The organism is Acetobacteroides hydrogenigenes (assembly GCF_004340205.1).
In the GTDB taxonomy this organism is placed as follows: Bacteria; Bacteroidota; Bacteroidia; order Bacteroidales; family ZOR0009; genus Acetobacteroides; species Acetobacteroides hydrogenigenes.
On sequence record NZ_SLWB01000010.1, the window covers coordinates 1 to 57671 of the forward strand.

Sequence of the window (57671 nt, forward strand, 5' to 3'; positions counted from 1 at the left end):
ACTTCGGCCTAACGAATCGGCTTTAGCCTTCTTTTGGTTGCTGCAAAGATAAAAAAATGATCGTAATCCTTGGATTTAATCATAGTATCTGACGGCAATAGCTTGTCCCGGCATCTAAATAGTAGACCGAAGGTCTTTTATGGTCTATAATAAATTTGGAATTGTAGAAAGAAGTCCTTCGGACTAGATTTTAGATTGGCTACGCCGAACTAAAGTTTCCGTGACAAGCACGGGATGATACTATGGGTAATATTGTACGTTATATCGAGCGCACGTTAAAAAAGATAGCCTCCGCATTTGCGGAGGCTTTTTCGTTTATGGTTAGTTCTTATCCATTTTTATATCCAGCGTTGTCATTTCATTATCCGATATGCTTACGGTTTCGGTAATGGTTGCATACCCTGACTTCTCAATTATAACGGTATAGGTTCCTTCGGGTAAGCTCTTAACCTTAAAGATGCCCTTTTCGGCAGTTTTCTTTACGATGGGTTTAGATTCTTTTGTTGCCGATGCTACTGCTGCTTTTGATGCAGCAAAGAAGGTTGCCTTTGCACCCTTTATGGGTTCGCCATTGGAGGCGCTTACGATCTTTGTTGTCAGCGATAGCGTCGTTGATTTCTTGCCCTGAACCTTGCGGATGCTCTTGTACTGGCTGTAAAACTCAGGATGAGTGGTGCGAACAACTTCAACTAAAAGATCGATCTTCTCGAGAATTTCGTCATTCTCCGTAAAGATTCGGTTCAGCTGATGGGTGGCAGCCTTCGATTCGTTTCTTTCGATGCGCATCGATGGGATTTCGTTGTTAAAGAGCGTAGTTGCATCCTTAAGCTCTGTTAGCATTTCGGGCGTTACACCGTATTCGGCCAGCTTACTGATATTGGCATTTGCCTTTATGTAAATAAGGTTTGCCTTATCGATGAGCTTGGAGTCGGGTGCATGCAGCAGCTCCGATTCGGTGAAGTGTACTTCTGCTGCCAGCACGGGATTACCGTTAATCTTAGCGTAAGCTTCGGTTTTGATGGCAATGCCAAAGGCTTTTGTAGCTAGGCTGGTACGTAGCTGCTCCTTTTTTACAGCCGTTCCTGTTTTGTCGGCCACCTTTAACCCGCATATGTCCCCAATTTGCTGGAGATTGCTGGTAAACCGAGGGAAGAGAACGTTAAATGTTGGAAGCTTATCGGTAATTTCCTTGTTTCTACCTAAGAAATCGCGGGTAGACTGCTCCATTACATACTTGGTTTCTTGCTTGCTGTTCATTGCTATTCAACTTTTAGTGGCTTTTTAAACGTTAACAAATTAAAAATACAAATAAATTTATATTGATATTTACTACGGATAGTAAAATATAACAAACATTAATTATGTGAGAATGTACAAGGGGGGAAGAGGCGTTCTGAATGGGTAAAATAGTATTGTACAGGGGAACGGACTGCTGCTAATTATATAAAAGGATACACTTCGAAGGTATAAAGCCTATAGCATATCTCTAAAGTAACAGCAGACTCGAAAATAGCTATGGAAAAAATTATATAAAAACTATTACACGGGGTGGTAATGGTATCATGCAATATAAAAACGCTGTCATTCGAAGTTTTAAATCTTGTCATATAGTATAAAAATGCAATCATTCGGGGTCTCAAGCCTTGTCAGATGGCATAAAAGTGCTGTTACATGGATTAAAAATGACGACAGATGCAATAAAAATGGTGGCATTCGGGGTATAAGGTCTTGTCATATGCAATAAAAGCTCCGTCATCTGTAGTAAAAGTGCTGTCACACGCGATAAAAATGGTGACAGATGTAATAAAAGCATTGTCACATGGGGTAAAAATGGTGACAGATGGGGTATATTTATGGAATTGTACCTTCTATATTGAGACTGTTCATGCAACTGTGTCTGCAAAGTTAACGTTATCATTTTGCAGACACAGTTGCATGAACAGTCTCGTAGCAGCAGCATGGTTTCATAAAAAAGCCGCACGATTCCTCGTGCGGCTCTTTTGCTGATGTATGAAAAAACTAGTTGAAGAAGTATCCGCCGTTAGGATAAATACCAACATTGTACTCTTTTATTTTCTCGCCATTGGTACTATTGTAACGAATCATCTTGTGGGTAAGAGAGGTATAAGGAGCAGTCATAGCCATTATTTCACCATTAGAAGGATTGATGGCTAATCCATAAAAATCGCCACTAATGAATGGCTTTGTTGGAGCCGCAGCTGCCGCAATGTCCATTTGGAAGATACCGGGTGCTCCATAGCTTCCTATATAGTAAAGCTTATCCTTGGTGCTGCTTATCTGAAGTCTATCAGGATTAAAGCCTTCTATGTTAATTTTAGTAACTTCATAATTAGATGGATTAATCTTGCAAATAGCACCTTTAGTGCTATTTGCTGAATTTGTCCAATCGGTATAGCCTGCGCATACAACCCATACTACTCCTGTCTTATCTACCACAAATGCTTTAGGAGAATCTGCTACATTAATGGTTCTTTCAATGGTGTTGTTGCTAAGATTGATAACCGATATGGTGTTATTTTTACCACCGCTTCCAGCGCTATTGGCTACATAAAGCTTATTATTATAAATAACCATTCCTTCTGGATCAGATCCTACTTTAATAGACCCCGTAACCTTATTCTCTTTAAGATTAACTATAGCTATCTCATCATTTTTCCAAGCGCTTACATAGCCTGTTTTTCCATTTACAACCATATAGCGAGGACCTTCTACTGGAATCATAGCGTATTTCTTGCAGGAGTACTTGCTTACGGCAACTATCTTGTTCGATCCGTTGAGAACTAAATAGGCTGAAGTATCTGCCACCGCAATACTTTGGAGTACGTCACCCAACTCCTCCTTGTTCACCTTATAGTAAACGTCGTTGGCAAGGCTATCGCCGTTGGTGTAGTAGAGCGAAATCGATGCCTCATTCTTTCCGAAGCTTCCCTCGTTGACGATCACCATTCCTTGGGTAAGGTCGTAGCGTTGCTTAGGTTTTGCAGGCGAATCATCATCATCGCAAGCTGTAAACTGTATTGCAGCACCTAGCAGAAGGGCCGCGTAAAGTAGCTTTTTCATGTTTCTATTGTTGGTTTATTGTTGATTACTTCTATTGTCGGTATATGCTGAGGCTACCTCTGCTTTCCAAAGCTTACGGATACTCCGGCTTGGAAGGTTCTTAGCGGTAGCGCGTAGCCTTTTACCATTTGGTAGTCCCTGTTCCAGATGTTATCTATCCGTGCGAATGGTCGCATACCGCCCCAGCTAAAGTGCATCTGTGCTTCAACCACAACCGAGCCTATGCTGTACGGATTCAGCCAGTCGGTGTTGCTGATGTAGTAGCGCCTACCCGTATACGAATGTGCGTACCGGATGCTATACCACTTTGTTTGAAGGTAAATAGCGGCGCTTCCTTTGTATTTCGGCTTGTACGGAAGCTGCTGTCCTTTTACAGCCGATCCCGAGGTCTGATCGGTCGATCGCGTAAACAGCCCCGAGAGATCCACCCCCAGCGTGGTACGATTCAGCTGCTGCTTGGCCGTAATGTTGGCCTCGGCACCTCTCGACCATACCGACTTCACGTTTTGAGGAGTCCAGATCGACCCGCTTGGCATCCACAGAATCCAGTTGTCGACGTTGTTGTTGAATGCAGCCGTCTTTACCGAAAGCAAGAACCCTTTCTTCATGTACAGGTAGTCCAGCCCCAGCTCTTCGCCGTAGCCGTCTTCCGGTTTCAGATCCGGATTTCCCCATCCCGTCCAGTACAGATCGTTAAACGAAGGCACTCGGTAGTTTCGCGATACGTTCCCCCTTAGCTGTAGCCCAGGTAGTAGCCTTTTTTGTAAACCTACCGACCAAGTCATAGGCGATGCATCGCCATTTATAAGCTCCTGCCGAATGCTTGCAAATGCCTCGAACCCACCATTGCTGGTGCGGAAGCGATATCCAAGCACACCGGCAGGTCGGTATCGCTCTTTGGCGTCAGGATAGTTGGTAGAGGAGGCTCTCTCGTACGATGCGTTTATACCGCCCTCCAGCGTGCTGCCCGCGCTAAGGGTCACAATGGCTTCGCCCTCCAGCTGTCCCTGTGTGGTATGGTGATTCGATCGTTCTATGCCCGGATTGCGGTATTTCTGCCAGTCGTTAAAGAGTGCCGACTTTACGTTGAAGCGAACCCGATGGCGCGTAGCTTGCCATTGCGCTGCTGCTCTAAGAAAACGGTTGTAGTCGTATTCGCTGCTCATGGTGTTGCTCACCATCGGGGGGTACTGGTTGTATCCGTCCTGTCCCCAAACCGATACCACCAGCTTGTCGTTGCCAGTAAGCGCAAATGTTCCGGTTTCCATGATTCCGCCCTTGGAGTAGCGGGCGTTTATCTGCCTATCGCGGTTGTCGCTGCTGTTAACTTTGTAGTCGTTCTCGGCTTCGGTGTAGAATAGTCGGGTGGATAGCGCCATTTTAGAGCCGCTGTAGGTGTGCTTGGCTCCGGTGTACGAAAGGCCGTAGCTACCTACCGACTGCATCACCTCGCCGCTATGCCCTTCGCCAAGATTCAGGGTGTTGTCCAGGTGAATAACTCCGCCAATGGCACCGCTGCCAAACAGCGCGCCGTTTCCGCCCTGCTGTACCACCACTTGATCTACAAAGAAGGTAGGGATGCTTCCGAAGTTAACCCCGGCGTTCATGGTGCTCTGCAGGTTGATGCCGTTCCAGAGCACGGCCGTATGCGAAGAGTTTAATCCGCGCATCGACACGTTCGAGGTCCCTCCCGGACTGTAGCTGTTTACCGTAACCGCAGCTTGGCTGGTAAGCAGTTCGGAGAGTAGCATGCTGCTGTTCTGCCGAAGTTCGGTTGGCGAAACTATTTTTAGCGATAGCCCCGACGTGTAGCGCTTAAGTTTGCTGCTTACCACTACCTCTTTAAGGTGTATGGTATCCGCAATGGGCCTTTCCTCAGGAAGATTCCCTGGAATGGAAAGCGCGCTAAAAAGAAGAACGTTAAGTAACATGTTTTACAAATGATCAAAATCGTTAGCGATTCAACCATTTAAAACCTGCGAATAAAAAGATGTGATGCTGTAAGCAATGTAAAAGAATTACACCAAGCCCTTTATCCGAAAGCTATAAATGTTCACGTTCTGGCAGGTCTTCTGGCTTGTTCCCCTTTTATCGGCCTTCCCGTCCCAACCGGACAGTGGCATTTGGATGGTGATAAAAGGTTTTGGTAGAACTTACAGCAGCGGTAACTGCTCGGGATTTTCACCCGATTCCCTTTTCGCCCCGCATATGGCGGAAACCAAAACTGGCGCAAAGATAGGCTTAATTTATGTACTCAAAGGCGAATTAGCTTTTTTCTTTTCAGATTTCCTAAAAGTGCCCCACTTTTCGGCTTTTGCTAAATGCTAACCGTATCATGTTAATTTTTTTTTGCAATAATGTTTGCTACAATCGGTAAAAGAATATTTTTGCAAAATGCCTTATTCAGAAACAGGTGCGGAGTGAATGGATTATCCACTATCTCTGCACCTTTTGTTTCTAAGCTTAGGCATGAGCTAGCCATGCTATTGTATCCTTCTGTAACAATCCTACGACAATCGATTAACGCTAGATGTAAGGCGTTTGGAGTATGTTGGCAGAAATAGCTAACTTCGTGGCTGGATGTATAACTACTGCATCTTTCAACATCAAATTTTATGCAACAACGTAAAAAGGATGCCGTTCGCCTTAATAAGCTAATTAGCGACGCTGGGTTTTGTTCGCGTCGAGAGGCCGACGAGTATATTGCGCAAGAACGCGTTACCGTTAATGGACATACCGCAGAAGTGGGCGATAAAGCTTTTAAAACAGACTTTATTCGAATTGACGGAGAGCCGCTTCGATTTGTTGAAAAGGTTGTGGCAGAAAAGAAACAGCCCGAATTTCGCTCTAAACGTATAGGTCGAAACCTAGGGACAGAGGAAAAAAAGTCCAAACCAGTTCCGGCAGAAAAGGAATATGAGCGAGCGCCTAAGGGAGGTAAGCAGTCGGGTAAAACAGGTCTCGTTAAAAAGGCTGATTCAAAAGAAAGAGCATCAACAAAGCCCGAAAAGAAGGTAGGTGCTGCAAAAAAATGGTTCTCTAGCCGCAAAAAGTAGCCAACAACCTGTACTCTTCGCTTTTCATTTCATAAGTTTGTGTGAAATATCACCGCTAAGCCCAAAGTCTGCATTAATAATGTTTCGAAGAATTGCTGCAACGATATCTCTGTTCACCCGAATTCCTATTGCACGATGGATGTCAATCTCCCATGTGGAATACGGGAGAACCGCTCCATTTTATGCTATTGTAGGATGGATTGTTGGTGGGCTTGTTGCGCTGGTATTCTACTTGGTCGATTTCCTATTTACCCAACCCGTTACGGTTGCCATTGCGTTAACCTTTTCTGTTTTTTTGACAGGAGGTTTGCAGGAAGGAGGCTTAGCCTATTTCTTCGATAACCTAGGAGGTAGGCATGGGCAACGCTTCTACGTTAAAAATAGGACCGATAAGCAAATTGGCATACAAGGTATTCTTGGTGTTGCGCTAGCGCTGATACTTCAGTTTGCAATACTGCAAGAGCTAAGCCCCGCTTTGGTTCCTTGGATTATCCTTTCGGGCGAAAGCTTATCGCGCTTGGCAACCATTACATTAATAGATACCAATAGGTACCTACGGCCAAAGGAAGGATACGATGCCGCCCCGGCTTTTAGTAAGTTGGGTATAGATGGCTGGCTTATTGTTCTGGCTACAGGAACTCTTCCATTTTTGCTAACGCTTAAGTTGAAAATTTGGTTTGCGATTATACCTCTGGTTGCCGTTCGTATTATTATGGAGATTTTCTTTAAACGATTTAGGGGCGGAGTTAACTTTGAGGAGTGTTTGGCAACTCAGCAGTTTTGCCTGATCGCATTTTACTTAGGTGTTTCAGCAATTCCTAATGTATAGATAGGTCTCGTAAAAGCATTAATGCTAAAAGGCCTCGAAGAATGCTTCTTCGAGGCCTTTTTATTGAATAGTTTAATGCTCGCGTATCGTTGCGTTTGGGTATAAACGCAAAAAAGGGTAAGCTACTTACATCGCACCGCTACAACCGCTTACCCTTGCTACCTTCCGGTCCTGGGGGGATTCAGCAGGAGCTGGTCGTGTAAGACTTACCCGGGCACAAAAGTACAACAAAATCCGAAGAAGCCAAATAAAATATGCAGGCATTCGCCAAAACTGCTATCTTTGACAATCATTAACCATTAAACGCAAACTTATGGAAGAAGAAGTAAAGGTATCGACATCAGAGATGCTTAAATCGGCATCAATGAATGGTGTTTACGTGTCATTAGTTCCAATTGTCATTGCTGTCCTGATCTTTGTAATGAATCCTTCATTTATAATGATGGGGGTATTGGGTATTCTTTCTTTTATTTTGACTTACATTTTGGTAGTGGTTCTTTCGATCAAGTATCGTAAAGAAAAGCTCGATAACAGGATGAAGTATGCCGATGCGCTGGTGTACACCCTGGTAGTGGGGTTAGTGGCAAGCATAATCTCCTCCGTTTTCAGCGCCTTTTACCAGTATGTTATAGATCCATCGTACATTGATAACATGGCGGTAAGAATGCAAAACTTTATGGAAGCTCAGAATGTTCCTCAAGCGCAGGTTGACGAGGCCATTGATGAAATAATGAAGGCTAAGGAAGTCGGAGCCTTCTTGGTTTCACAGCTTAAGTCTATTTTGATTTTTAACTTGCTAATTATCCTATTTGCACCTTTATTTGTAAAGAAAAGTGCACCTGTTTTTTAGGAACAGAGTTTTAAGGGTAAAATTTGACTAATGAGTAAGTTAGATATTTCGGTAGTAGTTCCGTTGTACAACGAGGAGGAGTCGCTCCCCGAATTGGCAGAGTGGATTGATAGGGTTATGAAAGCCAACGGCTTCTCTTTCGAGGTAATTATGGTCGACGATGGAAGTACCGATGACTCTTGGAGTGTTGTTGAAGAGTTGGCCTCAAAGTATTCCTTTGTTAGAGGAATTAGTTTTCTTCGCAACTATGGGAAATCGGCTGCGCTATATTCAGGATTCGATGCGGCTCAAGGCGATGTGGTGATTACCATGGATGCCGATTTGCAGGATAGCCCTAACGAGATCCCTGAGCTTTACCGAATGATAGTTGAAGAAAAGTACGACCTTGTGTCGGGTTGGAAGCAAAAGCGCTACGATCCCATCGGGAAGAGGCTTCCTAGCAAGTTCTTTAACGCCACAGCTCGTTTGGTTAGCGGCATTAAGCTCAACGATTTTAACTGTGGGCTTAAGGCGTATCGACGTAGAGTTATTAAGAGCATTGAAGTCTATGGAGAGATGCACCGCTATATTCCCGTTCTTGCAAAGCAGGCTGGCTTTAAGCGAATTGGAGAGAAAGTGGTAGAGCATCAGGCTCGAAAGTATGGCGTCACAAAGTTTGGTTGGGAGCGTTTTATTCATGGGTTCTTGGATCTGCTCTCAGTTGTGTTTGTGTCTAAATTCGGTAAAAAGCCAATGCACTTTTTTGGAACACTTGGCATAATAACCTTTTTAGTGGGAGGTATCTTATCCGGATTTATGATTGGCGAAAAGATATACCATCTAGCCAACCATATGAAGGTAAGAGAAGTTACGGACCAGCCTCTATTCTACATTTCGCTAACATTGGTTATTATAGGAGTGCAGCTCTTTCTTACAGGTTTTCTTGGAGAATTGGTTTCAAGAAGTTCTAGTGAGCGTAATAGCTACCAAATAGACAAAAGATTGTAAGATAAAATGTAAAAAAGGAGCCCTTAGCAAGGGCTCCTTTTTTGTTGACAGCGTCTCTTTTCTACCTGGAAAGAGGATGCTGTTTTGAAGCTTTCTTAAAAGATTAGTATCACTTCCCTTTTTTTAGCGGTCATCTAAATTCCTATACTTCCCCCCATTTCTGAAAAAAAAATTTTATCTTTAAAATTGTTTGGGGATAATTTTAAAGATCGCCAGATAAATACTAGATTCGCAGTATTAGTTAACGAGTTTTTTTGTACTAAAAACATGATAATAATGAAGAAGTTACTAGTTGTTCTGCTAGCATTGGTTGTTTTATCTGGAGTTGTGTCGTCATGTGCAAGTTCTTCAAAGCCTTGTCCTGCATACCCACAAGCACCAAATCGGAGGTAGTATTTCTTTGACCTTTCTAGTGTAACTTTTCAGGGGAATTCTTACAAGCCCTTAAGGGAGGGCGTTTTAGTTGGCTGGCTGTCGTTTGAATCATCTAAGATTTTTAAGATCAACAATGTAAATTAGTAATATTTTATACTATTACAATTGTTGGGCTGTTTGTTGGGGGTTGATGTATCCTCTAATTTGCTATCTTTGTGAATCGATAAACAGCAATTTATTTCATTATAACATTTAAGCTATGGCTAAAATCAAAGTTGGTATCAACGGATTCGGAAGAATCGGACGCTTAGCATTCCGTGCTGCACAAAAGCGTAATGATATGGAAGTTGTTGCAATCAACGACCTTATCGATGTTGAATACATGGCCTACATGCTAAAGTACGACTCTGTTCACGGTCGTTTTGATGGCACTGTAGAAGTAAAAGATGGACAGCTTATCGTTAATGGTAACGCTATCCGTGTAACAGCTTGCAAGAACCCAGCCGATATTAACTGGGGTGCTGTAGGTGCAGAGTATGTTATTGAGTCTACAGGTTTGTTCCTTACCAAGGACGCTTGCCAAGCTCACATCGAAGGTGGTGCAAAGCGTGTTGTAATGTCTGCTCCATCAAAGGACGATACCCCAATGTTCGTTATGGGTGTTAACCACACAACCTACAAGGGTGAGCAATTCGTATCAAACGCATCTTGTACTACTAACTGCTTAGCTCCTCTTGCTAAGGTTATCAACGATAAGTTTGGTATTATTGAGGGTCTTATGACTACAGTTCACGCTACTACCAACACTCAAAAGACTGTAGATGCTCCATCTGCTAAGGATTGGAGAGGTGGTCGTGCTGCTAATGGCAATATTATCCCATCATCAACTGGTGCTGCAAAGGCTGCTACTAAAGTTATCCCTGAACTTAAGGGTAAGCTTACTGGTATGTCTTTCCGCGTTCCAACTCTTGACGTATCTGTTGTTGACCTAACTTGCCGTATCGAGAAGGCTGCAACCTACGACGAAATCAAGGCTGCTGTTAAGGCTGCTTCTGAGAACGAGTTGAAGGGTATTCTAGGATACACTGAAGATGCTGTTGTATCTACCGACTTTATTTCTGATCCACGCACCTCTATCTTCGATGCTGAGGCTGGTATCATGCTTAACCCTAACTTTGTTAAGCTAGTATCTTGGTACGATAACGAGTGGGGTTATTCAAACAAGGTTCTTGACCTTATCGCCCACATGAGCACTGTAAAATAGTCTAGTACTATATAAAATAAAAAGGCCGACAATTGTCGGCCTTTTTATTTTTAGAGCTTTTCTATCTATTCGTACCTCAGGGCTTCAATTGGATCAAGTCGTGCTGCCTTTACGGCGGGAAGGTATCCAGAGGCTAAACCTACCCCAAAACTTAGCAGAATCCCAATGGCAATCCATCCCCAGGGAACAATAAAAGGACTCCCTATTAATGATGATATTACGTTGCCAATTAAAACACCTAGTATAATACCCAGCATCCCCCCCATTTGGCATATCATAATCGATTCGAAAAGGAACTGCTGCTTGATGTTTTTAGATTTTGCTCCTATGGCTTTTCGAACCCCTATCTCCTGCGTTTTTTCTGCAACTGCAACAAGCATAATGTTCATTAGGCCAACGGCAGCACCAAGCAGGGTTATAAAGCCGATGAGGGTAGCCGCATAGGTAACGTACTTTAGATTTTCGATAAGAACTTTTGCTATTGCATCGCTTTTTATGATGTTGAAATCCGATGGATCTGTAGCTCTGAGCTTTCGAATGGATCGGAATAGCCCTTCGGCTTGCTTTGGAGCTTCCTTAAAGTGCATTGGGTTTCTTGGCATGACCAATATGGAGAAGGAGGATTGCTCGCGAGCGCGCAGCGTTTTGCCTATGGTGACAGGTATAATAACCATTCGGTCTGTACCTCCGCCCATCATTCCTCCTTTGCTTTTAAGGACTCCTACTACCCTATATTTCCCGCCTACAGTATTGATAATTTCCCCTGTGGCATCGGTTTTTTTCGGGAATAGCTTTTTTGCAATATCTTGACCAATCACCGCCACGTGGTTTAGGTTCTCTACCTCCGATCGAACTATTCCTCGCCCTTTCTCCATCTCATATCCAGAGTTGGTTATAAAGTTTTCATCTGCGGAAACAATGGTGTTGTTGGGATTCGTTTCGTTACCATTTCCTCGAATAATTCTGGCTCCACCTATTCGCATGTAGATGCTGATGTTCGAAGGCATCTCGTATCTTTCCTTGAATTGGATTGCTTCATTGTACGAGACATTGGGATTGTTCCTTACGCGTCCTCGAGAATCACCACCTACGCGTATGTTAAAGTCGCGGCTTGTTATGGTAAAGGAATTGGCCCCCATCATAGAAAAGGTGCTGGTGATGGAACTTTTTATAGAATCTATAGCTGTTGTGATACCAACCAAGGCCATAAGTCCGATTGCAATAATAACAATGGTAAGGATTGTTCTTAGCGGGTTCGACCTTATGGAAAGCCATGATATTCGGAGGTTTTCGTGTACAAATGCTCCTGCTCGCATATTCAATCGGTTTTTACTTATATATTTTTCTAAATGTACAAAAATCATTAGTAAAACAAAGCTTTTGCAATAGTGGCTTTGTTCATTCTATATTTTTTATTTTTGGGGAATAATTAACGACTAAAATCTTTTATATGGTTTTTAAATTCAGAGCATTGTCAGGCGATGTGGATAGCTTTGCTCGTGATTACGAAATATCTGAAGAGAATACCCTTTTTGATCTTCACCAGCTTATACAGTCCGACCTGAACTTCGATTCTTCGCAAATGGCCTCATTCTTTTCGGTAGATCATGAGTGGAATAAGCTTCGTGAGTACACCCTTTTTGAGATAGGAGAAGAGGCTGATGACATGGAAGATGCTCCTGTTCCTATGGATGTAGTAACATTAAAGGAGGTTGTAAAGGAAAAAAATCAGCGTTTGCTCTATACGTTTGATATTTACAACGACAGAAGCCTCTTTCTTGAAGTACTTGAGCATAAAAAGCTAGACCCAAGCGTGAAGTACCCAATTATTACCTATTCTGTGGGTGAGCCTCCTTTCCAAATTGAGAACGCAAGCGAAGAAGACTCTATCTACGATGATGTGATGGAGGACTTCAACGATTTCGAATCGTATGAGGATTACAACGAGCATTCGGACGATGATTTTTAGTGCTAATGGGTAAAAAAACTCTGGTTGTGCTGATAGGTCCAACGGCTGTCGGCAAAACCGATTTGAGCATTAGCATTGCCAAGGCGTTAAATGCCCCTATCGTTTCGTCGGATTCGCGGCAGATATATAAGGAGATGAGAATTGGAACTGCGGTTCCTGAACCGGAGCAGCTGGCTGCCGTTCCTCATTACTTTATAGGTTCTCGTTCCATTCAAGAATCCTATACGGCCGGCCGTTACGAGTTTGATGCGGTAGAGGTCATCGAGAACCTTTTTAAGGAGGTAGACTACGTTATTTTGTCGGGAGGATCGGGCTTATACATTGATGCGGTTTGCTTGGGGATTGACGCCATTCCTGCAACAAATAGTGAAACTCGCGAAATGTTGATACAACGCTTAAAGAACGAAGGATTGGACGTTTTGACAGATTGGCTTAAGCGTTTGGATATCGACTCATATAGCACAATTGATTTGAACAACCATCAGCGCGTAATTAGGGCGCTCGAGGTGTGCATTATTTCAGGGGTGCCTTATTCTACTCTCCGAAAGAATTTTGAGAAGACGCGCAGCTTTAATATTGTAAAGATAGGCTTGCAGCGCGACCGCGAGGAACTCTACCAACGTATAAATCGGCGAGTGGATGTGATGATGGAGGATGGGCTGCTCGAAGAAGCGCGTTCTCTTTACCAATTTCGAGATTTAAATGCGCTCAATACCGTTGGTTATCGCGAACTATTCGACTATTTCGATGGAAAGACATCGCTACAGGAGGCTGTTGATCTCATCAAAAGAAACTCGCGGAGGTATGCAAAGCGGCAGATTACCTGGTTTAATCGTTATAACGACATTACGTGGTTCTCGCCAAACGATTTTGACGCTATAATGGAGTACATTGCTGCGACGAGCAAGATCTGAGGTGCTTGCATTTCGCAATTTCAATAAAAAGAGCCAATTTTGCTGGCTATCATTGCATTTAACATGACGAAACCTTTGGATATAGTAATAGTAGGTCCTGCTCATCCATTTCGAGGAGGTATTGCTGCCAATAACGACAGGTTGGCTTTAGAGCTTATGCGAATGGGGCATAGCGTGAAAATCTATACCTTTAGCTTACAGTATCCTTCGTTCCTTTTTCCTGGAAAAACACAGTATACAGCAGAACCCAAACCAGCCGAGCTGGACATCGATATTGCGGTTAACTCCATTAATCCGCTTACATGGATAAATGTAGGGTTGAAAATACGTAAAAGAAGGCCGGATATTCTTCTTATTCGCTACTGGTTACCCTTTATGGCCCCCTGCTTTGGATCTATTGCACGAATAGCCAAGAGTAACGGTCATACCAAAGTTGTTTCTGTTGCCGATAACATTATCCCGCACGAAAAAAGAATTGGCGACCGCTTGCTTTCTAAGTTCTGGTTAGGCTCTACGCATGGCTTTGTGGTAATGTCGCACAGCGTTGGGAAAGATTTGGGAACGCTTGGCTATAAGCGACCTGTTGGTTTCTGTCATCACCCTCTATTCGATAATTTTGGCCGAATCATTCCTAAGGATGAGGCTAAAAAGCTTTTAAATCTCGACCCTTCGTTCGATTACATGCTGTTTTTCGGGTTGGTTCGCGACTACAAGGGGCTAGACTGGTTGCTTGAAGCCTTCGCAGATGCTCGTTTGCAGAGCAAAAAGCTAAAGCTGCTGGTTGCCGGAGAGTTTTATGCCGATCCCAAGCCTTACTACGATCAGGTGGAGCGTCTTGGTTTGAAGGATAAGGTGATCTTCTACCCGATATTTATTCCAGACCCTGAAGTTGGTCGATACTTTTGCGCTGCCGATATCGTAGTTCAACCCTACAAGCATGCTACTCAAAGTGGGGTAACCCAAATTGGGTACCACTTCAATAAGCCAATGCTGGTAACCAAGGTTGGTGGCCTGTCGGAGATTATTCCTGATGGAAAAGTTGGCTACGTTGTAGAGCCGAACACTCCTAGCATTGCCGATGCGCTTGTTGATTTCTACGAACGCGCTCGCGAAACCGAGATGTCGGATAATGCGCAAAAAGAAAAGGCAAAGTACTCGTGGAGCAGCATGGCCAACGAAATTTTGCGAATATTTGATGAAACCAAAAAAGCTTAACTAATCTCTAGCGCCTAAAAAAGGAAACGTATGAATACCATATTTACTCATCGCTCGATTAGAAACTTCACCGAACAAAAGGTGGAGGAGGAAAAGCTAACCCGTATTCTTGAGGCTGGCGTACGCGCTTCGACCACTGGGAATATGCAGGTGTATAGCATTGTTGTAACTACCGATAGCGAGTGCCGCGAGGCGCTTAATGCCTGTCACTTCAACCAGCCTGCAACCAAGGCTCCGGTTATGATGACCTTCTGTGCCGACTTTAACCGCTTCAATAAGTGGTGCGAGCAGCGTAAGGCAGCTCCCGGATACGATAACTTTCATGCTTTTGTAGTTGCTGCTATTGATGCGCTATTGGCATCGCAGAACGTGAGCCTGGAGGCCGAGAATCAGGGCTTGGGTATTTGCTACCTTGGCACCACAACCTACACCGCCGATAGAATCATCGATATTTTGAAATTACCCCAAGGTGTTGTGCCTATCACTACCGTTGTAATGGGCTATCCTAGCGAAATGCCCGAGCTTACAGATAGGCTTCCTCTAGAGGCGGTTGTTCATCGCGAAGTTTACAACGATTATACTCCTGCGGATATCGATAGGATTTACGCCGAGCGCGACACGCAACCCTTAACCCTTAAGCTGCTCAAGGAAAATGGGAAGGAGACGCTTGCGCAGGTGTTTACCGATAACCGTTACACTAAAAAGGACTTTGTTGCCATCTCTAACCTGCTGCTCGATGTTCTGAAAAAGCAGGGATTTATGAATAATGAGATGTAGCCATTAGAAGCTAATCGAAATTTAGGCGTAAGCTATTCTGAAGTAAACCGGAAATTGACATTAAAGAATTGTCCAAGTTGATCTTCTGTGGTTATCCAGCGTCTAAAATCTAGCATCTTGTTTAGGGATTACTCTAGTTTTTTCATATATCAGCAAAAGAGCCGCACGAGGAATCGTGCGGCTTTTTTATTAAACCATGCTGCTGCTACCATTTTCCACCACCTTTTATGCCGTTAGCCGTAGGGCATTGCACCGCATCTTACTCAACATTTATAGCATCTTCCCCAATTTTTACCCCATGTGGCAGCGTTTTTATTGCATCAGCCATCATTTTTATTCCATGTGATCGCATTTTTATGCAATCTGACAGGACTTGATACCCCGAATGACAGCACGTTTATGCCATCTGACAAGGCTTGATACCCCGAATGACAGCACGTTTATATCATCTGACAGGGCTTGATACCCCGAATGACAGCACGTTTATACCATCTGACACGACGTGATACCCCGAATGACAGCACGTTTATACCATCTGACACGACGTGATACCCCGTATGACAGCACGTTTATACCATCTGACACGACGTGATACCCCGAATGACAGCACGTTTATGCCATCAGACACGACGTGATACCCCGAATGACAGCACGTTTATGCCATCAGACACGACGTGATACCCCGAATGACAGCACGTTTATGCCATCAGACACGACGTGATACCCCGAATGACAGCACGTTTATGCCATCAGACACGACGTGATACCCCGAATGACAGCACGTTTATGCCATCAGACACGACGTGATACCCCGAATGACAGCACTTTTATGCCATCTGACAGGGCTTGATACCCCGAATGACAGCGTTTTTATACCATCTGCCAAGGCTTGATACCCCGAATGATCGCACTTTTATACCATCTGACAACGCCTTATACCCCGAATGTCACCCTTTTTACAACGAATGACGGAGCTTATACAGCATCTGCCGCGGCTTATTTGCGTCCTGCCGTCGTTTGGAGGAAATGTTATCGGTTTTTATACAAGCTAGGAGATTCTTCGTTAGCGGTAGCTTCTACGGTTTTGCAGTTAGTCCTTCGAATGGAGATGTAATGGCCATGGTTGCCGACAGGAAAGTAGCGGCCAACAATAAAATGGTTCGTTATATCGCTACTGGAAGCAAGGTTAAGGAGTATGTGGTTGGCGTTGGCCCTAACGGTAGATACATTTTCAGCTAGGTTTTTCATACATCAGCAAAAAAGGCGCTCGATTTCTCGTGCTGCTTTTCTATTGCACCCAATTATTTCGGTATCGGTGAATAGCAAAAGGCTATACTCAAAAGCCATTAACCCATTTGGGAAGAATGGCTAGACTGGCGGGAACGAGGTAACCGGATTGGATATAAGGGGATCCCACTTAAGAACACGAATGGGATTCTGGACTCCAGGCTCCTGTTTTTTGTATATTTAGGCAAGCTAATAATACTTCTATGGTACGAGTTGTTATTGTTTTCGGATTGTTGCTTGGTGGGGTGAGCGTTGCCTTTGCACAAGCATCTAGGGACAGGGCAAAGGCCGAGATTCTTGCAGCAGAGGCTCGCTTTCAGCAAATGGCAGCCGATAGCGGTGTTGCTGTGGCATTCGAGCACTTTGCGGCTCCCGATGCGGTAATCAACCGAAGCGATATAATTATGGTTGGCATCGATGCCATTGTAAAGCATATGCGCAGCAGCAAGGTTACTGCTGTAAGGCTGCAGTGGAAGCCCGATTTTGTTGATGCCTCGGATGATGGTACGCTTGGCTACACCTATGGCAAGTATACCTTTTCGGCAATCGACCCTGATGGAAAACCGATTTCATCTACAGGAATATTCCATACCGTTTGGCGGCGGCAGCCCAATGGCGAATGGAAGTATGTTTGGGATTAGCAATCTTCGACCTTTTACATAGAAAAACGTTGCTTATGTCCGCTAGCGTAGGCCATTCGTCATAGGTCATCGTAGCGGCGATGGATATCGTATAAATTTGTAGTCAGCACAAAATCTTTTCTAATGAAGCTGAAAGTTATACTGCTTGCCGCTGTCGGCTTAGCCTGCTTCAATGGCAGCTCGCAACCGTCGCAAAGGGCTATTTTTACATCGCCCAACTTCTCCATCTTCCCCGATATGGTAACGTGGAAAGCCGATCGTGCCTTTCTAAAGGGCGATACGCTATACTCTACCTTCAACGGTAACGATGAACCCGTGTTTAGCAGCACCACAGGAGCCTACAAGCGTTCCATCGTTTTAAAGAATAGCCACTATCCGCAGCTAAAGTCGTCGGTGCCTATGGTTGATGCACTCTATAACATGACGCTGAACGAGCTGGATCTTCTTCGCACAAAAGATGGATACTTTGATACCGGAAAGAGCTGGGGTGGCGTTTGGACGCGCGACCTTAGCTATGCTACGATACTTGGAATTGCCATTGCCGATCCGGAGGTGGCAAAGAATGGGCTAATGCGCAAAACCAAGGATGGCCATATTGTTCAGGATACCGGATCGGGTGGGTCGTGGCCAATATCGAGCGACCGCAACACCTGGGCGCTTGCCGCTTGGGAGGTGTATAAGTACACGGGCGACAGGAAATGGCTGGAAACTATCTATCCAATAGTAAAGAATACGGTAGAAGCCGACCTTAAGACGATCTTCTATCCCGGAAGCCTTCCGCTTGGCGAATCTTCATTCCTAGATTGGAGAGAGCAAACCTACCCTATGTGGATGAAGCCTATTGACATCTACCGCTCGGCTAACCTCGGAACTACAGTGGTACACTTTCAGACCTACAGCATACTAAACAGCATCGAAACGATATTGGGTATTAAGGGAGGTAGGTACGGCAGGCTGGCCGATGAGGTAAAGAGCAACATCAACGCACAGCTGTGGATGGGCGATAAGGGGTACTACGGGCAGTACCTATACGGCATTAACTCTATGTCGATTTCTCCTCGATCGGAGGCCCTCGGCGAGGCGCTAGCCGTTCTATACGATGTGGCCGATGCCGATAGGCAAAAGTTGGTAGTAGAGAATACGCCCATTACCGAGTATGGCACTACCTGCATCTTTCCGCAAATCCCCGAGGTTGGACCATACCATAACAATAGCGTGTGGCCATTTGTGCAGGCGTTCTGGAACATTGCCGCCGCAAAGGTGAAGAACGAGGCTGCGCTGAGCTACGGCATGGCCTCCATCTATAGGGCCGCCGCCATGTACCTTACCAACAAGGAGAACTTTGTGGCATCAACGGGCGATAGCCATGGAACGGCCATCAACTCCGACCGCCAGCTGTGGAGCGTTGGCGCCAATATCGGAATGACCTACAAGGTTATTCTGGGGATGAACTTCGAACCCAACGGTATTGCCTTTGCCCCTGTAATCCCTCATGCCTATGCAGGGAAGTACACGCTTACCAACTTTAAGTACCGCAACGCTACCATCAACGTAACCGTCGATGGATTTGGTTACGAGATTGCCTCGTTCACCGTAAATGGGGTAGAGCAGACGCCTTTTGTTGACGGTGGCGCTACGGGCGTTCTCAACATTAGCATCAAAATGAAGAATGCGCCATTCGCCCCATCGAAGGTGAACCTAAGGAGCGTAGACTTTGCGCCTGCAACTCCCATTGTTGCGCTTAACGCCGGAATGCTGGAGTGGAAGAACGTGGCTGGCGCTGTAGCCTATACGGTAACCCGAAACGGCAAAGTGGTAGTAAACACTTCCAATAGCTCGTACGCTATTGGCAATGATGACTGCTATACCGAGTATCAGGTTAAGGCGGTTGATGCGCAAGGGTACGAGTCGTTCCTTAGCAATCCTGTTGTTATAGAACCTCAAGATAAAACGTTTACCGTCGAAGCCGAAGACTTCAATCCTAAGTCTGAACTTCCCTATACCAGCTTCTCCGGCAAAGGTTTTGTGGAGATGACCACTACCAAGAATACGAGGGTTTTCATCCCTGTAACGGTAGGCGAGGAGGGCGACTACCTGCTCACCCTTCGCTACTCCAATGGAACCGACCGTATGTGCTGCGGGAACTCTGCCGCGCTTCGTACCCTTTGGGTTAACGGGAAGCAGGTAGCTACGATGGTTTTCCCGATTGTCGAAAAGGATGCATGGAGCGACTGGAGCCGATCGAACGCTGTTCGAGTGCATCTGAAGAGAGGAAAGAATGCCCTTAAGCTTACCTACGAAAGGCACAACCGCAACATGAACGGCGATATCAACCTGCTGATGCTCGACAACGTTAAGGTGGTGAAGCTGTAGCACGAAAGAAGCAGAACGATGCTACTCCGAAAGTTAAGCCAGAAAAGGCACAACGATATGCTAGAACCCCCAAGAAGGTGCAATTCTTCTTGGGGATTTTTTGTGCAGGGATACTGTAACCGACACCAAAAAGCATGTAATCGAAGGGTAAAATGTGGCAACCCGGAGATAATACTAGGTAACCATTCTTAAATTCTGTACATACCAAAAAGCCAGAAACCTCGCGGCATCTGGCTTTTATGAATAAAAAATGGAATTACATCAAAAGTCGTTAGAATAGATCTACGGCCAGCTGGATGTTGCCGCTGTTGAGCTCGGGGTTCCAGAGCGCGGTGGCCGATACCGGAATGGTGTAGCTGCCGATGGTAAGGCTCTTCGACACCACGAAGCCCGTAGCCACGATGTTGCTCTTGGAGGCGTAGAAGTTCTGCGTCTGTCCGGCAAGGGCAAATGCGCCGCCAAGGTACAGCTTCAGGTCGTAGCCGTTGTAGTTGCAAACTGGGTACTCGGCGTGCACGTAGGTGGAGTAGCGGTTGTCGCCTAGGCGAGGTCCTACGCCGGGTAGGCTGCTCGGAATCGATTCCAGGTCTCTGCCGTACACGATGGTGCTAGCCGATAGGTACAGCGGAAACGATTTGCCGAACTGGTAGCCGAGGGTTACGTCGATAAAGTGGCTGGTCGTCTTTTGGTCGTAGTCGAACAGCTTGGTGGGCATGCCGGGCGAGAAGTTGAAGATATCCCACACCTCGAACTTAAACCCACCCTTGTTGTAGGCCACGTAGTAGTCGAACTCGCGGTAGTCGCCGTTGAATCCGGCACCACCCCACACGCCCACCTTAAAGGTCTTGGAGGGGTTAATGTAGGCCACGTTTAGCCCGGTCATGGGCGCCTCGGTAACGGCGTAGCCGCGCCAAAGGTGCATGTTCTTAACCTGAAGGTGCATGTCGAGCGAGCCTTGAGCAGGCGAGTCTTGTGCTTGTGCGAACGGGAACACCGATAGCATTCCTACCGCTAGTATGATCGATTTAAATAGCTTCATAGGTCGAAAATTTAGGGTGAAAAAGCCTGCATCCAAAAGCAGGGGCCTTTGGCGAGTGATGGTTAAGTAAAATGTCTAGATCGTTAAATCTGGAATGATGAGCTACTGGCTAGCAAATGGTGAAATCGAAGCTATTCCCCTCCTTTTCAAGGAGGGGTGCCCGTAGGGCGGGGAGGTTGTTGTCGCTAACTTACATCTTTTAGATTCTTAAACCACCCCCGGCTGCGCCGACCCCTCCTTAACAAGGAGGGGAGTAGCAGCTAATCATTCTTTTCTGAAGTTATAAATTGGTAGTTTGAGCTGCGTTCCTAACTGCTACACGAGGTACATGAAGGCAGCTGCAGCCAAAGCTCCACCTACGATAGGCGCAAGAACGGGAACCCACGAGTAGGCCCAGTCGTTCGATCCCTTTTCCTTGATAGGAAGGATGGCGTGCATAATGCGGGGGCCAAGGTCGCGGGCAGGGTTAATGGCGTAGCCGGTAGTACCACCCAGCGAAAGTCCGATTACCCAAACCAGGAGGGTTACGGGGAGCGCACCCAGCGAGCCTAACCCGATTGGGGTAGCCGATGGTCCTTCGATCTGTGCACCCGTAAAGAATAGGATTACAAAAACAAGGGCAAAGGTTCCGATTACCTCGCAGATAAAGTTGACGGTATAGTTTCGGATGGCAGGCCCGGTGCTGAACACGGCCAGCTTGGCACCCTTATCCTCGGTTTGATCGAAGTGATCCTTATACGATAGCCATACCAGGAATGCTCCGGCAGCAGCGCCCAGCATTTGCGCCCCGATGTAGGGCATAACGTTTGCCCAGGCAAACTTGCCGGCAATGGCCAGCGCGATGGATACGGCAGGGTTTAGGTGTGCGCCGCTGTAAGGCCCTGCTACGGTAACCCCAATAAATACGCCAAGCGCCCAAGCGGTGGTAATAACAATCCAACCTCCACCATTACCTTTTGTTCCCTTTAGTACAACGTTGGCAACTACTCCACCACCCATTAGTATAAGGAGCATTGTGCCTAAGAATTCTGCGGTTAGTGCGTTCATGTTTCGTCGATTTAAAAAGTTAGCTTGAAAGAGTATCGCAGCCCTTATTTCAGCCCTGGGCTGCGATACCATTGATTAAAAATACACAGCCAGCATGATGCTAATCTTCGTCCAGGTCAATCCAGCTTTGGGCACGCTCAACAGCCTTATGCCACTGCTTAAGCTGCTTCTCGGCCTTATGCTTGTCCATTTTTGGTTCAAATACTTTGTCGATAGACCACTGCTTTTGCAGCTCGTCGGTGCTTCCCCAGTATCCCACTGCCAAGCCTGCAAGGTAGGCGGCTCCAAGAGCGGTTGTCTCGAGCACCTTAGGGCGGATAACCTTACCGCCAAAGATGTCGGATTGGAACTGCATCAGGAAGTTGTTGGCAACGGCGCCGCCGTCAACGCGGAGCTCGTGCGAGTCCTTACCCGAGTCGTGCTCCATTGCCTCCAGCACGTCGTACACCTGGAAGGCGATGGCCTCTAGCGCAGCGCGTACCATGTGCTCACGCGAGGTGCCGCGGGTAATGCCCACCATGGTTCCTCGGGCGTACTGGTCCCAGTAGGGAGCGCCAAGGCCGGTAAGCGCCGGAACGAAGTACACGCCTCCGTTATCCTCTACGCTGGTAGCCATTGCCTCGGTTTCCGATGCGTGGGTAATAAGCTTTGCTCCATCGCGCAGCCACTGGATGGCGGCTCCACCAACGAATACGCTGCCCTCTAGGGCGTAGGTGGTTTTGCCGTCAATCTGCCAGGCAACGGTGGTAAGCAGGTTATTCTTCGATTTTACGGGTGTGTTTCCGGTATTCATCATCATGAAGCAGCCGGTTCCGTAGGTGTTCTTTGCCATGCCTTCGTGTAGGCAAAGCTGTCCGAAAAGCGCAGCCTGTTGGTCGCCGGCAATCCCCGCAATAGGAATATGCGTTGCAAATAGGGTGGTTGCTGTTTCGCAGTATACCTCGCTGCACGACTTCACCTGTGGAAGCATGCTCTCGGGTATGGTGAATAGCTCCAGCAGCTCCTTATCCCACTGCATGGAGTTTATGTTGAAGAGGAGGGTTCGGCTGGCGTTCGATACATCGGTTATGTGATGCTTACCTTGGGTGAACTTCCAAACAAGCCAGCTGTCAACCGTGCCAAAGCACAGCTTGCCTTTTTCGGCTCGCGAACGCGCTCCGTCTATATTGTCGAGAATCCATTTTACTTTGGTTGCCGAGAAGTAGGCGTCCAATACGAGCCCAGTTTTTTCCTGAATCATTTTGGCAAGTCCCTGCTCCTTTAGCTCGTCGCAGTACTTAGCGGTGCGCCTATCCTGCCAAACAATGGCGTTGTATATGGGTAATCCAGTTTCGCGGTCCCACACAATGGTGGTTTCGCGCTGGTTGGTGATGCCGATTGCAGCAATATCTAACCCTGTAAAACCTGCTTTGGCAACTACCTCGGCGGCAACCGATGCCTGGGTGTACCAAATTTCGTTAGGATCGTGCTCTACCCATCCGGGTTTGGGGAATAGCTGCTCGAAAGGCTTTTGCGATACGGCCTTGATTTCGCCCGAATGGTCGAAGATAATCGCCCTGGAGCTGGTTGTACCTTGACTGCATTGTTGGGAACGTAGTCTCTCACCTTTTGCATGTCCGCGGAGAGCTGTTGAACTTCAACTTCTTTCCAGTCTGCAGTTGGGTCTGCAAATTGCTCGCTTTCGCACGATGTCATGGCGATGACACCCACCCAAAAGCCTAGTTGAACCAGACGTTTAATCATTTTTTTAGGTTTTTAGTTGTTATTGACTAGGAATTGTTTGTTCTAAGTTCTGCTTCTTTTTCTTTCTTCCAGGTGAAGCCCATGAAGACAATAGAAAGGATGCAGGCCGCAATTAGCATGGTAAATCCTCCGGTCCATCCCCAAGTGTCTACCACCTTGCCCATTGCAACGTTGGCCAAAAGAGATGTTCCAATCATGTAGCCCATGAATCCGGTAAGTCCGGCTGCTGTGCCTGCTGCTTTCTTTGGCGCTAAGTCAAGGGCTTGTACCCCAATTAGCATAACCGGACCATAAATTAAGAACCCGATTGCAATTAGCGCAAGGCTATCGACAACAGGATGTCCGGCAGGGTTTAACCAGTAAACGAAAACAGCCGCCATTACTAATAACATAAATAGCATGGTTGTTACTGCACGTTTACCTTTAAAGAACTTGTCGCTTATGTATCCGCACACCAAAGTTCCAGGAATAGCGGCCCACTCGTAGGCAAAGTATGCCCATCCAATTTCCTTTATCGAGTATCCTTTAGCCTCTTTTAGATAGGTGGGAGCCCAGTCGAGCACACCGTACCTTACTAGGTATACAAATGCATTGGCAAATGCGATGAACCATAAAACTCTGTTGTTTAGAACATACTTAAAGAAGATCTCCTTGGTTGTAAGTTCCTTTTCTGAGTTTTTGGAATAGGTCGCTGGATAGTCGTTTTTGTACTCCTCGATAGGAGGTAAGCCACACGACTGAGGGGTATCCTTTATGAGGAAAAAGGCAAAAATTGCTATTACAATGGCAACAACCGCAGGGAATGTGAACACCCCGGCTTGCCACGTTCCGAACCATAGCAGACCTAATGCTGACATTGGTCCAATAATACCACCGCCAACGTTATGTGCTACATTCCAAAGCGCCATCTTAGTACCTCTCTCTTTGTGCGAGAACCAGTGCGTCATTACTCTTCCACAAGGAGGCCAGCCCATGCCTTGGAACCATCCGTTGAGAAACTGGAGGGAAAACATAATGGCAATAGACGATAGTCCTGCTTTTGTTCCCATAAACAGGGTAGTAATGGCCGATAGTATAAGGCCCAATGGAAGAAACTTTTTGGCGTTGCTTCGGTCGGATACGCTGCCCATCAAGAACTTGCTTAGTCCATATGCAATTGCCACACCTGACATTGCGATGCCAAGATCCGCTTTAGAGTATCCTTGGCTTACCAGTTCGGGCATTGCTAAGGAGAAGTTCTTTCGAACTAGATAGTAGCCAGCATAACCAAAGAAAATACCTATAAAGACTTTTATGCGCTGCTGATGGTAGACTCTGTCTATCTTATCAGCGCTTAGCCTTGGTTTATGCTCGGCAGGCTTTAGAAATGAAAACATGAAGATTGGTTTAGGTTAAATTAAGAATCCGTTTGCAAGAGCTGTGTAGGCTTCAACCTGTTGCTTTTGCCACTGCTCATCTTTGCCCAGCTCTTTTGCCATAATTTGGGCAACCTTTGGCGCCATTTCGATGCTGAGCTTGGCGTCGAGGAAGAGAACCCTTACTCTACGGGCAAGCACATCTTCTACCGTACGGGCCATTTCGTTACGAACAGCCCAAACAACCTCTGCTGCACGGTACTCGTGAGCGGGATGTAGCTTTTCAGCATATTCGGGTAACGCTATTATCTGATCCATATCCGAACCATAAACATATAGGTGGTTATTTAGATCGGGGTTTGGCCTATAGCCATGTATCTTAAACGTTTTGGTAGCGCATTTTTTTGCGGCTATACCTACATTTTTGATTGCGGTATCTACGGTATCTTCGGCCATCTTTCTAAAGGTGGTCCATTTACCTCCGGTAATGGTAATCAGGCCGCTGTCCGATACAATGATCTTATGGCTTCGCGAAATTTCTTTGGTGCTCTTACCTTCACCCTTTGGCGCAGCAAGCGGACGAAGCCCTGCAAATACCGAAAGCACATCCTTACGGGTAGGCTTTTTGGTCATATATCTTCCCGCAGTGTTTAGGATAAATTCGATCTCTTGTTCCAGCGCCTGAGGCTCCATTTCTGGCTTCTCGCGGAGGGTGTCGGTTGTTCCTACCACAACCTTGTTGTGCCAAGGCACAGCAAAGAGTACGCGTCCATCATCGGTTTTTGGAATCATTAGTGCATAGTCGCTTTGCAGGAACGATTTATCGAGCACTAGGTGTACCCCTTGGCTTGGACGAACCATATCTTTTGCTTCTGGTGTATCCATCTGCATTATAGAGTCTACGAATACGCCGGTTGCGTTTACTACGCTTTTGGCTTTTACCCTATAGTTACGATTGTTTTCGAGATCTGTTACTTCAACTCCTGCAACCTTGCCTCTGGCATCCTTTAGCAATCCGGTTACCTTAGTGTAGTTTACCACGCAACCTCCATTTTCTACACACGATTGAGCCACGTTAACCGCAAGGCGCGAATCGTCAAACTGTCCGTCGTGGTAAATTACGCCACCGTAAAGGCTGCTCTGCTTAAGCAGCGGAAGCTTCTTTATGGCCTTTTTCTTTCCAATATGTAACGATCGTCCTAGGCTTAGCCTTCCAGCAAGAACGTCGTAAAGTGTAAGTCCTATAGTATAGAATGCACCTTCCCACCAGCGGTAGTTTGGTATAATGAACGATTGGTTCTTAACCAAGTGTGGGGCATTTTTTAGAAGAAGTCCTCGTTCGTGTAGCGCTTCTAGTACTAATGCCACATCGCCTTGTCCGAGGTATCTTACCCCTCCGTGTACAAGTTTTGTGCTTCGGCTCGATGTTCCCTTGGTAAAGTCGGCTTGTTCTAGTAGCAAAACCTTTAGTCCACGGAGCGCTGCATCTAGGGCTGTTCCCAAACCTGTTGCTCCCCCACCTATTACCACAATATCCCAAACAATGCCTGTGTCCGCTAATTTATGAATCTGCTCTTCTCTTCTCATGATTGCTTCCTTTTTGTTTCCTTTTTACTATGTTTCGGAATAATTCCGAAACTACGATTAAAACCTTACGTAAAGTTTCGATGACAAATGCAAATGAAAGGATAAAAAATGAAAAACAAAACAAAACGAAAGTTTTTTTCATAAAAAGGCATAAAAAATTTTTTCATAAAAGAAATTGTTATATTTGAGGAAGTAGATTAAATCACATAGAATAGTATGAATATAGCAGATAGACACAAGTTTATACTTGATAAAGTTGTAAGAGAAGGAAATGTTTCGGTTTTAGAGTTAAGTGAAGAATTGGGTGTTTCGGCCGTAACTATTCGAAAGGATTTGAAATTTTTGGAGGAAAAAAAACTTCTTTTCCGAACGCATGGTAGCGCAAGCCACGTCGATCCTTACGTAAACGACCGTCCGGTTAATGTAAAGGAAAGTATTCAGGTGGATGAGAAGCGGCGTATCGCACTAAAAGCTGTCGAACTTATCAAACCCGAAGATTCCATTATTATAGCATCGGGGACTACTGTTCTTGAGGTTGCTCGCGCTATCGATTCTCACATAAAGTTAACGGTGCTTACCGCAGCAATGAACATTGCAGAGTCGCTGTTGGGGCATAAGGATGTGGAGATTGTAATGCTGGGCGGAGTGCTACGCAAGAGTTCTTTTTCAGCGGTAGGACCTTACGCCGAAAAGATGCTGAACGATTTTGCCTGCAGCAACCTTTTTCTTGGTGTAGATGGAATTGATATGGAGTTTGGCCTTACCACAACCAACATGCTCGAGGCGCACCTTAACCAAAAGATGATGAAGGCCGCACAGCGAACAATCGTTGTTGCCGATTCATCGAAGTTTGGCCGTAAGGGGTTTGGTAAAATTTGCGACCTTGAGGCTGTCGATACCATTATTACCGATAGTGGCATTAATCCCGCCTTCGTAAAGAAGATCGAGGAGGCAGGCGTTAAGCTGATTATAGCCTAGTTTAATTGTATCATGAGTTACCGACAGTGTTGCTCATCTTGTGTATTACGTCTTGATACTTGTTTCTGAAAACTACATTATCATTCTCATCAGTGGAACTAGCAAGGCAGTTGCGGCGCCCATCAAACCAATAGCAAGCCCGCTGATAGCCCCTTCTATGGCTCCGAGTTCCATTGCGCGCGCTGTTCCCATTCCGTGTGCAGCAGCACCTAATGCCAATCCACGCGCAATCTTGCTCGATACGCCCAGTTTGTCTAGCACAAATGGTCCTACGATTCCTCCAAATATTCCAACGGCAACAACAACAACTGCAGTTAGCGAAGGTAGCCCTCCAAACTTTTCAGAAATGCTCATGGCAATTGGTGTAGTAACCGATTTGGGCTGAAGCGTAGCAACAAGAGCTTCGTTTGCGCCCATTGCGTAGAGTACTACCGTAACGCTGGCAATGCCAACGATTGCCCCCACAAAAATCGAGGTAAGGATAGAAAGCAGATTACCCTTAATGTGGGTAACCTGATCGTATAGGGTAACACCAAGCGCTACAACGGTTGGGCCGAGCATAAAGTCAACGATGGAAGAACCTTGCTCGAAGGTTTGGTATTCAACATCAAATAGCTTTAGAACTACGATAATCAGGAATATGCTGGTAAGTAGCGGATGGAGAAGGCTTATTTTTGTTTTGCGGAATAGCCATAGGCTAAACGTGTAGGTTCCTAGCACAAAGGCAAGCACAAAAGCCTGCGAGGCGAATAGCTCCTTTACTGTTTCCATTTCTCCATTTTTTGTTGAATCCAACCTACGGTAATAATAACCAGCACGGTGCTAGCTATGCTCGATAACAAAATTGAAGCCCAGTACTTCTCTAGTATGGCAGTTGCCGTAACAATTCCAACCCCTGCCGGAAGGAAAAACAGCGACATGTTTTGAGTTAACGTGTTGGCTGTTGGACGAATTTTGTCTGCTTTTACAATTTTAAGGAGCAGCGATGCGAAAAGAAGGAGCATTCCAATAACGCTTCCTGGGACAAAGTTGTCGATCATGCTGCTAATCAAATTCCCAATGGTAAGGTGTAGGAAGATGATGAATAGGCCGTAAATCATGCTATTATTATGTTTAGGGCAAAGTTAGCCTCCTTTTAAGAACGTTGGCATGTTGGTTTTGAGTGATTAACAGATAAAAGGTTTATTAAGGATGAAGAGGTTGTGCCAAAGGTCGCCGAGAACTGTACTGCAGAAGTTCTTATCATAAGAAGTTAGAGGAATAATAGAGGTAGTAAGGTGGAGCGAGTAGGTAATAGACAAAAGCCCAGAAGGAGAGAAATTTGGTAACTCTAGGAAGGAGCGTGGGGGCTAGCTTATTTTTATGCTAACCCCTTTTAGCCTGTTTTACTGCAAGACATTTATACTTGTATACTTGAAACTCCGTTATCGCATCAGCACATAAACCAGTACCGATAACGTTGCTATTCCTGCAAGAACCGTAAATGCTTTCTGCCAAATGTTTAGGTTGGCATTTATTCCTGGAAGTCTTTTAACCCCCGAGAACATAGAATATACAGTTTTAGATCCTTTGTCGATGTATAGGCTAGTTGCCAAACCTACAATATGCAATCCAATAAGTGCTATTAATATTGCTATAAAGGTTTCATGCAGTTCTAGGTTTCCGTCAAAGTCCGAAAAACGGGCAGTCCCAAAGAAATCGGTATCAACGGATAATGCCGTAGCTAGTCCTGTTGCTGCAACGCATATACCTGTAATGATTATTAGCAGCATAACAATAGCTGCTGCAGGGTTGTGTCCCGTATAAAGGTGCTCCTCCGTTTTGATGTGCTTGGTGAAAGAGATCACCTTTTTGGGAGAGATGGGAAAGTCCTTAAATCGGGAGTAGCGAGGCCCGATAAAGCCCCATACTACCCGGAAGAGTAAGAGTGTGCCTATGCTCAGCCCAATTGCTGCATGGGTTTGCGTGTAATTGCTTAAAAGGTAGGCCAGCACGCAGCCTGCTGCTAAGTACCAGTGGAATATTCGTGTAGGTAGTGTCCAAACGTTTGTTTTCATAGGTTAGGTGGTTTTGTAGACCACCAAATTAGCTAAATTTTACAACTTATCAAAGGGGTGTCCTTCTAAACACAGAGTTTCATAGAGCATATATTTTGAAGACAACGGGAACAAAAAGAGTGTAAAACCACAAAAGGAGGGAATCCCCCTTTCTTTAGCTTCTTTAACTTCTCCATTATTCGAAGTTCATTACTATCCAATTTCTAGTGCTACTTTTACACTCTTTTGAAAACCTTCGACAGAAATATTGACAGCTAAATGAAAACATATAAAGTTCTGCTAGACGACTATCGTAATCCCGAAGACGTTTACTACCTTACTCACGATGAGGTTTACCTCGAACAAGGGTGGCTGGTGGTTCGCAGCTTCGAGGAGCTTACCGCGAACATTAGCGGGTACTACCATCGGGGCGCATTCCCCTATTTGGTATCGTTCGATAGCGCCATTTCGACAATGCACCTTAGTCGCGATAGTGGAAGTGTCGAAACCTTTGTGGAGAAGACCGCCGTCGATTGTGCCTGCTGGTTGGCAGAGTACGTGGCAAAGTATGCGCTCGAGCTGCCCGAGGTTAGAGTCCACTCTTCTGATGATGAAGCGGCTAAAAGTATCCTGAAGGTTTTTGATGCCTTTAAAGAGAAAAAGTAGCCTCAAATAATAAAAGAGGAAAGCTCCAGAATTACTCAGGGGCTTTCCTCTTTTTATTTTATAGGGTACACGGTTACTTTTTCAACTTCTGCTGCCTCTTGTTGCTTAGGTATCTTCTTACCGGAATATCGTAAATCACCATCATCAGGTATGCAAATCCAACCAGGAGAAGCGTTCCTGCTATTACGACAAAAGATAGCTCGCTAGTGCCAGGTTTGTTGCTGGTTAGGTAGCTGCCGAATATCCATATAGCGGCATAGTGCGTCATGTAGAGGGGATACGATATATTTCCAGAAAATACGCACAACTTTCTTTCCCCCATTGATAGCGTAGATCCGGCTCCTAGCGATACAAGTAGCGGGAAGTAGATTACTACAACCAGCACTTCTGCCAGCCAGTTCCACTTAAAGTGGGGCATTACGAATGCTAGCCCCAAAAGAATCGACAGGCTGATAAAGCCAAGCCTGTTTTTTATAATCAAATTAAACCTATAGATAAGAAGTCCAGCTAAAAACGAGAACGAAACACGAGCTCCTCCATGCCAAAAGGTATCGCCATTCCATCCGCCCAGTAGGTTACCCGATGTGTAGCCCACGTAGCCAATTACTGCTGTAGCTGCAACAGCTAAAATAGCCAAGTAGCGACGGTTTATCTTGCATAGGATAAGCGCATAGAAGATGTTGGCGATATACTCCCAAAAAAGAGACCACGAAGGAGCGTTGAGTCCGAATAGGTTAAATGCTCGATCTTCCATTGCCGGAAGGGGAATCAGGAAGGTGGTACAGAGGAAAAGTAGCGCTAACATCCCTGTGCTGTACATCCCCGAATGGCTTGCGAATGGATCGAAGAGGAAGCCCAATATGCCCAGTACAGCTCCTAGTATGATTAACGGATGCAGCCTTATGAGCCTCGACTTGAAGAACTCTTTTACTCCCATTGTGCCAATACGGCTATCATAGGCGTATCCGATTACAAATCCGGATAGGCAGAAAAAGAAGTCCACCGCTAAAAATCCGTGACCAATAAAGTTTTTGCTGGCATCCGGATAAATCCACTCCATAAAGTGGAAGATTACAACGGCCAAAGCGGCAACTCCTCTTAGGCCATCGAGGATCTCAAAATGCTGCTTGCCTTTTAGAATGTCTGTGGTTAGCTCTTTTCTGTTCATTGGTACTTATTAGAGGTTGCTTGAAAAACAGCCGATGGCAGGCTTGTGCTGTGTGCCGACCGAATGGCAAAGGAAGCATTTTTTTGTGTTTAGCGACTTCCAAAAGCTTAAAGAGTAGGGCAGGAGGAGCCTGAAAAAACTATAAGGTTGCTCGGATACCACAGATTCCCTTAAATCAGGCGATCAATGGTTTTTATTGGTTGTTTTTTGACTTTCTAGGTTCTCCCAGTGTTTGGCGATGGAGATGATTTTGTAGGTTGCATCGAGTGTACTTCGCGTGAAACCTGCTTTCCCATCAAAAATTCCTCCTTTTATGAAGTAAGACTTTATAAAGCGATGGAGTGCAGATAGTACTGCGCTGGTAATGGTGTAGTTTTTCCCCTTTTTTTGGTACTTGCTCTGTTCTTTTTCTGTGTAGCTGTTCATCTTTGTGAGGATGTTCTTAATCGAGGCATCTTCGATGTGGACTAGTGCAAGTTCCTTTTGCTTAAACGGGATCTTGTCTATGGTACCGTTGATAATGGGGCGGGAGTGTATTTCGGATGGCCAGAAGCTGCGGTCTTTTTGAAAGAAACGTAGCTGGTAGTCGGGATAAATGCTCCTCATGAACCGACCCATAAAGTAGTTGGCTCTTGGTATAAGCAGCCCTGATGTTGTCTTGTTATTCTTAGTAAAACGGTACAGGTATTTATTTAGAGATTCGGGAACCAGCTCATCGGCATCGAGCACTAACACCCATGGGTTTGTTGCTGCTGCAATGGCGTAGTTTCGAGCCGGCTCAACATACCCTGTTCGCTCGTGCATTACAATCTTACATCCAAATGATTTAGCGATATCGAGAGTACTGTCTTCACTGTACATGTCACAAATTACAACTTCATCAAAGCTTCTTACCGTTTCGAGGCATTGTTTAAGAGTGGATTCTGCGTTAAACGTGTTTATTACAACTGATATCATTGGAGTCAATTAAAAGGGAGGCAAATGTAGGTAATTCTGACTATATTGATATTTGTCCTTGATTATCTTAAAAATATTTCAGAGATAGTATTTGTAAAGGAATACCCTTGAAATAAGATTCCCGATCTTGATGCTTCTATCTAGTAACTCTTCCGATATTAAAAGTAAAGCGCAACCCTATGGCTGCGCTCTTATTTTGATTGCCTGTATGCTTACGCTTTTTACCAGTTCATTACGACCCTAAACTTACTGCTCGGCGGAACAATGGAGGTTTGGAAGTCGCTGTACTGTACGTATATCCTAATCGAACCCGGAGTAAAGTCAAAGTCGTATGTTTCTGTCCATAGGGCAGTCCCTTCGGCTTTGTGGGAAACGTAGGGTAGAGGCGCTTGTACGTTGTTGCTGGTGTACTTGTATACAAAAACATTCCCATTTTGAGCAATAAAGGGAGTGAGCTTCGGAATTACCAAGTCGGCATAGTAAAACGAGTTGTTCCCGTTTACGGTTCCGCTAAGCGTCCATTGGTTTACAGTCCATTCCGATACGTCCCAGCTGGTTCCTTCGCCGGGAGGGCCCTCTGGTCCTTCAGGCCCCATAGGCCCCATAGGTCCTTCGCATCCTAAAAGAAGGAAAGCGGCTACAAGTAAAGTTAGAAGTCTTTTCATGGTATTCTGCTTTTTTAAGATTTGAAATGGCTAAAAACTCCGTCATTATCATCGTTGCTACTGACGAGCAGGCAACATGTGTTAGCCTTTTTACGCTAGCCGAAGGTAACATTTTTAACCATAACCCAAAGTAGCAAAAAAGATGAGCGCAGCCGCTGGTGGTGGCTGCGCTTTTATTAGGTTGCTGCTAAATGTCGTACCAACTCTGCTACATGCTTCCAGCTAAGTCGAAACCTTCGGCAAGCCTTGTGCTTGTTGGTTAAAGCTTGCCGAGCATAGCGTGTGGCCAACTCTCCAATTATTTATCTAGCTAATCGAATAGGTAGAAACCTTCGGAGTTTACAACTATAACATGCTTATTATTCGTAATGATGGTCTTTATTCTATTCAAGGAATAAATAGAGTAGTCAAGAGAAATCTTTCTTACCAAGCTCATCTTTCCATTCTGCATACCTGCTATTTTGTACCAGTAAAGGACGTCGTTTGCAATAAGCATTAGGTTGTTATCATCATCAATCTGCCAATAAGCAATATCCTTAAATGGAAGGTTTAGCCTGTTTACTTTCGACCTGTCAAAATAGTAGATTCCATCTTCCTGTATCTGAAACCAGATATTACCAATGTGGTCTTGATATATTTTTTGGTAGTCGATATCGCCATTCTTTGATGTAGGATATAACCTCCATCGCTTCGATACTATATCGTAGGTAACAACGCTATGCTTTCCAAACATATGTATAACATCTTTCTTATTGACGTATATTCGATTTAGCAACCAAAAGGAGTTCATTTTATACTCTTCAACCTCTTTCTGCTTAACGCTATCCAAGGCTGCTTTTATGTTCCTTTTGGTGTCTTGGGTTTCATTTATCAGCTCGCCATTTTCAACCTTCCAGCGATTCCCTTGGCTATCCTTATTTGTATTGTAAAAGTTATAGCCTATTCCAGTTTTGCCAGTAACGGACTTACTCCATACTTTATCTGACCATAACTTTATAGGAAGGTTGTATAGGTAATCGTTTTTGTTCAATTCGAGGAGCTTGTAAATTGTCTTAAACGAAGATCCATCGACACCTGGCAGCGTTTTGTACGTTCCATTTTCGTATTTTACGATACCCCCATAGTAGGTAATAATGTAGATCGAATTGTTGTTAGCGAGTATGGTGTTCGAATAGTCGAGATCGCAGTCGTTCCCTAACGATGCCGTAAAGTTAGAGGCAGCAACCAGTACCGGCTGCTGGTTGTTTCGTAGCTTCTCCTCCCAGCCATTCTCGATATAGTTTAGGTAGTAGCTCTTTTCGTCCGACCTATAGCTAGTGTACCATATGTTGCCTTTGGTATCGACCCCAATCATTTTCGAGAAATTGAGCTTTAGCATATAGTCGCTCTTGTCCGACAAAAAGTACACTGCGCTAGAATCTTTATTGGCAGCTACTATGTAGTCACGATACCGATAGTAGCCGCTGTAGAAATGGGGCAGATAGCACTTGTCTATACCTTTAACAAACGACTGGTATTGGGCAGAATTCTGCTTGTCCACCAGCTCTACACCCTTGCTGCTATACTTAAGCAGGCCTGTTTTCGTAATGGCAACCAGCTCCTTATTCGAATTGCAGCAGAATTTATTGGTGCGTAGGCTTTCTTTTACAGCGTATCGCACGCCTCCTTTTTGGTCAATAAGGTAGATGTCGTCGTTTGCTATTGCCCATATCCCATTTTCGGCATCGTATATCTCGCGAATACTTGCATTGCTACCATTCTTCTTAATGTAGTATACCAGCGTATCCTTTTGCCTTAAGAGGTATATTTTCGAGTCTTCGAGCATCCATTTTTCATTTGCCTTTTCGACAACGCACTTAGGATGGTTAAACGGATTGCTGTCGAACATATAGCGTAGCGAATCTGTACTTAAAATCTTCACGCTACCTATACTGCTACTAAAGGTGAAAAGAATCTGACCATCGATATAGCTAGAGGCACCTCCTAACGACCAGTAGTTTAAAGGAAAATATTTTTTACCGGAACGTAATGCCTCACCTCAATCTCCCAGCTTTTAGCTAGCTCGTTGCTACCATTGGCCTGATTGTAATCGTATAAGCGAAAACCTTCTGGTCTGGTACTATTTTGCGAAAAAGCGGATGCCGAAATTAACACACCTGCTAAGGCAATGAAAAATTTGCTAAAGGTTGTCCCCATATTCATCAAAATGATTCTGATTGCTTACTCCGTTATCCCAAAGCCTAGATGCTGTCTGCGCATTTTACGTTCGGTACACGAGTGTTATTTGTAAGCGCAAAGATAGTTTTCCGATCCTATTTTGTCTCCGCTAAGCGTAGCGTCCTCGCTACGCTTTTGTCTTTAGCGGCCTCTGGCCGCTTTCTATGGCAGGCCAGAGGCCTTGGCTACCCGAGCGTAACGAGGACGCTACGCTCAGCAGGGGCGGAGCGAGAAACTGCGGCCTACAAATTAGCCATCGATCACCATAGCTTGAAATTGGTAAACGATTTCCACTTGCCGTTAACCTTTAGTATCTCGCCAAAGCTATAGCTTATGGTAGCCTCTTTAGAGGAGCACTTAACGAATATTTCCTCAAAGAGTATTTCGGGGCAGCCGCATTCGTTGAGCTTTTCGGGCATCAGCTTTCTCTCGAATCCTTCAAATTTTAGGTCATCAAGCTGATTCATGCGCTCTAGCTTCAACGAGTAGTTGTACAGCTTTTCGGTATAGTGGGCTTTCACAGAGTCGAGCAGCTGGGGCGATTGGTTGATGACTCGTGGTATTCTTCGGTATTCGCACTTGCGCTTATTCATGTACGTAATGGTTCCCTTGTCGGGGATAATCTTTTCGATAAACTCCCTGATCTTTTGCCTATCCTTCGACTTTATTACCTCAACGCTCTCCTTGTAGAGCGATTCAATGCTATCAAACCCTTTTGAGGGCACGGTGCCAAATGATACTATGCTAATGCAAACGGCAAGCAGCGTTAGTTTAAGTCTCTTCATCGGTGCTGTTTTGTATGTTAACTAAAGTTTTCTATTTGGTGAATGCTTTACTTCGCGTAAGCACCCCCCACGCCTTTACTCTTTGCAGCCGCCTGCTATTTTTTGCTTTAGGCTATAAATTCTGGTTGCAGGAGCGGTACAAGGATGCTCCGCTTAACCGTGGTCCATACCTACTAAAGGGCATACTTAATACCTACAACCAACCCCGCAGAGTTTGTTTTGATGTCAGTGCTGTAGATGTTGCGTAGCCCCAAGTTCTCCACAACACCAAGATCGAGTACTATCCTGTTATAAATAGGGATGTAAGCTCCAGCACCCACCGTAATACCAAAATCAAATCGTTTGAAGTCGCTGGTTGTAGGCGAAAGATATGAGCTGATGGTAATACTCCCAAGATCCTTCCATTTCTCGGTGTACTTTAGCAGATACCCTATAAAAACGCCTCCGTTAATGTACCCTTTGATTTTCCCCCCGGTTTGGAACGATGCCTTAATGGGAAGAATGAGGTAGTCGAAGTTGAGGTGCATTTCTGGTGATGCGGTCTTAGATCCGATATAGTCTAGCATTGAAAATTTGGCAGTTTTTCCTCCCTTTCTTTCGTATCCTAAACCGGTACTAATCGACAGATTTGGATAAACGCTGTAGCTGGCCGTTATTGCGCATCCATTGCCAAGCTTGCTCTTTAGCTCATCGATGGGCTCGCTACCGCGGAGCGAGGTGATGGTTGTGGCTGATTCTACCCCAACGGTTAGCTTCGACGATTGCCCTAAGGCCGAAATGGCAAATGCCAACATTAGCGGAACGATTATGAATCTTTTCATTTTTTAGGTATGCTATTTTTTTAGAAGGAGCAAATGTAGGTATTCCTATGCAAAGCTTCAGCCTCAACCGAACGTAGAGATGCATTCAAAGTCCCTTTACCCGCAACGCCCATTCGTAGAGCCGCGATTCATCGCGGCTCTTTAATTTGTCTCCGTTCGGCGAAGGCTCCTGCCTTCGTCGTTCCTATCCCCGTAGAATGAAGCTACGCACTAGCTTAACGCTTGTAGGCTTTAGCCTACTTGGATAGATTCGACTGAGGCAGGAGCCTCAGCCTAACGAGGGATTAATGACATGTTTCTATGTCCTTATGCTTATTTTATATTGATGTTGAATTCATTATTTCAGATAATATTAATTCATTCATTTTTTCTTGATCGTCAAATTTGAATATGTCCGTATTGTATCCAATATATATTCTATTGCTTACTTTTTCAATTTCTTCATTGGATATGTTCGCTTTTTTTATAAATGTATTTTTTATTTTTCTTTCTTCTCTAGGAAAAAAAATATCCATATTTTCTGCTAACTCTTTTCCTTTGTGAAATAAGATTAAATGGCCGCCAGTTTTTGCTATTTTTTTACCAATATATTCCCACCATATTTTGTCTGTTTCTCCCATAGAAAGACCAAATAGGCAAATTATATCCGATCTTTCTATTGTTTCTATGCACTCTTGATCTATTAAGTGCTTTAAATTTTTATTTAACTCTTGTTTTATCAATGTTTCTGCAATTTCTGCATTGATTTTAAATTTTTCATTTTTTATTTGAGAAGCATCGTTCACACCAAGTATCATTCTTTCATTGTAAAATCCATGTATATGATAAATGTTTTGTATTTTGCAGCCAGGATGATTAACGATATCAATTGGTTTGTTTTCATATTTTAATATTTGTTCTAATGATTTTGAGTAGTTGAACGTTATAATATTAATTGTTGTATTATTTGGACTTATAAATGATAATCTTGCTCTTTCAACACTACTTCTGTCTCCTCTAACTAAATATATTTCTGGATGTAATAAATCTTCATAGCATTTTGATGTTGTATTAATACTTATTTCATTTGAATCGTACTCTTGTTTTTTTATGAAATCAGATAGATTGCTCCTGATATCATTGAATACTGTGTCAAACTCTGTTAGGTCTTTTAAATTCTCAGTGTATTCTCCTAATCCTAATTCAAGATCTGACCAGTTTTCATAATTGATAATTAGATCGTTTTTTAATCTTCTTATTATTTCATTTTCTGAAGGCTGTGCTTTGTAATATTTGTAAAAATCATAATAACTTGTTTTTTTACCTATATTCAAATCAAATCCATTACCAATTAAAAAAGTTATGTTCATTTTTGTGATGCAAATTTATGTTGTGTCGATTGGTTTCTAGTTTGGTAAATGTTCTTTTAATATATCAAATGAATTATTGATGTCTTTTATGGCATCTCTTATTTCGTCTGCTTCAAAAGATGAATTGGGAATTTTTAAATATTCAACCTGAGAGTTTAACTTTTCGATTCCTTCTTCTAAATCTTTACTCCGTTAAGTGTAGTTTAACCTCCGTTCGGCGAAGGCTCCTCTGTTAGGCGTAGGCTCTGCCTACGCCTATGTATTTCTGCGTCCTCTGGCCGTATTCGGTAAACCTCAAAGCCGCCTCTATGCTAAATAGCGGTCCCGGTTCTATCCCCTCTGTTCGGCTGCGTCTCCAAGCCTTCGTCGCCTCTATCCCCACAGGCTCTCGCCAGCGAAAGCCGAAAGAACTTCCAAATATATCCACATTCCCCCTTACATTATCCTCCATCAGCTAAAAAATAATCTACAAAAAATGGCTTTACACGCTACCACAGCCACATACAGGTAAAATATTTTTAGTTGTAGCTAAAAAAAGTTGTAGAAAATCTTGGTTATGTTAACCAAAGTGTTTAGCTTTAGGTCGGTTCAAAACTTAAGTATAACCTAAAAATGAATAATTATGGCAAGTACATCTGAAACTGGACACGCCAAGAACGTGGATAACCTAGGACTACTAATCTCTAACATCGCCAGCTACGGCGATAGGTACAAGCCCACCAATCCCTCTATTTTACTCGAAGCGCTTAAGAAGATGGAAGCCGACGGACGTGCCGCCGTTCTCGCTGTTAACGATGCCATGCCCATCTATAGCCGAGCCACCATCGAGCGCGATAACGCTTTTGCACCGCTAGGTCAGCTGGTAACCCGTTCGCTCAACTCGCTTCGCGCTTCCAGCTCGTCCGAGCAAACCGATGAGGCAGCCTCTGCCATCGTTCGTAAGATAAGGGGTAACCGCACCACTGCCAAGACTGCTGCTGCTACCGATGTTAAGGTGGCCACCGTTTCTACCTCGCAGCAGAGCTACGACAGCGTAATCGACAACTACGAGCGCTACATTCAGTATATTGCCGCTACTCCCGAGTACGCGCCCAACGAGGATGATATCAAGCTCCCTGTGCTCAAAGCCCTAGCGGTGGATCTGCGCGCCAAGAATACCGCCTGCAACAACGCCAAGGTTGCCATCGATAATGCCCGCATGGCCCGCAACCGCGTGCTATACACTCCCCTTACCGGCTTGGTAGACGTGGCTCTCGATGCCAAGACCTACATCAAGTCGCTATTTGGCTCTACCAGCCCCGAGTACAAGCAGGTGGCCAAGATCGATTTTACCAAGGCATAGTCAGGTCGCTCTTGCCTTTCGGCTTCCGAGCATTGCCGGACACCCCATCGTATAAAAGGCGGGAGTACACCGAAAGGTTGCTCCCGCCTTCTTTATGCCGATAGCCGTCCCCAAGCTTTTGCCCTCCCGTCTGCCACTTTTCGGTTCCCCACTGTAGCTTCTTGCTTCCCGTTTGTAGCTTTTCGTTTCCTGTCTGTGACTTTTGGCTTCCCGTCTGAGACTTTTCGGCTCCTGTCTGTAGCTTTTGGCTTCCCGTCTGAAGCTTTTCGTCTCCCGTTTGTAGCTTTTGGCTTCCCGTCTGAAGCTTCTCGTCTCCCGTCTGAAGCTTTTCGCTTCCTGTCTGTCACTTTTCGCTTCCCGGCTGTAGCTTTTAGCTTCATGATTACTACCTAAAGCTAAAACAGCAACCACTAATCTCCTTATGGCATCCTGTTAAGCCGCAACCCTAAAATCTCCGTGCCCTTAGTGCCATCCTCCGTGCCCTTTGTGATAAAAGGGCATCTAATATCTCACATCTCAATCCTTGCCCCTAAAAACAAAAGGCCCCGGAGCAACCCCAGAGCCTTTCGTTCTATCGTATCAAGATGTCAGTCTAACGTCTAACATCTAATATCTAAAATCTAGATGTGAATCACCTCCCCGTAAGCCGCCGCAGCCGCCTCCATGATAGCCTCGCTCATGGTAGGGTGGGGGTGGATCGCCTTAATAATCTGGTGACCGGTAGCCCCAAGGTTTTGGGCTAGTACCATTTCGGCAACCATCTCGGTAACGTTGGCACCAATCAGGTGAGCACCCAGCAGCTTGCCATCCTTGGCATCGAAGATCACCTTCACGAAGCCATCCCTAGCGCCGGCAGCCGTAGCCTTGCCCGATGCGGTAAATGGGAACTTGCCCACCTTCACCTCGTGTCCGGCCTCGATGGCCTTCTTCTCGGTAAGCCCCACCGATGCCACCTCGGGCGTGGTGTAGGTACATCCGGGGATGATGCTGTAGTCTACAGGATGCACGTCCATGCCGGCAATCTTCTCCACGCAGCAGATACCCTCGGCCGATGCCACGTGGGCAAGCGCTGGTCCTGCAACGATATCGCCAATGGCGTACACACCCTCGATGTTGGTGCGGTAGAACTCGTCAACGATCACCTTACCGCGCTCGTTGGCTACGCCTACCTCCTCAAGGCCCAAGCCTTCGAGGTTGGTGGCAATGCCCACTGCCGATAGAACGATGTCTGCCTCTACCGTCTCTTCTCCTTTTTTTGTTTTGATGATGACCGAGCACTTCTCGCCGGTAGTATCCACCGAAAGCACCTCGCTGTTGGTCATCACCTTGATGCCTGCCTTTTTGAACGAGCGCTCGAGCTGCTTCGATACCTCCTCATCCTCCAGCGGAACGATGTTAGGAAGGAACTCCACCAGCGTAACCTTCGTTCCGATGGCGTTGTAGAAGTAGGCGAACTCGCTACCAATGGCGCCCGAGCCCACTACAACCATCGACTCTGGCTGCTTGGCAAGCGTCATTGCCTGACGGTATCCGATGATCTTTTCACCATCGATGGGCAGGTTAGGAAGCTCGCGGCTGCGTGCACCCGTTGCAAGGATAATGTGGTTAGCCTCTACCGTGGTTACGGTACCATCGGCTGCGGTAACCTCTACCTTATGTGGGGCAACCAGCTTGCCGAAGCCCTGTATCACCTCAATCTTATTCTTTTTGAAAAGGAACTGAATGCCCTTGCTCATGTTATCGGCCACCCCGCGACTGCGCGCTACGATTGCCGCAAAGTCTGGTTTGATGGTGCCATCAACCACCACGCCGTACTCGGCTGCATGGTGGGCGTACTCGTATACCGATGCGCTCTTAAGCAGCGCCTTGGTTGGGATGCATCCCCAGTTTAGGCAGATACCACCAAGTTCGGCACGTTCAACAACGGCCACCTTCATGCCCAGCTGGCTCGCGCGGATGGCTGCCACATAGCCTCCAGGACCGCTACCTATAACTATCAGGTCAAAATTCATCTTGTTAGTTTTATTTTGTGTCAAGTGTTTCGTTTACTAAAAGAGACGTTAGATATTAGATTTTAGATGATAGAAGGGGTTGATTGTTATTTTTTCATTTCTTCTTCCTAATTCCTAATGTCTCGAGTCTTTCCTCTGCTTTATCCTCCCGCTTAGGCGGGAGGTAGGGGTGGGTTTGCGTCTTTCCCAATATCATCTGTATACCTTACTAATCCCTTTGTGCCCCTTAGTGCTTACCTTAATGTCCTTCGTGTTCAACTATCCGTGTAAATCTGTTCAATCAGTAAAATCAGTGTTCTAATATTCTCCCTACTCCCTAGCTCTTCCTCTAACTTCTGAAATAACTCCGTCTAACTTCCTCTAACTCCTTTTTACCTTCTTCAAAAACTCCACCCCCTTACACCCCAACCATATCACCGACTGCGCAAGTATGATAGCCGCCCCCGAAGGCAAATTCACCTCAAAGCTGATGTACAATCCCACCAGCATCCCCACAAATCCGAGCACGATGGAGGCAACCATTATGCACTTAAAATCTTTGTAGAAGATATTGGCCGTAACAACCGGAATAGTCAGCAGCGCAATCAGCAGGATAATCCCCACCACCCGAATGCACATCACAATGGTAACCGAAATAAGGATTATCATCATGTAGTTTACCAGCTTCACCGCAGCATTTTGCGAGATGGCAAACTCCTTGTCGAAGGCTATATAAAGGATAGTTCGAAGTCCAAAAATGAAAAGAAGCAGCAGCACCACGTCGAGGGCCAGCATCACCGCAAGGTCAACCTTGGTAACACCCAGCAGTCCCCCGAAGAGGAAGCTCATCAGGTTTGGCGCGTAGCCCGGCGTCATCGAAACGAAGATCACCCCGATGGCAGTACCCAATGCCCAAAGTATTCCGATAGCCGAATCCTCGCGCATCTTGGTCTTATCGGCAAAGAACTCAATCCCCATTGCCGAAAGCACCGAGAATACGAAGGCACCCAGAATAGGGTTCAGCCCCAGGTAGTAGGCAATCCCAATCCCCCCAAACGACGAGTGGGTTATGCCTCCGCTGAGGAACACCAGCCGCTTGGCCACAATGTAGGTGCCAACAATTCCGCAGGCGATGCTCACCAGCAGCCCGGCGATAAAGGCGTTCTGCAGGAATTGATACTGGAATATGTCGTTTACGAATTCTACCATTACTTCTTATTATGATTTTCGAGAACGGTATGCGGAATATGCCCGTGCGTGATAAGCTGTATCGGACAGTTGTAGTTGTCCAGCTGCTCCTGGCTGATGATGTTCGACGGGTGGAGGTGCAGCCCTCGGTTCACGCAGGCAATCGACTTTACGTATTGGCTCACTGTTCCAAGGTCGTGCGTAACGATCACGATAGCCATCTGCTCGTTTAACTTGGTTAGCAGCTCGTAGAGTTCACCCTCAAACTTGTTATCCACGTAGGTGTTTGGCTCGTCGAGTATCAGCAGCTTCGGCTTCGATATCAGCGCACGGCTAAGGAATGCCCGCTGCATCTGTCCACCCGATAGCTCGCCGATCACCTTCTTTCGGAGATGCTCAATGCCGGTCCTCTCCATCAGCTCGCGTGCAAGCGCCTTATCCTGCTTGGAGTATCGGGTAAAGATACCCTTCCTCGACATGATGCCCGAAAGCACCACCTCCTGAACGGTTATAGGAAATTTCTTGTCGATGTTATTTACCTGTGGAAGATACCCGATGAAGTCGCGCTTGCCATCGGTCGAGCCATGCAGCTTTACCTTTCCCGAAAAGGGAGGAAGGATGCCCAAGATTACCTTAAGCAGCGTAGTCTTTCCGCCTCCATTTGGTCCGATAATGCCAATGTAGTCCCGCTCGTTAATGGTCAGGTTAACGTGCTCGATGGCAGCAACGCCGTCGTATCCGGTGGTAATATCGGTTAACTCAACCAGCCTTTCACTCATCGGTTAGCGGAATAAAGTGCGTTAATTATATGGTTTGTGCTTTCTGGCCAATCGTATGCAAAGGTATTTATTGGTTCGATAGTAGCGCCAACTTCGCCGGCAAAACTTTTTATCAGGCTTAGGTCGAACTCCTTTTGCACGAATATCGTTTTGATGCCGGCCTCTTTAGCCTGCGATACAAGCCGCTTCATGTAGTCGGCGGCAGGCTCCTTACCATCCTTTTCGATGGATATCTGTTCCAAACCGTAGTCGCTGGCAAAGTAGCTTAGCGCCGGATGGTAGATGATAAACTTTTTAATCTTCAGATTAGCCAGCTTGCTTTTTGCCATCGCATCGATGCTGTCGATGGAGGCAACTAGTTTAATGTAGTTCTTTTCGTAGGTCGATTTGTTCTTCGGATTAAGGGCTACCAGCTCGTTAAGCGTTGCCGTTGCCATAGCCTTGTAGTTGGCAGGCGATAGCCAGATGTGAGGGTCCATTCCACCATGATGGTGTTCGTGTCCATGCTCCTCGCACTCCTCGTGGCTACACGAACCTTCAACCATTCGTACGCCTTCCGATAGGTTGGTATATTTCAGCTCAGGATTGTTCGTCTTTATGTTGTCGATCCATTTCTGCTCAAACTCCAGCTCGCTTATACCAAGGTACAGCTTCGACTTTGCCACATCCTTCATCTGCGATGGCGTAGGCTCGTAGGTCTCCTGACAGGCGCCTGTTGCCACCATTACGTTTACATCAAACTCATCCCCCGATATCCTATCCACAAGGTATTTGATGGGAGGGATGCTTACGGTTATTGTCGTTTTATTGCTGTCTGTCGATTTGTTTCCACAAGCCGTAAATCCCCAAACCAATGCAATTGCACCCAGTGCTGTTACAGCTTTACTAAATACTTTTTTGTAGTTCATCTCTTTCTTTAAGTTCTTTAATCTGTCAATATACAGTTATTGCGACTAAATGTTCACTCTTTAGGTTCGCTCGAAGCAAGAATCTTATGTTATTAGCCAAGGTTGCCTGAGGCTTACTCCCCTCCTTTTAAAGGAGGGGTGCCCGAAGGGCGGGGTGGTTTTGCTTTTTAATGATCAATCCCATACTTTTTCATCTTCAGGTAAAGCGTATTTCTGCTTATGCCCAGCGTTTTTGCCACCTGCGAAATGTTGCTATTTAGCTCCTTTATAGCCTCCTTAATCATCCTTTTCTCCATTTCATCCAGCGTAGTAAGGGTAACTTTAGATGATGAGCTACCCCTATGAGGCGTTGTACCAACTTCGGGAAGGTTCTTTACCTGATCTTTGGTCACATCCCAGACGATGTTGCCGTTCAGGTTCACCGTCTTTTCGATGAAGTTCTCCAGCTCGCGAACGTTGCCCGGCCAACTGTAGCTTAGCAGGAAGCGGTAAACCTCGGGCGATATCTCGGGCACATCCTTATTTAGCTTCAGCGCCTTCGAGTGTAGGAAGTAGTTAATCAGCATTGGAATGTCCTCCTTCCTTTCACGCAGCGATGGCAGCCGAAGGGGTATTACGCTTAATCGGTAGTATAGGTCTAAACGGAATCTACCTTCTTTTATTTCCTCCTTTAAATCCTTGTTGGTAGCGGCAATAATGCGAACGTCAACGGGGATGTTCTTGGTTCCGCCAACGCGGGTTATTACCCCTTCCTGAATGACCCGAAGCAGCTTTACCTGCATGTCGAGGGGCATTTCACCAATCTCATCTAAGAAAAGCGTACCTCCGTTGGCCAGTTCAAACTTACCGGGTTTACCACCCTTGCTCGCTCCGGTAAATGCACCGCTGTCGTAGCCAAACAGCTCGCTTTCGATAAGGGTTTCTGGTAGTGCACCGCAGTTTACTGCTACAAATCCGGCGTTCCTGCGGTTCGAGTAGTTGTGTATCGATTGGGCAAGCAGCTCCTTTCCGGTACCGCTTTCCCCATCAATTAGAATGGTAGATGGGCTGTTTGCAACAATCTTGGCATATTCTATAACGCGCTGCATCTCGTAGCTCTCGCCGATGATATCCTCGAAGGTGTAACGCGCGTTCATCCCCGTAAACTTGTTCACGATGTTGTAAACGCGCTTCATCTCCCTAATAAGAATTACAGCACCTACAAACTCACCCTCAATAAAGGTGGGCAAAAGGTTTACCGCATATCGTTCTTTTATTGGTACAATATCGAATACTACCTCCTCGTCGAAGATGCGCTCGTTACGTTTTAGGGTTGGCAGTGCCATTTCCCATTGTGGAAGAATGTCAGATATGTTGTAGCCTTTCAGCTCTTTTTCGCTTAAACCTAGTAGTGATAGCGCGGTTTTGTTGTGGCAAAGTACGTTTCCGTCTGCATTAACCGCAACCAGCCCGTGGTTAAGCGTATTGATGATGGTCGATAGTAGCTGGTTGCTGTGCTCCAAACTTTGCTGTGCTTGGCGATTCCGCACCTGAGTGCTGATCCCATCGGCTGCAGCACGCACGATATTAATGGTGTTTGGTGCAACGCTTTCAGTTTTAAAGAAAATGGAGAGCACGGCAACAAGCGCATTCTCTTTGTCTAGCAAAGGTGCACTAACGCTCGTGTACTCGTTAAAGGTGAAGTAGAAATGGTCCTTGGCGGCTAATTGTATAGGTTGCTTCTCGTGTAAAACAATTCCGATTGATGTGCTGCCCAAGTTTTCCTCATCGGCAAAAGCACCTGGAATAAAGAATAGTTTTGCAGCTCCTTTCACCGATTGCGAATCTCCGTAGACTTTTAAGATGCACCCATCTTTATCGGTTAGCGCTAAAAAAGTACCTTTTTCGTTGAAGTAGCCGTTGAGCGCATGTTCCGAGGGCTCAGCAATAGAAATAAGTTCCTCATTGGCCGCTTGTCTTTCCATCAGCTCTTCTTTCGAAATGATTTTTGGACGAGGGGGCTGACGCCGTTCTAAACCAAAAGCCATACTTCGGGCAAATGAATGGCGGACGATTTCTTCGTATTTTTTTACGGAGTTAGTCATAGTAGGTGTGTGTACGGCAAATGTAACAAATAATGGCAAGTTGTACTAAAAGTGAGCATTGTTGAGATGGAGCATAAAAACCTTTACTTTGTAGCCACAAATAATCGGCGATAGATGGAGTTTGATAGTGAATACTTGCAAGAGCGTGTCCATGTTGTGGAAACTACCGATGGTTCACAGACGCTCTCGATTGATGGAGGGATTGAGCATTACCATTCTATAAATGGAGCAATAGCCGAGGCGCTTCATGTTTATATAGATGCAGGGCTTGCACCATTCGCTGGGCGAGAGGTTAATGTTTTTGAGGTTGGCTTTGGTACGGGCCTTAACGCTATGTTGGCCTATCAGTTTGCCGTTTGTAACGCTACTAAGGTGAACTACACTTCCGTTGAGCGCTACCCTTTACCGTTGAATATTGTTGAAAAGTTTACCTATCCCGAGCAGGTCGAACTAGATAGAGAAAAATATTTCAACGCCCTTCATAGTGCGCCTTGGAATAGCAAGGTTGAACTCGATCCTTGCTTTACTCTGCAAAAAGTAGAGGTCGATCTGGTTGAGTACAGCCCATCTGCAGAAATTGATGTTGTTTTCTTTGATGCTTTTGCTCCCGATTTGCAGCCCCAGCTTTGGTCGTTACAGGTCTTCGAAAGGATTTACAAGACTATGAATGCTGGTGGCGTGCTGGTAACCTATTCATCCAAAGGGTTTGTTAAAAATAATTTAAGAGAATCGGGATTTAATGTTAAGAGATTGCCAGGGCCTAAGGGTAAAAGACATATGATTTTAGCTCAAAAATAATTGGATTAACCATTGCGTGTTGGATGAATTTGCGTTAAATTCATTGCCAAATAGAATGGTTATGTTTACAGCTAATAATACAGGAAAGCACGAGTTAACTTTAAGCGAGATAAAGCTCTCTTATATTGGATTGCCTTTTGTGGTAATAGTTTCATTATGTGGATTTTTGTATTATTCCATTTGGGGGGTAGATCCTCTTATATGGGGAGTGCAAAAGTTTTTCTCATACATGGGGGTTCCTTTAGTTTTGATGGGGCTTTTTTTAAACGAATTTTTCTATAGGCTTACGCTTGCCATATTTTGTAAGTTTCCAATGTCAACTTTTTGGTATGGATTTAATTTAGGACAGCTTATGAAGTGCGGCGATAGGGATATTCCTGCCGGTGTAAAATACTACCGTATTGCGCTGATATTGCCCCATCTAATTGTGGGCTTCTTTCCTTTAATATGGGGGATCGTAATTAACCATCCTACAATATTTATCTTCGGTTTTCTTTTTACAATAGCATCGGTTGGCGATCTTGTTCTTCTTTGGGAAATGCGGCATCTAAAATCAGGAAATGCAGTAAGCGAGCTCCCATCTCGCGAGGGGATTGCCGTAGAAGATGATGTGCTCGATGAGTAGCAAAATTTTAAGTTAAAACCCAATACTGAGTGGAGGCTTATTTAAATCGTATTGCGATCATTTGGTGGAGCTTTTACTATAAAACAACCAACTGTTAACCCGATTAAACTTTGTTAAAAGTCTACGTGCATAGAAAGCATTATGAAGGTTATATGGTATCTTGTGAAGTGATATAAACAACTATTTATGAGAAAAATGCTGGCGAAAAAACGTATCGCACTAGTAGCCCACGATAACTGTAAAAAAGATATGATTCAGTGGGTTGAAAAGAATTCAGAAAGCTTAGTCGGTCACGATTTGATCTGTACTGGAACAACGGGTCGAATGATTGAAGATGCGCTCCGTCACAAGTATGGCGATGAGGCTATCGATAAGGTTTCGATAAGCCGATTAAAATCCGGTCCTCTAGGGGGCGATCAGCAGCTAGGTTCGATGATTGCAGAAGGTAAAATTGACGTGCTTATTTTCTTTTGGGATGCCATGCACGCGCAACCACACGATGTAGATGTTAAGGCTTTGCTACGTATTGCGTCGGTTTACAACATTCCAACCGCTCAAAATCGTTCAACTGCCGATTTTATTGTAACATCACCTATCCTGAGCAAGGAGTATACTCCAAAGGTGTACGATTACTCGAGTTACATCAGCCGTAAGATCGATCTGTAGCCTTTCATTAGGTATCGTAAACAAGCTGCTGCTCGAAAGGGCAGCTTTTCTTGTTTTAGGGCATTTTGCTTTTTCGCAGATTCCCTTTTATAACTAGTCTTAAGTCAACGTTTAACGTGCTTTTAATCCGTTAAACTCTCCTAATCGAGTTGAGATGTTTGTTTTTATAAAACACGGGTAGTCAATGTTTTGATGGGTTGATTCTCTGTTGTTAAAAATAAGTCGTCTTTTACTTTCTCCCATAAAGCCGTAAGTTTACAAGGTTTTTCATTGCGAAAGGCCCTCCGTAACTTTATTAAACGCTTCAATGGATCTTAAAAACGTTAAGCTTGTTCTGGAGGACGGCACTGAATTCATCGGTAAGTCTTTTGGCTACGAAGGATGCTCAGCAGGTGAGGTAGTTTTCAATACTGCCATGACCGGATATCCCGAGAGCCTCACCGACCCTTCTTACCGAGGTCAACTTCTAGTCCTCACCTATCCTCTTATCGGAAACTATGGTGTTCCGGGTGCCAACCAAGAGGATAATCTCTTTAAATTTTACGAGTCCGATCAGCTCCACATCGATGGATTGATCATCTCTGACTACTCTGAGGAGTACAGCCATTGGAATGCTAACGAAAGCTTAGGTGACTGGCTTAAGCGGAACAAGGTGCCCGGAATTACCGGGATTGACACTCGGGCGTTAACCAAAATTCTTCGTGAAAGGGGTGCCATGATGGGCAAAATCGTTTTCGAAGGAGAGGATATTGCCTTCCGTGATCCTAACAAGGAGAACCTTGTAGACCAAGTCAGCACTAAAGATGTTAAGATTTACGGAGAAGGGCGGCATCGGGTAGTTTTGGTTGATTGTGGCGTTAAGAACAACATCATTCGTAACCTTATTAAGCGAGATGTGACGGTTGTTCGTGTTCCTTGGAACTACAATTTCCTAAATGAGGAGTATGATGGGCTGTTTATCTCAAACGGACCAGGCGACCCTAAGATGTGCGAGGCAACCATCAACCACTTAAAGGTGGCAATTACCCAGGATAAGCCTATTATGGGAATTTGTCTTGGCAATCAATTGCTTTCTTTAGCATCTGGAGCAAATACCTACAAGTTGAAGTATGGTCACCGCAGTCATAATCAGCCAGTTCTTCAGGTTGGGACAAACAGGGCGTTCGTAACTTCACAAAACCACGGTTTTGCTATTGACAACAACACCTTGAGCGGCGATTGGGAGCCTTACTTCATCAACCTAAACGACGGTACAAACGAGGGTGTGCGCCACAAAACAAAGCGTATCTTCTCGGCTCAGTTCCACCCCGAAGCTTCGAGTGGCCCAACTGATACCGAATTTTTGTTCGATGATTTCATCCGCAACATTGAGGCTTTCAAAGCCGAATAGCAACGTTTTTGCCGTTTAACCGATATTCGACATCAGATAATGAGCGAAATAAAGAAATTTAAAAAGATAATCGTACTGGGTTCGGGTGCCCTTAAAATTGGAGAGGCTGGCGAGTTCGACTACTCTGGTTCACAGGCTCTAAAGGCTCTCAAGGAAGAGGGAATCCAATCGGTGCTGATTAACCCAAATATTGCAACCGTTCAAACTTCCGAGGGTGTTGCAGATAAAATTTACTTCCTTCCTGTAACTCCATATTTTGTAGAGAAGGTTATCGAAAAGGAGCGTCCAGATGGGATTATGCTCTCTTTCGGTGGACAAACTGCCCTTAACTGCGGTACGGAGCTTTTCGATTCGGGCGTTTTGGCAAAGTATGGTATCGAGGTTCTTGGAACACCGGTTCAAGCGATCAAAAATACCGAAGACCGCCAGCTTTTTGCCGACTTGCTCCACGAGATTGATGTTAAGACCCCTCGAAGCATCTCTTGTACTTCAGTTGAAGAAGCACTTAAGGCTTCGGAAGAACTAGGTTTCCCAATTATTGTTCGTGCTGCTTATACGCTTGGAGGTCAAGGTTCGGGTTTTTGCGATAACCGCGATGAACTGCTTAAACTTGCCGATAAAGCATTCTCGTACTCTCCACAAATCCTTGTCGAGGAATCGATCAAGGGTTGGAAAGAGGTAGAATACGAAGTGGTTCGCGACCGATTCGACAACTGTATTACGGTTTGTAACATGGAGAACTTCGACCCGCTTGGAATCCATACGGGTGAAAGTATCGTTGTTGCTCCATCGCAAACGCTTACCAATGCCGAGTATCATAAGCTTCGCCGTATTGCCATAAAGATTGTTCGCAAGGTGGGCATTGTGGGCGAGTGTAACGTTCAATATGCGCTCGATCCATACTCAGAGGATTACCGCGTTATCGAGGTTAATGCTCGTCTTTCGCGCTCTTCGGCACTTGCTTCTAAGGCCACGGGTTATCCGCTGGCGCACGTTGCTGCGAAGCTTGGCTTAGGCTATGGCTTGCATGAGCTAAAGAATGCGGTTACCAAAACTACTACTGCATTCTTCGAGCCTGCTCTAGATTACATCGTTTGTAAAATTCCTCGTTGGGATTTAAATAAGTTTATCGGCGTATCTAAGGAGATTGGCTCTAGCATGAAGTCAGTAGGAGAAGTAATGTCCATCGGTCGTACCTTCGAGGAGGCTATCCAAAAGGGACTTCGAATGGTTGGTCAGGGTATGCACGGTTTTGTTGGCAACAACGACCTCGTGTTCGACGATATAGACAAGGCGCTTTCTGAGCCAACCGATATGCGCGTGTATAGCATTGCTGCCGCTTTTGCTGCAGGATACGATATAGATAGGGTACACGATCTGACCAAAATAGACAAGTGGTTCCTCGTTAAATTAAAGTCGATTTTCGATACTAAGAAAGATTTACAAGAATATAGTAAGATCGAAAGCGTTCCTGCTGACATCCTGAAGGATGCTAAGCGAAAGGGATTCTCCGATTTCCAAATCGCCAGATTTGTGATTAAGGATGAGGAGCGTTCGATGCAGGATAGACTTCTTGAGGTTCGTAAGTATCGTAAGGGATTAGGAATATTACCTTACATCAAGCAGATTGATACGCTTGCTGCTGAATATCCTGCAAAAACTAACTACCTGTATATAACATACAACGCTTCTGAAAATGATATCGAACAGCCAAACGATAACCAATCGGTTGTGGTGCTTGGCTCCGGCGCTTATCGTATTGGAAGCTCAGTAGAGTTCGACTGGTGTTCGGTAAATGCTCTTCAAACCGTTCGTAAGCAGGGGCTTCGTGGGGTAATGATTAACTACAACCCCGAAACGGTTTCTACCGATTACGATGCCTGCGACCGTCTTTACTTCGATGAACTTACCTTTGAAAGGGTGATGGATATCATCGATTTCGAGACTCCTCAAGGGGTAATTGTATCTACGGGGGGGCAGATTGCCAATAATTTGGCTATGAAGCTATACGACCAACAGGTATCGGTACTTGGAACCTCGCCGGTTGACATCGACCGAGCAGAGAATCGCCACAAGTTCTCCTCGCTTCTTGATGAGCTTAAGATAGATCAGCCACGTTGGAAGGAACTTACCTCGATGGACGATATTCATAAGTTTGTTGACGAGGTTGGATTCCCTGTGCTTATTCGTCCTTCATATGTGCTTTCGGGTGCTGCCATGAATGTGGTGTCGAACCACTTCGAACTGGAGCACTTCCTTAAGCTTGCGGCGAATGTATCGAAGGAGTACCCTGTTGTAGTAACAGAATTCATTGAGAATGCTAAGGAAATTGAGATTGATGCAGTTGCAAACAAGGGTGAGGTAATTGCCTACGCTATCAGCGAGCATATTGAGTTTGCCGGGGTACACTCTGGCGATGCTACAATGGTTTTCCCTGCACAAAAGATTTACTTTGAAACGGCACGACGCATAAAGAAAATCGCTCGTCAGCTTGCAAAGGCGCTTAATATCACCGGACCATTTAATATGCAGTTCCTTGCAAAGGATAACGATATTAAGGTGATTGAGTGTAACCTGCGCGCATCGCGTAGCTTCCCATTCGTATCGAAGGTGCTAAAAGTGAACTTCATTGAGTTGGCAACTAAGGTGATGCTCGGAATGGAGGTTCAGCGTCCTGATAAGTCAATTTTCGAACTAGATTATATTGGTGTTAAGGCATCTCAGTTCTCGTTCTCGCGTCTTTCTAAAGCCGACCCTGTACTTGGTGTAGACATGGCATCGACAGGAGAGGTTGGTTGCATTGGCGAAAACTACTACGAGACGCTGCTTAAGGCGATGCTATCGGTGGGATATCGTGTGCCAAAGAAGAATATTCTTCTTTCCACGGGTGATGCTCGCTCAAAGATTGAGCTGCTGAACAGCGCCCGCATGCTTCGAGATAAGGGCTATAACCTATTTGCAACTAGAGGATCGGCTCAATTCCTGAACGATAATGGAATTCAAGCAACCGTTCTTCACTGGCCAGATGAGGATGCTAAGCCAAATACGCTAGACTATCTTCGTGAAAAGAAGATTGACTTGGTGATAAATATTCCAAAGAACCTTACCAAAACAGAGTTGGCAAACGACTACACCATTCGTCGTAGCGCGGTAGATTTCAACATTCCGCTAATCACCAACGCACGTTTGGCAAGCGCATTTGTGTACGCCATTTGCAAGTATGATTTGGATGATCTAAAAATTAAGAGCTGGGACGAGTATCGTTAACAGCATATTTATCAGCACAAAAAGGCCGGAAATTGTTTTGATTTCCGGCTTTTTTATATATTTAGGATTGAGAAAACTATTGAGAACCACTCATTTTTTCGCAATGAGAGCACTCGTTGAACCATTAAGATTATTACCAATCCTGAAAGTTGCCGTGGCTTTTAGTCTCGGCATTGCATTAGCAACAGAGGTAACCTTTTTGTGGCATTACTGGTTGCTAATTTCACCCTTTGCGCTACTTGTAATGTTTTGGGGATATAACTCGCTGCGGTATAGCCACCGCTGGGTATTTGGTGCAGGCGCATTTCTTCTATTCTTCTCGTTAGGTGCTGCCTATGTAAGTATCACAAAATCTAGGCTAGTTGACGGTTCATTTGATGAGAAAACTTTCCTAACCATTCAGGTTGATGACAACCCAGTTGAAACAAGGTATGGATCTCGGTGGACATCGAAAGTTGTAGATGCTCCACAACATCTTAAGATATTGGTCGGGACAAAAGCAATTACCTACAGTAGAGATACTGTCATTCCAAACTATGCATCCATTTTGCGGGTTCGGGCACGAGTTACATCAATAGATCCACCTAAGAATCCTTACGAATTTAGCTTTAAGGACTACTATGCTCGCCAAGGCGTATACGCATCTGCTTTTATATCGAAAGGCTGTATTTTGCCTATAGGGCAGGCCAAGGTTAATCCGATATTGAAGTTGGCCTATTTTCTACAGCGCTATACCCTTCAAACATTTAGGCAGTTCGGTTTTGAAGGAGCTGAACTAGGTGTTGTCCTTGCTTTAATGATTGGTGATAAGCAATTTCTTGATGGGAACCTTAAAACAATGTATGCCAACATAGGGGCAATGCATATACTAGCTGTGTCTGGTATGCATGTTGCGCTGTACTATATAGTTCTAGTGTGGTTACTTTTCTTTATGCGAGGTAGGATTGGAGGCATATTCAAGAATGTCATCATACTTCTTGCGCTTTGGGTATTCGCTTTTGTGGCTGGATTCTCCCCTTCTATTGTGAGGGCTACCGTTATGTTCACATTTATACTGGTGGGGAAGATGTTGAATAGAAGCCACAACATTTTTAATTTGGTTGCTGCTTCGTTTATAGTTTTGCTCTTGTACAACCCTTTTTCGCTCTATGATGTAGGCTTTTTGCTCTCATATGCAGCTGTTATATCAATACTGCTCTTTTATCCTTTCTTGGGTAGATGGGCTCCACATAATAGGATATTTCGGTGGGGGTACGATCTTGTTGCAGTATCGCTAGCTGCGCAAATTCTAACGTTGCCGCTTACTGTTTACTACTTCCATCAGTTTCCGTTGGTCTTTTTGCTCACCAATATTATTCTTATTCCACTTACAACCATGATTATTTATGGAGGGTTGGTGCTGCTTTCAATCTCGTGGTGGAGTTGGGGGGCTAATTTGCTTGCTGCAATACTGATTTGGCTGTTGAAGCTAACCAATAGTTCGGTTTCGTTTATTGAGCATATTCCGGGAGGCGTACTATCGAGCATTTACTTCGAACGTTGGCAGATGCTACTTCTTTTTGTGGCATTTATGTTGTTTTTTGTCTTTATGCTTTACCGAAAAGCCAAACTAGTACTGCTATCGCTAATGTTGATGGTTATAGTTACAGCAGGGGTTGCCTTTAGCAAGATTAAGGAACGAAGGCCAATTTTGGTTGTGTATGCCATGCGTGGAGGAACCGCTATTCTTATGAGTAGCGGAGAGCGCAGCCGTTGCCTGTGCGATTCTGTTCGAGATGGGTACAGCTACAATTTTATGGATCAGTCGCTGCTAAAATGGGGAAGAGCAGCATCCAATGATGTGGAATTTGTGGATTTCGAGGATTCTATAAGTAAGCACGATTGGAGGTATAGTCGTGGCTGGTGCTCTTTTGCCGGAAAAGTGCTATACGTTTGCTCCAAACAAATAGTAAAAAAGAGAACGACAGATCCTCCTATTGCCGTTGACTACCTTGTTGTTTGTAGAAAGACGCGGGGCAACCCGGATGAGCTGCTTAAGTATATTAGACCTAAGTTTGTGGTAATCGACGGCTCTGCCTCGAAATATTTGTCTGATAAGTGGACCCATAAATGTCTGCAAGGACAAATACCTTTTTACGATGTAAGCAAAAATGGGGCTTTTGTTGTCAATTTGTAATTTATGGTATTGCGTTGCTTCTTTAGGGCGATGCTTGATTACTATAGCATAATGCTACTGTACATCGTGTCGACAAGAAAGCAATTAAGAAGCTAGAGTGGCTTCAAATGTTTTAATCTTTTACACAAACTCACGAGAAAGATTACAAAGTGTAACAATGGAGCTGTTAAACATGGTTAAGCAAGGCGATACCTAGAAACTTTTACTTATTTTCGAGCCGTGTTTTGAAGTGGGATGTAAGACAGCGAAGGTTGACATAACGCTTACAATTTGTAAGCCCCTTCCCCTTTAAGCAAATCGCTTCAATTCTCCTTTATAAAGCAAGTAAGAGTGTACTGCGTAAGCATCTAAGATACTGCTTGGCTCGTTTTCATATGTTAGAATATTGGTTAAGACACATTTATTGAGCTAAGAACAAAGAGGACGATGAGAATCGGTCCTCTTTTCTTTTTTAATTAGGCAAATGAATGTACTTTGGTTTGTATTTTTGCTAGCACGAAAAGCACAGGACGTGCTACAATAACACTATTATTCAAACCGGAAGCATGAACCTCTATGGGCCATGCTGCTATTTAAAATCAAGCAGTTCGTATGAAACACCTAAAGCTAGTCGCGCTATTGCTCCTACTACCAATGCTACTATGCGCGCAGAAAAGAGGCAAGCATGCCGCTTCGTCTCATATTGCCGATATGAAAGGTGCCAAAAAGCTATGGATTTGGATGAATCCATCTCAGGCAACTACCGTTCAGCAGTACGATTCCCTATTTTCGATTTGGGCCAAGTATGGCGTTACCGGAGTTTTCTTCGAGTCGGATGTCGAAAAGGCGTTTAGGAGCGCCAAAAGGCACGGCCTAGAGGCGCATCGATGGATGTGGACCATGAATAGGGGCGACATTCTGGCCCGTCATCCCGAGATGGCTGCTGTGAGCCGTACCGGAAAGTCAACCGCCGAAAATCCACCCTACGTGAACTACTACCGATGGATGTGCCCCTCTTATCCAGGAGTGGCCGATACGCTTGCCCGCGAGGTGGAGGCGCTTTGCAAGAAGGACTACATCGATGGCGTTCACCTCGACTACGTGCGCTTCTGCGATGTGGTGCTTCCGGTTACCCTTTGGAAGGGGTACGGCATAGAGCAGAAGGAGGAGCATGGCGAGTATGATTTCTGCTACTGCGAGCGATGCCGTAAGGCCTATGCCGATAGCCATAATGGGGTAGACCCGCTTACGATGCAGTTCCCTGATCAGTCGCCATCGTGGCGAGCCTTCCGCTACCAGCAGGTGGTTGACATTGTTGCCAAGGTATGCCAGGTGGCTCACAGCTACCGTAAGCCCGTATCGGCTGCGGTATTCCCAACGCCCGAGGTGGCCCGTAGGCTGGTTCGTCAGGATTGGGTACGCTTCCCCATAGATGCTGTTTGCCCAATGGTGTACCACAGCTTCTACGACGAGCAACCTTCGTGGATTCGTACGGCGGTGCGCGAGGGCGTAGACTTTATGGGTAACAAGAAGCCGATTTACGCCGGCCTTTTCCTGAGCGGTTTTAAGAGTATCGACGAGCTGCGCCTGGGCGTTCGTATGGCTATTGAAGGTGGCGCCAAGGGGGTGTCGCTCTTTGCGCAGCCAACCCTCGACGAGCTAAAGGCGGTAAGCGCCGAGCTAAAGTAGCAGTTGGGCTTCCTGCCCATTCGCTAGCGTTCCGCTTTGTGGGTACGTTGAGGTAGGCCTCCTCCGAATAGAGAACGTGGAAGAGCATGGCCTACATAACCTGTTTCCTCTGCTGAACGCCGTTGCGCTTCAGCCAAGCATAAGAAAAGCGTCCATCCCGTGCTACCGGGGTGGACGCTTCTTTTATGGTGCGCCTTAGCGGGCTACTCCTCTGTGTTGCGGCTGCTCTTGCCCTCCCTTTTCTTGCGCGAGCGCGTGGCGCGCTGCTTTTGCGTTGCCCTGAATTCGGCTATGATGTGGTTTAGCGACGAGGCCATAGCCTTGTAGGTTTCGTTATTCCTAAATTCGATATGAAAGTTGATGTAGCGCCCCATCTTGTCGATGGCGAAGCCTAGCACCCGGGCTGCCTCCTGCGAGCTTACCCTGCTTTTGGGAGGCTTGGCCTGCGTTTGCTGCTCCTTGTGCAGGATGTAGCTGGCCTGCCCTTCGCGGATCTCCTCCACCCACTCCTGTGCGTTTATCGTTTCGATGGCCTGCTTTAGGTGGGGGTGCGTTTCCAGCATGTTGAGCAGCGTATCTACCAGGTTAGTCTCCTCCTTGTTGCCTTTGCGGTTCATCGTCCAGCCCACGGCCTTAATGGCGTAAACTAGCTGCTGGCCGGCGCTGGCCCAGGCTTCGTTCTTTCGGGCGGCGCACGTTTGCGCGTAGCGGCGCAGGTTCGAGATGCCCTTGTCGCGCTGGGCATCATCCTTTTTTAC

The 57671-nt window shown here is 45.4% G+C and carries 47 protein-coding genes, 1 other RNA gene and 1 riboswitch (1 of these 49 running past the window's edge); of the genes, 22 read left to right on the plus strand and 26 right to left on the minus strand.

The features are described from left to right. Positions 1-321 precede the first annotated feature (321 nt). The 3 genes from CLV25_RS10480 to CLV25_RS10490 form a co-directional block, all read right to left on the minus strand. Entirely contained in the window at positions 322-1257 is a 936-nt protein-coding gene (locus CLV25_RS10480) for a carboxypeptidase-like regulatory domain-containing protein (protein WP_131839606.1), read from the minus strand. A gap of 762 nt (positions 1258-2019) precedes the next feature. Then, complete coding sequence (locus CLV25_RS10485; RefSeq protein ID WP_131839607.1) at positions 2020-3081, minus strand: DUF5074 domain-containing protein; 1062 nt, start codon at positions 3079-3081, stop codon at positions 2020-2022. A gap of 53 nt (positions 3082-3134) precedes the next feature. Then, complete coding sequence (locus CLV25_RS10490; RefSeq protein WP_131839608.1) at positions 3135-5012, minus strand: TonB-dependent receptor plug domain-containing protein; 1878 nt, start codon at positions 5010-5012, stop codon at positions 3135-3137. Between the two features lie 114 nt (positions 5013-5126). Continuing rightward, a riboswitch (cobalamin riboswitch) is annotated at positions 5127-5319 on the minus strand. Between the two features lie 377 nt (positions 5320-5696). On the opposite strand from CLV25_RS10490, the gene CLV25_RS10495 reads away from it, so the two are divergent. Together CLV25_RS10495 and CLV25_RS10500 are read left to right on the plus strand one after the other, a co-directional pair. After that, a complete protein-coding gene (locus CLV25_RS10495) occupies positions 5697-6137 on the plus strand; it encodes a S4 domain-containing protein (RefSeq protein WP_131839609.1) in 441 nt (146 codons plus the stop codon). A 79-nt stretch (positions 6138-6216) separates the two neighbouring features. Next, entirely contained in the window at positions 6217-6966 is a 750-nt protein-coding gene (locus CLV25_RS10500) for an adenosylcobinamide-GDP ribazoletransferase (RefSeq protein WP_131839610.1), read from the plus strand. Between the two features lie 112 nt (positions 6967-7078). On the opposite strand, the gene ffs is transcribed toward CLV25_RS10500, so the two are convergent. Then, positions 7079-7178, minus strand: an RNA gene (gene ffs / locus CLV25_RS10505) — signal recognition particle sRNA small type. Between the two features lie 101 nt (positions 7179-7279). Between ffs and CLV25_RS10510 the strand changes: the two genes are divergently transcribed. From CLV25_RS10510 to gap, 3 genes are all read left to right on the plus strand, one after another. Further along, complete coding sequence (locus tag CLV25_RS10510) at positions 7280-7816, plus strand: DUF4199 domain-containing protein (protein WP_131839611.1); 537 nt, start codon at positions 7280-7282, stop codon at positions 7814-7816. 30 nt (positions 7817-7846) lie between these two features. Beyond that, a complete protein-coding gene (locus CLV25_RS10515) occupies positions 7847-8803 on the plus strand; it encodes a glycosyltransferase family 2 protein (RefSeq protein ID WP_131839612.1) in 957 nt (318 codons plus the stop codon). 634 nt (positions 8804-9437) lie between these two features. Further along, positions 9438-10442: a type I glyceraldehyde-3-phosphate dehydrogenase gene (gene gap, locus CLV25_RS10520; protein WP_131839613.1), complete on the plus strand. Its 1005-nt coding sequence runs from the start codon at positions 9438-9440 to the stop codon at positions 10440-10442. A 65-nt stretch (positions 10443-10507) separates the two neighbouring features. Here the strand turns inward: gap and CLV25_RS10525 are convergent, their stop codons facing one another. After that, entirely contained in the window at positions 10508-11758 is a 1251-nt protein-coding gene (locus tag CLV25_RS10525; protein WP_165877062.1) for an ABC transporter permease, read from the minus strand. Between the two features lie 134 nt (positions 11759-11892). Between CLV25_RS10525 and CLV25_RS10530 the strand changes: the two genes are divergently transcribed. From CLV25_RS10530 to CLV25_RS10560, 7 genes are all read left to right on the plus strand, one after another. Further along, the gene (locus CLV25_RS10530; RefSeq protein ID WP_131839615.1) at positions 11893-12411 is read left to right on the plus strand and encodes an IS1096 element passenger TnpR family protein; all 519 of its coding nucleotides are present in this window, start codon (positions 11893-11895) and stop codon (positions 12409-12411) included. A 5-nt stretch (positions 12412-12416) separates the two neighbouring features. After that, positions 12417-13325, plus strand: a complete 909-nt coding sequence (miaA, locus tag CLV25_RS10535; RefSeq protein WP_131839616.1) for a tRNA (adenosine(37)-N6)-dimethylallyltransferase MiaA — start codon at positions 12417-12419, stop codon at positions 13323-13325. Positions 13326-13400: 75 nt separating this feature from the next. Next, on the plus strand, positions 13401-14540 hold the full coding sequence (locus tag CLV25_RS10540) for a glycosyltransferase (RefSeq protein ID WP_207895640.1): 1140 nt from the start codon (positions 13401-13403) through the stop codon (positions 14538-14540). A gap of 30 nt (positions 14541-14570) precedes the next feature. Beyond that, complete coding sequence (locus CLV25_RS10545) at positions 14571-15317, plus strand: nitroreductase family protein (protein WP_131839617.1); 747 nt, start codon at positions 14571-14573, stop codon at positions 15315-15317. 1026 nt (positions 15318-16343) lie between these two features. Beyond that, positions 16344-16556 (plus strand): hypothetical protein, encoded by a 213-nt coding sequence (locus CLV25_RS10550; RefSeq protein ID WP_131839618.1) that lies wholly within the window; start codon positions 16344-16346, stop codon positions 16554-16556. A gap of 251 nt (positions 16557-16807) precedes the next feature. Beyond that, complete coding sequence (locus CLV25_RS10555; protein WP_131839619.1) at positions 16808-17245, plus strand: YybH family protein; 438 nt, start codon at positions 16808-16810, stop codon at positions 17243-17245. A 123-nt stretch (positions 17246-17368) separates the two neighbouring features. After that, entirely contained in the window at positions 17369-19618 is a 2250-nt protein-coding gene (locus CLV25_RS10560; RefSeq protein ID WP_131839620.1) for an alpha-L-rhamnosidase-related protein, read from the plus strand. A 271-nt stretch (positions 19619-19889) separates the two neighbouring features. On the opposite strand, the gene CLV25_RS10565 is transcribed toward CLV25_RS10560, so the two are convergent. The 5 genes from CLV25_RS10565 to CLV25_RS10585 all read right to left on the minus strand — a co-directional run bounded on the left by CLV25_RS10565 (position 19890) and on the right by CLV25_RS10585 (position 26389). Beyond that, a complete protein-coding gene (locus CLV25_RS10565; protein WP_131839621.1) occupies positions 19890-20657 on the minus strand; it encodes a hypothetical protein in 768 nt (255 codons plus the stop codon). 315 nt (positions 20658-20972) lie between these two features. Continuing rightward, complete coding sequence (locus CLV25_RS10570) at positions 20973-21704, minus strand: MIP/aquaporin family protein (protein WP_131839622.1); 732 nt, start codon at positions 21702-21704, stop codon at positions 20973-20975. A 100-nt stretch (positions 21705-21804) separates the two neighbouring features. Continuing rightward, entirely contained in the window at positions 21805-23256 is a 1452-nt protein-coding gene (glpK, locus tag CLV25_RS10575; protein WP_131839623.1) for a glycerol kinase GlpK, read from the minus strand. Between the two features lie 217 nt (positions 23257-23473). Then, complete coding sequence (gene glpT, locus CLV25_RS10580) at positions 23474-24823, minus strand: glycerol-3-phosphate transporter (RefSeq protein WP_131839624.1); 1350 nt, start codon at positions 24821-24823, stop codon at positions 23474-23476. Between the two features lie 15 nt (positions 24824-24838). Next, the gene (locus tag CLV25_RS10585) at positions 24839-26389 is read right to left on the minus strand and encodes a glycerol-3-phosphate dehydrogenase/oxidase (RefSeq protein ID WP_131839625.1); all 1551 of its coding nucleotides are present in this window, start codon (positions 26387-26389) and stop codon (positions 24839-24841) included. A gap of 216 nt (positions 26390-26605) precedes the next feature. On the opposite strand from CLV25_RS10585, the gene CLV25_RS10590 reads away from it, so the two are divergent. Beyond that, a complete protein-coding gene (locus tag CLV25_RS10590) occupies positions 26606-27367 on the plus strand; it encodes a DeoR/GlpR family DNA-binding transcription regulator (RefSeq protein WP_131839626.1) in 762 nt (253 codons plus the stop codon). 72 nt (positions 27368-27439) lie between these two features. Here CLV25_RS10590 and CLV25_RS10595 read toward each other — a convergent pair whose 3' ends face one another. From CLV25_RS10595 to CLV25_RS10605, 3 genes are all read right to left on the minus strand, one after another. Continuing rightward, positions 27440-28138 carry an LrgB family protein gene (locus CLV25_RS10595; RefSeq protein WP_131839627.1) on the minus strand — a complete coding sequence of 233 codons (699 nt, stop codon included), beginning with the start codon at positions 28136-28138 and terminating at the stop codon, positions 27440-27442. Then, positions 28126-28467, minus strand: a complete 342-nt coding sequence (locus CLV25_RS10600; protein WP_131839628.1) for a CidA/LrgA family protein — start codon at positions 28465-28467, stop codon at positions 28126-28128. Before CLV25_RS10600 ends, CLV25_RS10595 begins: the two co-directional genes overlap by 13 nt. A 324-nt stretch (positions 28468-28791) precedes the next feature. After that, positions 28792-29424 carry a cytochrome b/b6 domain-containing protein gene (locus tag CLV25_RS10605; protein ID WP_131839629.1) on the minus strand — a complete coding sequence of 211 codons (633 nt, stop codon included), beginning with the start codon at positions 29422-29424 and terminating at the stop codon, positions 28792-28794. 258 nt (positions 29425-29682) lie between these two features. Between CLV25_RS10605 and CLV25_RS10610 the strand changes: the two genes are divergently transcribed. Beyond that, on the plus strand, positions 29683-30069 hold the full coding sequence (locus CLV25_RS10610; protein ID WP_131839630.1) for a cyclic-phosphate processing receiver domain-containing protein: 387 nt from the start codon (positions 29683-29685) through the stop codon (positions 30067-30069). Between the two features lie 73 nt (positions 30070-30142). Here the strand turns inward: CLV25_RS10610 and CLV25_RS10615 are convergent, their stop codons facing one another. From CLV25_RS10615 to CLV25_RS10645, 7 genes are all read right to left on the minus strand, one after another. Beyond that, the gene (locus CLV25_RS10615) at positions 30143-31237 is read right to left on the minus strand and encodes an acyltransferase family protein (protein WP_131839631.1); all 1095 of its coding nucleotides are present in this window, start codon (positions 31235-31237) and stop codon (positions 30143-30145) included. Positions 31238-31420: 183 nt separating this feature from the next. Beyond that, a complete protein-coding gene (locus CLV25_RS10620) occupies positions 31421-32194 on the minus strand; it encodes a glycosyltransferase family 2 protein (RefSeq protein WP_131839632.1) in 774 nt (257 codons plus the stop codon). Between the two features lie 221 nt (positions 32195-32415). After that, entirely contained in the window at positions 32416-32859 is a 444-nt protein-coding gene (locus CLV25_RS10625; protein ID WP_131839633.1) for a hypothetical protein, read from the minus strand. 310 nt (positions 32860-33169) lie between these two features. After that, complete coding sequence (locus CLV25_RS10630; RefSeq protein WP_131839634.1) at positions 33170-34780, minus strand: hypothetical protein; 1611 nt, start codon at positions 34778-34780, stop codon at positions 33170-33172. 556 nt (positions 34781-35336) lie between these two features. Then, positions 35337-35861 (minus strand): hypothetical protein, encoded by a 525-nt coding sequence (locus CLV25_RS10635; RefSeq protein ID WP_131839635.1) that lies wholly within the window; start codon positions 35859-35861, stop codon positions 35337-35339. 173 nt (positions 35862-36034) lie between these two features. Next, positions 36035-36682: a porin family protein gene (locus tag CLV25_RS10640; protein ID WP_131839636.1), complete on the minus strand. Its 648-nt coding sequence runs from the start codon at positions 36680-36682 to the stop codon at positions 36035-36037. Positions 36683-36999: 317 nt separating this feature from the next. After that, positions 37000-38031: an AbiH family protein gene (locus CLV25_RS10645; protein ID WP_131839637.1), complete on the minus strand. Its 1032-nt coding sequence runs from the start codon at positions 38029-38031 to the stop codon at positions 37000-37002. Positions 38032-38653: 622 nt separating this feature from the next. Between CLV25_RS10645 and CLV25_RS10650 the strand changes: the two genes are divergently transcribed. Beyond that, positions 38654-39373, plus strand: a complete 720-nt coding sequence (locus CLV25_RS10650) for a hypothetical protein (RefSeq protein ID WP_131839638.1) — start codon at positions 38654-38656, stop codon at positions 39371-39373. 620 nt (positions 39374-39993) lie between these two features. Here CLV25_RS10650 and lpdA read toward each other — a convergent pair. The 5 genes from lpdA to CLV25_RS10680 form a co-directional block, all read right to left on the minus strand. Beyond that, positions 39994-41385, minus strand: a complete 1392-nt coding sequence (gene lpdA / locus CLV25_RS10660; protein ID WP_131839640.1) for a dihydrolipoyl dehydrogenase — start codon at positions 41383-41385, stop codon at positions 39994-39996. Between the two features lie 360 nt (positions 41386-41745). Then, positions 41746-42573 carry a metal ABC transporter permease gene (locus CLV25_RS10665; RefSeq protein WP_131839641.1) on the minus strand — a complete coding sequence of 276 codons (828 nt, stop codon included), beginning with the start codon at positions 42571-42573 and terminating at the stop codon, positions 41746-41748. Continuing rightward, on the minus strand, positions 42573-43331 hold the full coding sequence (locus tag CLV25_RS10670; protein WP_131839642.1) for a metal ABC transporter ATP-binding protein: 759 nt from the start codon (positions 43329-43331) through the stop codon (positions 42573-42575). The genes CLV25_RS10665 and CLV25_RS10670 overlap by 1 nt, the downstream gene beginning before the upstream one ends. Next, entirely contained in the window at positions 43328-44239 is a 912-nt protein-coding gene (locus tag CLV25_RS10675; protein WP_131839643.1) for a metal ABC transporter solute-binding protein, Zn/Mn family, read from the minus strand. The genes CLV25_RS10670 and CLV25_RS10675 overlap by 4 nt, the downstream gene beginning before the upstream one ends. A 167-nt stretch (positions 44240-44406) precedes the next feature. Next, entirely contained in the window at positions 44407-46323 is a 1917-nt protein-coding gene (locus tag CLV25_RS10680; RefSeq protein WP_131839644.1) for a sigma-54 interaction domain-containing protein, read from the minus strand. A gap of 114 nt (positions 46324-46437) precedes the next feature. Here CLV25_RS10680 and mnmD point away from each other — a divergent pair, with 114 nt between their 5' ends. The 7 genes from mnmD to CLV25_RS10715 all read left to right on the plus strand — a co-directional run bounded on the left by mnmD (position 46438) and on the right by CLV25_RS10715 (position 56913). Continuing rightward, positions 46438-47121 (plus strand): tRNA (5-methylaminomethyl-2-thiouridine)(34)-methyltransferase MnmD, encoded by a 684-nt coding sequence (mnmD, locus tag CLV25_RS10685; protein WP_131839645.1) that lies wholly within the window; start codon positions 46438-46440, stop codon positions 47119-47121. Positions 47122-47371: 250 nt separating this feature from the next. Then, the gene (locus tag CLV25_RS10690; protein ID WP_394345240.1) at positions 47372-47746 is read left to right on the plus strand and encodes a metalloprotease family protein; all 375 of its coding nucleotides are present in this window, start codon (positions 47372-47374) and stop codon (positions 47744-47746) included. Positions 47747-47932: 186 nt separating this feature from the next. Next, positions 47933-48412, plus strand: a complete 480-nt coding sequence (locus tag CLV25_RS10695; protein ID WP_394345239.1) for a methylglyoxal synthase — start codon at positions 47933-47935, stop codon at positions 48410-48412. Positions 48413-48719: 307 nt separating this feature from the next. Further along, complete coding sequence (gene carA / locus CLV25_RS10700; RefSeq protein WP_131839647.1) at positions 48720-49802, plus strand: glutamine-hydrolyzing carbamoyl-phosphate synthase small subunit; 1083 nt, start codon at positions 48720-48722, stop codon at positions 49800-49802. Positions 49803-49841: 39 nt separating this feature from the next. After that, entirely contained in the window at positions 49842-53069 is a 3228-nt protein-coding gene (gene carB / locus CLV25_RS10705) for a carbamoyl-phosphate synthase (glutamine-hydrolyzing) large subunit (protein WP_131839648.1), read from the plus strand. Between the two features lie 154 nt (positions 53070-53223). Continuing rightward, positions 53224-55245: a ComEC/Rec2 family competence protein gene (locus tag CLV25_RS10710; protein ID WP_165877064.1), complete on the plus strand. Its 2022-nt coding sequence runs from the start codon at positions 53224-53226 to the stop codon at positions 55243-55245. Between the two features lie 591 nt (positions 55246-55836). Then, on the plus strand, positions 55837-56913 hold the full coding sequence (locus CLV25_RS10715; protein ID WP_131839650.1) for a Tat pathway signal protein: 1077 nt from the start codon (positions 55837-55839) through the stop codon (positions 56911-56913). Positions 56914-57116: 203 nt separating this feature from the next. Here CLV25_RS10715 and CLV25_RS10720 read toward each other — a convergent pair whose 3' ends face one another. Next, positions 57117-57671 carry the 3' portion of a DUF6261 family protein gene (locus CLV25_RS10720; protein ID WP_131839651.1) on the minus strand. 195 nt of this gene lie beyond the right edge of the window, so only the last 555 of its 750 coding nucleotides appear in the window; its start codon lies off the right edge, out of view — the gene reads right to left on this strand; its stop codon occupies positions 57117-57119.

Coding starts and splice junctions, on each gene's coding strand:
- CLV25_RS10635 (WP_131839635.1), bottom strand. CDS start 35,861: ATGAAGAGACTTAAACTAACGCTGCTTGCCGTTTGCATTAGCATAGTA.
- CLV25_RS10640 (WP_131839636.1), bottom strand. CDS start 36,682: ATGAAAAGATTCATAATCGTTCCGCTAATGTTGGCATTTGCCATTTCG.
- CLV25_RS10670 (WP_131839642.1), bottom strand. CDS start 43,331: ATGAGTGAAAGGCTGGTTGAGTTAACCGATATTACCACCGGATACGAC.
- CLV25_RS10675 (WP_131839643.1), bottom strand. CDS start 44,239: ATGAACTACAAAAAAGTATTTAGTAAAGCTGTAACAGCACTGGGTGCA.
- CLV25_RS10545 (WP_131839617.1), top strand. CDS start 14,571: ATGAATACCATATTTACTCATCGCTCGATTAGAAACTTCACCGAACAA.
- carB (WP_131839648.1), top strand. CDS start 49,842: ATGAGCGAAATAAAGAAATTTAAAAAGATAATCGTACTGGGTTCGGGT.
- CLV25_RS10565 (WP_131839621.1), bottom strand. CDS start 20,657: ATGAAGCTATTTAAATCGATCATACTAGCGGTAGGAATGCTATCGGTG.
- CLV25_RS10615 (WP_131839631.1), bottom strand. CDS start 31,237: ATGAACAGAAAAGAGCTAACCACAGACATTCTAAAAGGCAAGCAGCAT.
- CLV25_RS10715 (WP_131839650.1), top strand. CDS start 55,837: ATGAAACACCTAAAGCTAGTCGCGCTATTGCTCCTACTACCAATGCTA.
- CLV25_RS10690 (WP_394345240.1), top strand. CDS start 47,372: ATGGGGCTTTTTTTAAACGAATTTTTCTATAGGCTTACGCTTGCCATA.
- CLV25_RS10695 (WP_394345239.1), top strand. CDS start 47,933: ATGAGAAAAATGCTGGCGAAAAAACGTATCGCACTAGTAGCCCACGAT.
- gap (WP_131839613.1), top strand. CDS start 9,438: ATGGCTAAAATCAAAGTTGGTATCAACGGATTCGGAAGAATCGGACGC.
- CLV25_RS10610 (WP_131839630.1), top strand. CDS start 29,683: ATGAAAACATATAAAGTTCTGCTAGACGACTATCGTAATCCCGAAGAC.
- carA (WP_131839647.1), top strand. CDS start 48,720: ATGGATCTTAAAAACGTTAAGCTTGTTCTGGAGGACGGCACTGAATTC.
- CLV25_RS10530 (WP_131839615.1), top strand. CDS start 11,893: ATGGTTTTTAAATTCAGAGCATTGTCAGGCGATGTGGATAGCTTTGCT.
- CLV25_RS10495 (WP_131839609.1), top strand. CDS start 5,697: ATGCAACAACGTAAAAAGGATGCCGTTCGCCTTAATAAGCTAATTAGC.
- CLV25_RS10605 (WP_131839629.1), bottom strand. CDS start 29,424: ATGAAAACAAACGTTTGGACACTACCTACACGAATATTCCACTGGTAC.
- CLV25_RS10480 (WP_131839606.1), bottom strand. CDS start 1,257: ATGAACAGCAAGCAAGAAACCAAGTATGTAATGGAGCAGTCTACCCGC.
- CLV25_RS10500 (WP_131839610.1), top strand. CDS start 6,217: ATGTTTCGAAGAATTGCTGCAACGATATCTCTGTTCACCCGAATTCCT.
- CLV25_RS10570 (WP_131839622.1), bottom strand. CDS start 21,704: ATGAACGCACTAACCGCAGAATTCTTAGGCACAATGCTCCTTATACTA.
- CLV25_RS10585 (WP_131839625.1), bottom strand. CDS start 26,389: ATGAGAAGAGAAGAGCAGATTCATAAATTAGCGGACACAGGCATTGTT.
- CLV25_RS10525 (WP_165877062.1), bottom strand. CDS start 11,758: ATGCGAGCAGGAGCATTTGTACACGAAAACCTCCGAATATCATGGCTT.
- CLV25_RS10665 (WP_131839641.1), bottom strand. CDS start 42,573: ATGGTAGAATTCGTAAACGACATATTCCAGTATCAATTCCTGCAGAAC.
- lpdA (WP_131839640.1), bottom strand. CDS start 41,385: ATGAATTTTGACCTGATAGTTATAGGTAGCGGTCCTGGAGGCTATGTG.
- CLV25_RS10515 (WP_131839612.1), top strand. CDS start 7,847: ATGAGTAAGTTAGATATTTCGGTAGTAGTTCCGTTGTACAACGAGGAG.
- CLV25_RS10550 (WP_131839618.1), top strand. CDS start 16,344: ATGTTATCGGTTTTTATACAAGCTAGGAGATTCTTCGTTAGCGGTAGC.
- CLV25_RS10625 (WP_131839633.1), bottom strand. CDS start 32,859: ATGAAAAGACTTCTAACTTTACTTGTAGCCGCTTTCCTTCTTTTAGGA.
- mnmD (WP_131839645.1), top strand. CDS start 46,438: ATGGAGTTTGATAGTGAATACTTGCAAGAGCGTGTCCATGTTGTGGAA.
- CLV25_RS10490 (WP_131839608.1), bottom strand. CDS start 5,012: ATGTTACTTAACGTTCTTCTTTTTAGCGCGCTTTCCATTCCAGGGAAT.
- CLV25_RS10645 (WP_131839637.1), bottom strand. CDS start 38,031: ATGAACATAACTTTTTTAATTGGTAATGGATTTGATTTGAATATAGGT.
- CLV25_RS10680 (WP_131839644.1), bottom strand. CDS start 46,323: ATGACTAACTCCGTAAAAAAATACGAAGAAATCGTCCGCCATTCATTT.
- CLV25_RS10560 (WP_131839620.1), top strand. CDS start 17,369: ATGAAGCTGAAAGTTATACTGCTTGCCGCTGTCGGCTTAGCCTGCTTC.
- CLV25_RS10595 (WP_131839627.1), bottom strand. CDS start 28,138: ATGGAAACAGTAAAGGAGCTATTCGCCTCGCAGGCTTTTGTGCTTGCC.
- CLV25_RS10555 (WP_131839619.1), top strand. CDS start 16,808: ATGGTACGAGTTGTTATTGTTTTCGGATTGTTGCTTGGTGGGGTGAGC.
- CLV25_RS10650 (WP_131839638.1), top strand. CDS start 38,654: ATGGCAAGTACATCTGAAACTGGACACGCCAAGAACGTGGATAACCTA.
- miaA (WP_131839616.1), top strand. CDS start 12,417: ATGGGTAAAAAAACTCTGGTTGTGCTGATAGGTCCAACGGCTGTCGGC.
- CLV25_RS10590 (WP_131839626.1), top strand. CDS start 26,606: ATGAATATAGCAGATAGACACAAGTTTATACTTGATAAAGTTGTAAGA.
- CLV25_RS10485 (WP_131839607.1), bottom strand. CDS start 3,081: ATGAAAAAGCTACTTTACGCGGCCCTTCTGCTAGGTGCTGCAATACAG.
- CLV25_RS10620 (WP_131839632.1), bottom strand. CDS start 32,194: ATGATATCAGTTGTAATAAACACGTTTAACGCAGAATCCACTCTTAAA.
- glpT (WP_131839624.1), bottom strand. CDS start 24,823: ATGTTTTCATTTCTAAAGCCTGCCGAGCATAAACCAAGGCTAAGCGCT.
- CLV25_RS10600 (WP_131839628.1), bottom strand. CDS start 28,467: ATGATTTACGGCCTATTCATCATCTTCCTACACCTTACCATTGGGAAT.
- CLV25_RS10510 (WP_131839611.1), top strand. CDS start 7,280: ATGGAAGAAGAAGTAAAGGTATCGACATCAGAGATGCTTAAATCGGCA.